Raw genomic sequence first — 57,671 nt, forward strand, 5'->3', positions numbered from 1 at the left:
GCGCGCCGGCAGGGTCGGAGAGCGTGCGCAGCTGCGTGTACTCGATCTGCTTGAGGCGCCAGAGCTGCGAGAGCGCCTCGCCCTGGCCGGGGAACATCTGCTCGGCGGCAGCGACGACCGAATGCACGTCGAAGAGCGTGCCGTACGCGTCGAAGATCACTGCCTTCGGAAATCGTGTTGTCGATAGTGTCGTTGTGGCCGACATAGCCTTGCACTCCATCTTCAGAGGTCGAGGTTGATTGTATTCATGAGTCGTATCACTGAAAAAGGCGGGATTGATCACTTGATCTTTTACTTTTACCCACCTAATCTGTCGGCCTGATCTCTCTTTTCCACTGTTTCTGTCGCCCAGTGCGCGCCATGACCGCTGATGGACCGCTTTAAACAGATCGAGACCTTCGTCACCGTGGCCGCCAAGGGCAGCCTTTCCGCCGCCGCCCAGGCCGAGGGCGTGGCGCCTGCCATCATCGGCCGGCGCATCGATGCGCTCGAGGAGCGGCTCGGCGTGAAGCTGCTCGTGCGCACCACGCGGCGCATCACGCTCACGTTCGAAGGCTCGGCGTTCCTCGAGGACTGCCAGCGCATCATTCACGACATGCAGAACGCGGAGGCGAGCGTGTCCGAGGGCGGCGTGAAGGCGAGCGGGCACCTGCGCGTGTCCGCGCCGGCAGGCTTTGGGCGGCGGCACGTCGCGCCGCTCGTGCCCGATTTCACGGTCGCGCATCCGGACGTGAGCATCGCGCTCGATCTCTCGGACCGGCTCGTCGATCTCGTGAACGAGGGCTTCGACTGCGCCGTGCGGCTGGGCGAATTGCCCGATTCGTCCCTCGTGTCGCTCAAGCTCGGCGAAAACCGGCGCGTGTGCGTGGCGGCGCCCGCGTATCTGTCGCGCCGCGGCGAGCCCGAAGCGCCCGCCGATCTCGCGCGTCACAACTGCCTCGCTTTCGGCGCGAGCCTGAACCAGCAGCGCGGCTGGGCGTTTCAGCAGGAGGGCAAGGTGGTGTCGATCCGTGTGGCGGGGACGATGGAATGCTCGGACGGCGCGGTGCTGCACGAGTGGTGTCTCGCTGGCCACGGTCTGGCGTGGCGCTCGTGGTGGGAAGTCGGCGAGGATATTGCGGCGGGCCGCCTCGTGACGGTGCTCGACGCGTTCGCCGCGCCGCCCATCGGCATCCACGCCGTGTTTCCGCAGCGCCGCCATTTGCCGCTGCGCGTGCGCCTCTTTCTCGACTTTCTCAAGCATACCTACGGTCAACCCGGTTACTGGGGATAGGGGCCGCCGTGCGTGTTTCCGATATCCGGATTGACCCGCACGCACGGCTTGCGCCGATTTTTCGAGCACTACAATCGACCTGTGGGCCAAGGCGCCCGCCTGCGCGAGACGCTGGCTGACTGCTTGCCTGCGTTTCGAATCCCGCGTTTGACCGCGTTTGACCCTTGTCTTGCCCGTAATCCGCCACGCCACGGAGGGCGCCATGTTCAAGCACATTCTCGTACCGACTGACGGTTCGGAGCTGTCGAAGAAGGCGATCGACGGCGCGATCGACCTCGCACGCACTGTGGGCGCGCGCGTCACGGCCTACGCGTGCCTGCCGCAATATCCGTACTCGCCATACGCCGACGTGGTGATCGAGCCGCCCGGGGACTTCCAGACGCGCAGTGAGCGAGAGGCGCGAGTGCATCTGGACGAAATCGAGGCGGCGGCGCGCAATGCGGGCGTGATCTGCGACAGCCTCACGAGCGTGCATCCCGCACCGTATCTCGGCATCATCGAAGCCGCCGAATCCGGTGGCTGCGACGTGATATTCATGGCTTCGCACGGGCGTCGCGGGCTCGGCAGCCTGCTGATCGGCAGCGAGACGCAGCGCGTGCTCACCCATACGAAGATTCCGGTGATCGTGTATCGCTAGTCTTTTTAATGGGATGCAGGCGCCGTTCGGGGCGGGTGCTATTTCGCCGATTCGCGATGAAGCACAAGGCCATGCTCGCCCGGTGCGTTGGCTGGGCGAGCCACGAGCCGGATTCTGTCCGGCACGCGCGGCCTGTGTCCTCTACCGCTTCCTCCCTGAAACGCCTTGCGGCATGCGCCCGGGCCGCGCCGGTGGGCATCCGGCGCGCCCCGCCAAGGTACGCGTGCCAGCTGCCTGTTCGTGCGCGGCGGCTTGCGCCGCCGTTACTGCCGTTACTGCCGGTGGTCTTACGCCACCTTCTTGTCGAAGAACTGCTCGTCCTCCGTCGAACCGTGCAGCGCCGTGGTCGAGGCGTCGCGCTCGACCGTCTGCGTCACGGCGTCGAAGTAGCCCGTGCCCACTTCGCGCTGGTGCTTCACAGCGGTGAAGCCCTTTTCGGCGGCGGCGAACTCGGCCTGCTGGAGTTCGACGAACGCGCTCATATTCTGGCGCGCGTAGCCGTGCGCAAGGTTGAACATCGAGTAGTTGAGCGAGTGGAAGCCCGCAAGCGTGATGAACTGGAACTTGTAGCCCATTGCGCCCAGTTCGCGCTGGAATCTGGCGATCGTCGCGTCGTCGAGGTTCTTTTTCCAGTTGAACGACGGCGAGCAGTTGTACGAGAGCAGCTTGCCCGGGAACTGCTTGTGGATCGCTTCGGCGAACTGCTTCGCGAACTCCAGATCCGGCTTGCCCGTTTCGCACCAGATCATGTCGGCATACGGCGCGTAGGCGAGACCGCGCGAGATGGCCTGCTCGAGGCCGTTCTTCGTGCGGAAGAAGCCTTCCACGGTGCGCTCGCCGGTGAGGAACGGCTTGTCGTTGTCGTCGATGTCGGACGTCACGAGGTCGGCGGCTTCCGCGTCGGTGCGGGCGAGCAGCACGGTCGGTACGCCGCAGACGTCGGCGGCCAGACGCGCGGCCGTGAGTTTGGCGATATTCTCGCGCGTCGGCACGAGCACCTTGCCGCCCATGTGCCCGCACTTCTTCACCGAGGCAAGCTGGTCTTCGAAGTGCACGCCCGCCGCGCCCGCCTCGATCATCGCCTTCATCAGTTCGAACGCGTTCAGCACGCCGCCGAAGCCGGCTTCAGCGTCGGCCACGATCGGCTGGAAGAAGTCGGTGTAGCCTTCGTCGCCGGGATTCTTGCCTTCGGACCACTGGATCTGGTCGGCGCGCGTGAGCGTATTGTTGATGCGCTTGACGACCTGCGGCACCGAGTTTGCAGGGTAGAGCGACTGGTCCGGGTACATTTCGCCGGCGAGGTTGGCGTCGCCCGCGACCTGCCAGCCTGACAGATAGATTGCCTTCAGACCGGCCTTCACTTGCTGCATGGCCTGGTTGCCCGTGAGCGCGCCCAATGCGTTGATGAACGGCTCGGTGTTCACGCCTTGCCAGAGCTTTTCGGCGCCGCTTTTCGCGAGCGTATGCTCAGGCTGGATCGAACCGCGCAGGCGCACCACGTCGTCAGCGCTGTAGTTGCGTTTGATGCCGTTCCAGCGCGGATCGGTTTCCCATTGCTGCTGGAGTTGCCGGGCTTGCTGTTGACGAGTCGACATGATGTGCTCCTTCGTTTGCCTGATCGTGGATCGCTGAAGCGAAACTGCTGAACCGCTGAATCTCGCGAAACGAAGGCGCCAGCTTCTGGATTTGAGCGTTTCGTTTCGTGAACTCTTATATAAGAGTCTAGGCAAATCGATCGACCAGCAACAGACGGCTAATGGGCTTTTTTGTGCTTTTTTATTTCAGTAAAATCAACGAGTTAAAAAATTATTTTTGCAATGTGAAAGGCAATTTTCCATCTTGCAATCGAGCGCTTTGTGCCACGCAGCACGATTTTTTACGAGGCAAAAAATTTTTTCATATCGTGAAATCCGGGCGGAGATAAAAAAAAGACCGGTGCCTAAGCACCGGTCCTGAGCCTGTTGCTGCGGCGGCGGGGCGGCTCAAAGGCCGCGCCGTGCGCCGCTTGTCGACGATTTAGCTGTCGCGACGTGCGCCACGCGGGCCGTCGTTACGGCGCGCGCCGTAACCGCCACCGCCTTCGCGCGAGCGGCCATAGCCTTCGCGTTGCTGGCCGTAGCCGCCGCGGTTGCCTTCACCGCCGCGCGAGCCGCCGCCAAAGCCGCCTTCACGCGAACCGTAGCCGCCTTCGCGGGCGCCGTAGCCGCCGCGCGAGCCTTCCGGCTTGTTGCCCCAGCTGTTGCCGTTGCGATCGCCGCCACCGTTGCCGCCATTGCCGCCACGGGCGCCGTAGCCACCCGGCTTGCCGTTGCCGTTACCGAAGCGACGGCCACCGCCATTGCCACCACCCGGACGGCCGCGGCCGCCGAAGCCGCGGTTAGCCGGCGGCGCCTTGCGCGGCTCGAAGCCTTCCACGACGTTCACGGGCAGCGGCGAGCGCACGAAACGCTCGATGCGCTTGAGCGCGCCTTGCTCGGCGTGATGCACGAGGCTCACCGCCACACCCGAGCGGCCGGCGCGGCCGGTACGGCCGATACGGTGCACGTAGTCTTCGGCGAACTTCGGCAGGTCGTAGTTGAACACGTGCGTGATGCCGGGAATGTCGATACCACGCGCCGCGACGTCGGTCGCGACGAGCACGCGCACGCGGCGCTCGCGCAGCGCACGGATCGTGCGGTTACGCGCGCCTTGCGGCAGGTCGCCGTGCAGTGCGGCGCTTTCGAAGCCAGCGTCGGCAAGCTTGCCGGCGAGCTGGTCGGCGTCCATCTTCGTGGCGGTGAACACCACGGCCTGGTCGAGGCTTTCGTCACGGAGCAGGTGGTCGAGCAGACGATCCTTGTGATCGCGGTCGTCCACGTAGTGCACGGTTTGCGCGATGTTCGAGTTCGCTTCGACCTTGCGCACGATCTCGATACGCTCCGGGTCCTTCAGCAGGCGGCCGGTGATCGAAGCGATCTTGCCGTCGAGCGTGGCCGAGAACAGCATCGTCTGACGCGTTTCGGGCGTCGCGGCGACGATTGTGTCGATATCGTCGATGAAGCCCATGTCGAGCATGCGGTCGGCTTCGTCGAGCACGAGCATCTTCAGTTCGGACAGGTCGATGCGGCCACGCTCGAGGTGATCGAGCAGACGGCCAGGCGTCGCCACGAGAATCTCAGGGTTCTTCGCGAGCAGCATGAGCTGCTGGCCGTAGGCCACGCCGCCGAGAATGCTCACGGTGCGCAGACGGCGCAGGTGCTTGCCGTACGTCGAAGCGGCCGTGGTCACCTGCATCGCGAGCTCACGCGTGGGCGTGAGGACGAGGAGGCCGGGGCGCGCGACCGGTTGCGGGCGGCGCTGGCGGCGATCGGCTTGCTGGCCGTTCTGGCCTTGCGGACGCGGTTCGCGCGGCTGGGCGGCCTGGGCCTTCTGGATCTGCGCGAAGCGCTCGATGGCGGGCAGCATGAATGCTGCGGTCTTGCCCGAACCGGTCGGGCTCGAGACCAGCAGGTCGCGGCCGGCGATGGCGGCAGGAATGGCGCGTTCCTGCACGGGCGTCGGGGCCTTGTAGCCCGCTGCGATCAGCGCGGAGACGATCTCCGGCGACAGACCGAGCGACGCGAATTCCGAACCGTCGGTTGCATCTGCGGCCTGCGCGGGGGCTTCAGCGGAAGCGTCGGCGGCGGCGGGAAGACCGAGGGCCTGATCGGCGATTGCGTCCAGGGGGCTTTGGGTATTGCTCGAAGTCATGAAAATCCTTGTTACACAGGAAATAGAACGTCGGCGCCAATCGGCATACCCAAGTCGTCGGATTTTGCGAACAAATCGAAAAACGGGGGCAATCCGCGCGCAATGGCGGATTTTTCGTTAGAAGCTGTTTTGGGTGCGACTTCGGCCGGGATTGGCCAGTCGCCAGCCTGATACTTGACGGCCCGAAAACAGGGCCAAGCAGGGGGGGACAGGTTCTAAACTGGATTGGAGCTTAACGCTACGAGGCGTTGTGCTGATCGAACGAGCGACCGGAGCGCAACGCAGCACGCAGTATATCTCGTTTTGTTGCGGCGCGCCAGAGCGACGCACCGCGAGGGTACGGGCGCGGCGGCATGACGCAGCGGGGAGGGTCGCCCGTGTCGTCACGCACCGCTTTTACCTGGCGTGCGCCAGGCGGTTCTCAGGAAAGGGCTGGATCAGCTCGTGGCGCCGCTCTTGAGCGATTCGACGAGTTCGACGTATTGCTGCTTCGCGGTTTCCTGCGTCGTGCCTTGCAGGGCGGCCCACGCTTCATACTTGTACTTGCCGACGATGTCGGTGAAGCCGGGCTTGTCGCCGTGCACGTCGCCTTCGGTCGCCTGCTTGAAGAGTGCGTAGAGGCGCAGCAGCGTCAGATTGCCGGGGCGCTCCGGCAGTTGCTGCACGTCTTGCTGGGCTTGGGCGAACTGCGTGTTCACGTCGCTCATGTTGTTTCCTCCGCTTGGTGGTTCAGGTCAGCGCGCCGATGGTAGCAGCGCAAATCCCGAAAAAGCTGGAGCGATTCCTCCACTGATGGCTGGCCCGAATGAGCCAAGGGGCGGCAGGGCGCCCGCGCAACCGCCAGATGGCGAGAGCCGGGGGCCCGCGCGGGGGGCGGGGCATTACAATAGCGCTCATGACCGAAACCGTGCTGCTTGCCCTCGATACTTCGACCGAATATTGCTCGGTCGCGCTGCTTCGCGTCGCCCCCGGCGGCGCAGATCGTTCCCCCTCCACCGGCGGCGAGACCGCCTCCGGATCGCTGTCGGAAGTCAGCGTCTGGGTGCGCCACGAAGCCACGGGCGCCGTCTCCAGTACGCGGCTGCTGCCCGCCATCGCTGAATTGTTCGACGAAGCCGGCCTCACGCTCGCCGACTGCGACGCGATTGCGTTCGGCGCGGGTCCGGGCTCCTTCACGGGGTTGCGCACGGCGACGGGCGTGGCGCAAGGGCTCGCGTTCGGTCTCGATATCCCGGTGGTGCCGGTGGGCACGTTGCTCGTCTGTGCGGAGAGCGCACGGCTGCGCGATTGCGCCGCGACCCGCGTGCTGGCCGCGCTCGACGCGCGCATGGACGAAGCCTACTGGGCCGATTTCGAATGGGACGCCGCGGTTGGCGACTGGCGCACGTTGCAGCCGGCATCGCTCGACTCGCCGGAGCACATCGCCGCGCCCGACGCACCGTTCACGCTGGCGGGCAACGCCGCCGCCGCGTTCGGCGCGCGCCTGACAGCCGCTGCCGCCGCGCGCACGATCGACGCCGAGGCGCTCCCGCACGCGTTGCCGCTCGCGCACGCGGCGTTGCGTGCGTTTCGCGCGGGCCGCACGCAACCCGCCGACCAGGCCGCGCCCGAATACGTGCGCAACAAGGTCGCGCAAACCACGGCCGAACGCCTCGCCGCGAAGGCCGCGGCGCAACGTGGTGCGGGCGGAGCGGGTGAAGGTGGCGTGGGCGGCGAGGGCGCGCAATGAGCGGCGTGCTCATGACCGACCGCTATTTGTCGCCGATGACCGAAAGCGACCTGGACGAAGTCGCGATCGTCGAGCGCTCGGCGTACGAGTTTCCGTGGTCGCGCGGCAATTTCGAAGACTCGCTGCGCAATGGCTATTACGGTCTGTGCATGCGTCATGTCACTGGCATGCTGGTCGGCTATTGCGTGCTGATGCCCGTGGTCGACGAGATGCATCTGCTGAATCTTTGCGTCGCGCCTCAGGCGCAGGGTGCGGGCGCCGGGCTCGCGATGCTGCGCGAGGCGGTGCGCATTGCGCGCTCGCAAGGTCTCGAAGGCCTGCTGCTCGAAGTCCGGCCTTCGAATCATCGGGCAATCCGGCTGTACGAACAGTTCGGCTTCGTCACGATCGGCCGTCGCAAGAACTACTATCCGGCGAAGCACCACAGCCGCGAGGACGCACTCGTGATGCGTTTTTCTTTTGCAGGGGAGGGCGCGGATGCCGCTCGATGAAATCGCGCTGGAGGAGCTTGGGCTCGCGCCACGCTGGGTGCGTAAGGGAGCGCAGGGTGGCGCGTCGCTCGAAGCGTCTCCTAATGACGCGGCCGTCGCACCGTCGCCCGCGGTGACGCGCGCCGAAGTCGAAGTCGAAATCGAAGCGCCAGTGTTGCAAGCGGCGCGTCCGGCCGCCGCGGTGCAGCCCGCCGAAGCACAACCGGCCGCCCCCCAGCCACCGCAATCCGTTGCGCGCGCCGCCGCGCCCTCGCAGCCCGCGCCGCATTCATCCGATGAACCGCCGCCGCTCACGGACGAAGATTTCGCGTGGTTCGACTCGGTGGCCCAGCCGGTTCTGCCGCACGAGGCCGAGCCTGCGCAAACGAGCGGCGCACCCCGCAACGACGTCGCGACGCTCGACTGGGACGCGCTCGCCGAGCGCGTCGCCTCGTGCACCCGCTGCCGTCTGTGCGAGAAACGCACCAACACCGTGTTCGGCGTGGGCGATCGCAAGGCCGACTGGATGTTGATCGGCGAGGCGCCCGGCGAGAATGAGGACCGTCAGGGCGAGCCCTTCGTCGGTCAGGCGGGCAAGCTGCTCGACAACATGCTGCGTGCGCTCTCGCTCGCGCGCGGAGAGAACGTCTATATCGCGAACGTGATCAAGTGCCGCCCGCCTGGCAACCGCAATCCGGAGCCCGACGAGGTCGCGCGCTGCGAGCCGTATTTGCAGCGTCAGGTGGCGCTCGTGAAGCCGAAGATCATCGTCGCGCTCGGGCGTTTCGCGGCGCAGAGTTTGCTCAAGACCGACGGCAGCATTGCGTCGCTGCGCGGACGCGTTCACGAGTACGAGGGCGTGCCCGTCATCGTCACCTATCACCCCGCGTATCTGCTGCGCAGCCTGCACGACAAGGCGAAGGCCTGGACCGACCTCTGCCTCGCGCGCGACACCTGGCGAGCAGCCTCCGGCGGCGAGCAATGAACGCCGCGCGGCCCGACGACTTATCCGGTGCGAGCAGTGCCCCGGGCGAAGGCGGGCCGCGAGACGATGCCGGGTCGCAGCGCATGCCCGGCACTTGCGCGGACCAGGCGCTAATCGATCGCCTCGCCGATCCAGCTGTGCGCGATCTCGCGTGGCTGCTCTTCAGCCCCGATCTGTTGCGTGCGCAACCACCGCTCGCACCGCTTGCGCAATGGTGCGCCAATGCGCACGAAGCTCGCGCCACGTGCGACTGGCTCGCGCAACTCGATCGCGACCCGGCGCATCTGCACGAAGCGCTCATGGCCGCGCCGACGCATCGCCTTGGACGCTATGCCGAAAATCTGCTGGGATGGTTTCTCGCGAATGGACCTGCGGCCCAACTCGTCGCGCAAAATGTGCCGTTGCGGCGTGCAGGCATCACGCTCGGCGAGTGCGATTTCCTTGTGCAGACGCGTGCGGGTGCGCGCCTGCATTGGGAACTGGCGGTGAAGTGTTACCTGCACGCAGGACCCGGCGATGCCGCACGCGCATCGCTTGCCGAATTCGTCGGACCGAACTTGCGCGATCGCTTCGATCTGAAGCTGACGCATCTGCGCGACCATCAGCTGCGTATGAGCGCATGCGAAGAATTCGCCTCGCTTGGTTACGAAGGCCAGTGGCTCGCGCAGATGTTCGTGAAGGGCTGGCTTTTCTACCGGGCGGGAGCGGCGGCGCCGTCACGCGTGGAGGACGCCCCTGAGCTGGCCGCAGATCATGGGCGCGGCTGGTGGGTCACGCGTTCGGATTGGCCGGCGTTCGCGCGGCAACAGGCGGCCGACGGCTGGAGCGTGTTGCCGAGGCTCGCGTGGCTCGCGCCACGCAGGCTGGCGGCCGCGCCGGGCGCAGCGCAAGCAACCGCAAGCACAGCGTCGCCCATCGACCCCAACGCGTTGGTCACCGCGCTAGCCCGGCCGGATGACCCGGTCCTGGTTGCGGCATTCGCGACCGACGGCGCGGGCGGCTACCGCGAAATGTCGCGCGGTTTCATCGTTCCCGACGATTGGCCCGCGCGCGCCGCGGCATTTTCGCGTCAGTGAGCTGCCGGTCAACAAGCGCGTGAAAGCGCGCTTACCACCAGCGCCAGAAGTGATGCACCGGCCCGACGCCATGACCGACGTCGAGCCGCTCACTGGCCTCCAGCGCCGCCGTCAAATACTGCTTGGCTTCCCCAACGGCCGGTGCGAGTGCGCCGCGCTGCGGCCACAGCGCGGCAATCGCGGAAGAGAGCGTACAGCCGGTGCCGTGCGTATTCGTGACCGGCACGCGTGGGCCGGCAAGACGCAGCGTGCCACCGGCTTCGATGAGCCAGTCGGGGCTGTCCGCGCTGCCCAGATGGCCGCCTTTCATCAGCACCGCCTGCGCACCTAGCGCGCGCAACGCTTCGCCTTGCTCGACCATCGCGGCTTCATCGGCGGCAGGCGCCACACCGAGCAGCGCAGCGGCTTCCGGCAGATTCGGCGTGACGACGCCAGCCAGTGGCAGAAGCTCCTCGCGCAGCGCGGCGACCGCTTCGGGCGCGAGCAGCGCGTGATTGCTCTTCGAGATCATGACGGTGTCGAGCACGACACGCGCTGGCTTGTACCGCCGCAGCGCATCGGCGACGGCGCGCACGATGTCGGCATTGGCGAGCATGCCGATCTTCACGGCGTCAATGCGGATGTCGTCGAACACGGCGTCGAGCTGCGCGGTGACGAACCCTGCGTCGGGCGCGTGGATCGCGGTCACGCCGCGCGTGTTCTGCGCGGTGAGCGCCGTAATGACGCTCGCGCCGTACGCGCCGAGCGCGGAGAACGCCTTGAGGTCGGCCTGAATGCCCGCGCCGCCGCCCGAGTCGGAGCCGGCGATCGTGAGAACGTTGGAAATCGATGAAGTCATGGCAGCGTCAGATGCGCGTCGCGCGCGGCGTGTGGCCGCGCGGGCGCAGGGAAAATTCGGTTCGGCGGAGGCGGCGGCCCGATTACGTCGGACCACGCACGCCCATCAATGCCTGTGATTTTCGCCGATCAGTGCGACCGAGTCGAACGAGCGCTGATTCGCCTGGTGGCGGCGCATCACGAGCCACATCATCAGGCAGACGAACGTGCCGAACAGCACGATCACGATGGTCACCGGCACGTCGAGCCACACGAGCACGGCATAGAGGCACAGCATCACGAGCACCGAAAGATTCTCGTTGAAGTTCTGCACGGCGATGGAGTGGCCGGCGGAGAGCAGCACGTGGCCGCGATGCTGGAGCAGCGCGTTCATCGGCACGACGAAGAAGCCCGAGAGGCCGCCCACGATCATGAGGAAGATGTACGCGAAAATCAGGTAGCCGGGAACGCGCAAATGGCCGACATGCAGGCCCCAATGCGGCGGAAAGAGATGGCGCGTGTAGAACGCCATGAGCATGACGGCAAGCCCCATGATGATGCCGACCGGCAGCACCGAGAGCGACTTCTTGAGCGGAATGCGCGCGGCCGCGATCATGGCGCCGGCCGCCACGCCCACGGCCACCACGGCCTGCAGCACCGCGCCTTCGGAGAGCGACATGCCGAGCGAGACTTCGGCCCACTTGAGGACGATGAATTGCAGCGTCGCGCCTGCGCCCCAGAAGAGCGTCGTGACCGCGAGCGAGATCTGGCCGAGCTTGTCGCGCCAGAGGATGTTGAAGCAGTCGGCGAAATCGGTGATGAGGCGGATGACACCGTGCTGCTGGCGCGGATAGCGCGCGCCGGTGTCGGGAATACGCAGATTGAAGAGGGCGGCGATCACGTAGATCACCATGATCACGACCATCGCGGCCTCGGCCGGCGTGCTGATCGCGGCGGGCGTATGGCGCAGCACATGCGAGGCGATGTGGGGGCTGATCAACGCGCCGCCGAGCACGGTGCCGAGAATGATCGAGCCGACTGTCGTGCCCTCGATCCAGCCATTGGCGGCGACGAGGCGCTCAGGCGGCAGCAACTCGGTCAAGATGCCGTACTTGGCGGGCGAATACGCCGCCGCGCCGAAACCCACTACACCATAGGCGATCAAAGGATGCGTGCCCGCCAGCATCATGGCGCAGCCGACGACCTTGATCGTGTTCGTGATGAACATCACGCGGCCCTTGGGGCGGGAATCTGCGAAGGCGCCGACGAAGGCGGCAAGAACGACGTAGGAGAGGACGAAGAACAGCTTGAGCAGCGGCGTCATCCAGTTCGGGGCGTGGAGATCTTTCAGCAGTGCAATCGCAGCGATCAGGAGCGCATTGTCGGCCAACGACGAAAAAAACTGCGCGGCCATGATGGTGTAAAAGCCTTTTTTCATCTGATGCGATGCTTTCCTCGCTGCGGTCCGTCCGCCCCGGACGGGTGGGAGGCATCCGGGCTTATTACGTTCGAAATGGGTTGTGCGCAGGGCTTTATATCACGAAAATAGGCGTATTCGGACTAGCACAATCCTTGAGCGCCCGTCAGGCGGGCCTGCGGGGCGCTGAAAACACCCTGTAAGCTCCTGATTCGAAAGCGTCTTTGCGAAAAAATCTCCCATGCCGCGCCCCCTCTCAGCAACGATTCACACCGCCGCTCTCGCCAATAACCTCGCCGTCGTCCGCAAGTACGCGCCAAAGTCGAAAATCTGGGCCGTGGTGAAGGCTAACGCCTACGGGCACGGGCTTGCGCGCGCATTCCCCGGTCTGCGCGCAACCGACGGTTTCGGCCTGCTCGACCTCGAGGAGGCCGTCAAGCTGCGCGAGCTCGGCTGGGCAGGTCCGATCCTCCTGCTCGAAGGCTTTTTCCGGCCGACCGACATCGATGTGATCGACCGCTACAGCCTCACGACCGTCGTGCACAGCGACGAGCAGATGCGCATGCTCGAAATGGCGCGTCTCTCGAAGCCGGTCAACGTTCAGCTCAAGATGAATAGCGGCATGAACCGGCTCGGCTATACGCCCGAGAAGTACCGCGCCGCGTGGGAGCGCGCGCGCGCCTGTGCCGGCATCGGCCAGATCACGCTGATGACGCACTTCGCCGACGCCGACACGCCGCGCGGCGTGAGCGAGCAGATGGCCGCGTTCGAGCGCGGCGCGCAAGGCATAGCGGGTACACGCAGCCTCGCCAATTCGGCCGCCACGCTCTGGCATCCCTCGACGCACTTCGACTGGGTGCGCCCCGGCATCATTCTTTATGGCGCTTCGCCTTCGGGCTTCTCCTCGGCGCTCGAAGGCACGGGCCTGCAGCCGGCCATGACGCTCGCGTCCGAACTCATCGCCACGCAGCACGTCGCCGAAGGGCAGACCGTCGGCTACGGGTCGATTTTCACGGCGCGCAAGCCCATGCGCATCGGCGTGGTGGCGTGCGGTTATGCGGACGGCTATCCGCGCGTCGCGCCCGAAGGCACGCCGGTGATCGTCGACGGCGTGCTCACGCATGTCGTGGGCCGCGTCTCCATGGACATGCTCACCGTCGATCTCACGCCCGTGCACACCGCGGGCGTAGGCGCCCGTGTGGAACTGTGGGGCAACAACCTGCCGATCGACGACGTCGCGAAAGCCTGTGGCACGATCGGCTACGAGCTGATGTGCGCCGTTGCACCGCGCGTACCGGTGCGGGCCGAATAACGCCATGGCAAAGAGCATGGCGAAGGTCAAGACACTGTATACATGTACCGAATGCGGCGGCCAGGCGCCCAAGTGGCAAGGCCAGTGCCCCGCGTGCGGCGCGTGGAACACGCTGGTGGAAGGCGTTGCCGAATCGGCGAGCAGCCACCGCTTTCAGTCGCTCGCGAAGAGCGCGCCGGTGCGGCGTCTCGCCGATATCGAGGCGTCCGACGTGCCGCGCTTCACGACCGGCGTGGGCGAGTTCGACCGCGTGCTGGGCGGCGGTCTCGTCGCGGGTGGCGTGGTGCTGATCGGCGGCGATCCGGGCATCGGCAAGTCGACGCTGTTGTTGCAGTCACTCGCGCAGATCGCGGCGGAGCGTCGCGCGCTCTATGTGAGCGGCGAAGAGTCGGCTGCGCAGATCGCGTTGCGCGCGCAACGACTGGCGCTGCTCGATCCCGGCTCCATGGCGAGCGAACTGCAACTGCTCGCCGAGATTCAGCTCGAAAAGATCCAGGCGACGATCGAGGCCGAGAGGCCCGATGTCGCGGTCATCGACTCGATCCAGACGATCTATTCCGAAGCGCTGACTTCCGCGCCGGGCTCCGTCGCGCAGGTGCGCGAGTGCGCGGCGCAGCTCACCCGTATCGCGAAGCAGTCGGGCACGGCGATCATCATGGTCGGCCACGTGACGAAGGAGGGCAATCTCGCTGGGCCGCGCGTGCTCGAGCATATCGTCGACACCGTGCTGTATTTCGAAGGCGACACGCATTCGTCGTTCCGTCTCGTGCGCGCATTCAAGAACCGCTTCGGCGCGGTCAACGAACTGGGTGTGTTCGCAATGACCGAGAAAGGCTTGCGCGGTGTGGCGAATCCCTCGGCGCTCTTTCTCTCGCAGCACGAGCAGAGCGTGCCGGGCTCATGCGTGCTCGTGACCCAGGAAGGGTCCCGGCCGCTGCTCGTCGAGGTGCAGGCGCTCGTCGACACAGCGCACGTGCCGAATCCGCGGCGTCTGGCCGTCGGCCTCGAACAAAACCGGCTGGCGATGCTGCTGGCGGTGCTGCATCGCCATGCCGGCATTGCGTGCTTCGATCAGGACGTTTTCCTCAATGCGGTGGGCGGCGTGAAAATAACGGAGCCGGCCGCGGATCTCGCCGTGCTGCTCGCCATCCACTCTTCGATGCGTAACAAGGCGTTGCCCAAGGGTCTGATCGTTTTTGGCGAAGTCGGTCTGGCGGGCGAGATCCGACCCTCGCCGCGCGGCCAGGATCGTCTGAAGGAGGCTGCGAAGCTCGGTTTTTCATGCGCGCTGATTCCCCGCGCCAATGCACCGAAACAGCCAATCGAAGGTTTACAGGTGATTGCCGTGGAGCGTCTCGAGGAAGCAATCGACCGGGTACGCGAGCTGGAATGAGCGTGGCGCGCGGGTGCGGAAGCCGTGTACTGTCGCGTAATGATTAGTAACAACCCTGGTTCCGGCTGTAACCATTTCAGACTGCGATTTCCCTATCCTTGGCGCGATGTTCAACCCGTGTCGAGCGGAAAGGATAGCGACTTGAAACAGACTGATACGTCCTTCGGCGGTCGTTCGATCGTCGTGCGCGGCTGCCGGGTATCCGAGCCGCTCATGCAGCCTTGGGGCAGCACCTGCCGGATCGTCGAGTGGATCGATGGCGACGGGCGCATTTCGCGCCGCGTCGTGGCGGAAGACGTGACGGCGGCTGAGGTGCGCAGCACCATTGCGCACCACGTTGAGGGCCGCAAGTACGTGATGTACGACGACGAGCGCTCGCCGCGGCAAACGCTGCCGCGACGCTAAACGAAAAAATGGGCGCTGCAAGGCGCCCATTTTGCTTTGTGCTGACGCTCGGCGCGGCGTGCGCCGCGTGAACTAGCCCCACGGACCGTAGGAGAAGGGTTTTTTCCCGCCAGGTGCGCCCGACGTTTCGGCGCCGTGGACCGGCTGGGCTGACTGGACGGAGTGCGCGCCTTGCGGCTGGCCGGCTGGCTGAAAAGCTGCCGCCTGCATACCGGGCGCGGTCTGCTGCGCTTGCCGGGCGGACATCTCGTCCATCATGGCTTGCAGGACTTCGGCATTGAATAGGGGATGGCGCGAAGCCTCGCCAGGTGTGAGGACCGGCGAAACACAGGTGTCGATCGCCTCCAGACGATCGATCCATGTCTGCAGCGACTCCGACTCGATGATGGCCGCCAGCTCCCGCGTGAGCGCGGCGGCGTCCGCACCGCCGATCGCCTGACCGAGGCTCCAGTGGCGCTCGGCCCAGTCGTCGCGGCCAATGGCCTGGCACAGCGTCTGCCAGAATTTCAGTTCGAGCGCGCCGACGGCGAGCCACCGGCCGTCTTGCGTGCGATAGAGGTTGTAGCAGGGCACGCCGCCGTTGAGCAGGCCGCCGCCAGGCTGCAGCGCCGCGGCGTCGTCGTTGGCCAACGCGACCTGGGCGACCACATTGTGCGCATAGCTCGCGTGCGCCATCGAAACGTCGACGAAACGGCCCTCGCCGCCACGCGCCACATGCCAGAGCGCTGCGAGAATCTGCGTGACCGCGCTGAGCGCGCCGCCGAGCAGGTCGGCGATCTGGAAATTGGGCAGCACCGGCGTGCCGTCGCGCGAAGCCAGTTGGTCGAGCACGCCAGAATAGGCCACATAGTTGATGTCATGGCCCGGATGGCCGGCGAACGGGCCGGTCGTGCCATAGCCCGTGATCGCGCAGTAGACGAGCTTCGGATTGACCTTGCGCAATGTCTCGTAGCCTACGCCGAGGCGGTCCATCACGCCGGGCCGGAAACTTTCGACCAGCACGTCGGCGTCGCGGGCGAGCGCGAACAACACCGACCGGCCGCTCTCGGTCTTCAGATCGACGCGGGTTTCGCGCTTGCCGCGATTGACGAGGCGATAGAACGCACCAGGGCGTGCGGCCACTTCGTCCACTGCGCTTTGCATCATCACGCGCGCCGCGTCGCCCGCGCCAGGCGGTTCGATTTTCAGGACGTCGGCGCCCATTTCTGCGAGCCGCAAGGTGGCCACGGGCCCGGGCAGAAGACGGGTCAGATCCAGTACGCGAAGGCCCTGCAATGCGGCGGGTGACGACACTCGTGGCTCCCTGGCGAAGATTCTTGGCGAAAAGCGCGGCTAGCGGCGCGATGGTGGTGCAGTGACGACCTCAGTGGCAACCACAGTGGCCACTATAAGCTGCACTAGCCGATCTGCTCGAGTTCCTCGTGCGCGTCGAGCCATGCGGCTTCGAGCGTTTCGAGGCGCGAGGCAACCTCGGCCTGGCGGCGAATCGCTTCGGTCAGGCGGCTCTTCTGCTCCGGCTCGTAGCTCGCCGGGTCGACGACGAACGCGTCGAGCGTGCTCTTTTCGCCGTTGAGCGCATCCATTTCCTTTTCGATCTTGCCGATTTTCGCCTGTAACGGCTTCTTCAGGTGCGCAACCTTCTGGCGCTGCTCCGCTTCCTGGCGCCGCTGTTCCTTGCGATTGACGTTGTCGGCGCTATTGGCGCCGTTTGCCGCATCCGCCGTGCCAGAAGCGGCTTCCTTGAGCGCCGCGCGTTGCTCGGCTGCGTGCTGGAGCAGCCAGTCGCGGTAGTCGTCGAGGTCGCCGTCGAACGGTTGCAGACGATGCTTCGCCACCAGCATGAATTGATCGGTCGTCGCGCGCAGCAGATGCCGGTCGTGCGACACGAGGATCAGCGTGCCTTCGAACTGGGCGAGCGCCATGGTGAGCGCGTGGCGCGTTTCGAGGTCGAGGTGGTTGGTCGGCTCGTCGAGCAGCAGCAGGTTGGGCTTTTGCCAGATGATGAGCGCGAGCGCGAGGCGCGCCTTCTCGCCGCCCGAGAATGGCGCGATGGGAGCCGTGGCCATCTCGCCGGGGAAGTTGAAGCCGCCGAGGAAGTCGCGCAGTTCCTGCTCGCGCGTGTCGGGCGCGAGGCGCGCGAGATGCTGGAGCGGCGAGTCGTCGGGGCGCAGCGTTTCGAGCTGATGTTGCGCGAAGTAGCCGATCTGCAGGCCCTTGCCGGTGCGCAGTTCGCCGCTAAGCGCGGCGAGCGTGCCGGCGAGCGTCTTGATCAGCGTGGACTTGCCCTGGCCGTTCGCGCCGAGCAGGCCGATGCGCTGGCCGTTCTGGATCGAGAGCGTGACGCGTTCGACGATGGGCGTCTCGCCGCCGTCCTCGGCCCGGTAGCCACAGCGCACGTCCTCCATCACGAGCATGGGGTTCGGTGCTGAGTCGGGCGTGCGGAACTCGAATGTGAACGGCGAGCTTGCATGCGCGGGCGCGATCAGCTCCATCTTTTCCAGTGCCTTCACGCGGCTTTGCGCCTGGCGCGCCTTGGTGGCCTTGGCCTTGAAGCGGTCGATGAAGCTTTGCAGATGCGCGACGGTGCGCTGCTGCTTTTCGTACGCGCTTTGCTGGAGCGCCAGTTGTTGCGCGCGCAAGATCTCGAACTGCGAGTAATTGCCGCCGTAACGCTTGATCTGCTGGTTTTCCAGGTGCAGCGTGACATTGCAGATCGAATCGAGGAATTCGCGGTCGTGCGAAATCACGACGAGCGTGCCGGGATAGCGGTGCAGCCAGTCTTCGAGCCAGACGATCGCGTCCAGGTCCAGGTGGTTCGTGGGTTCGTCGAGCAGCAGCAGGTCGGAGCGGCACATGAGCGCCTGCGCGAGGTTCAGGCGCATGCGCCAGCCGCCCGAGAAGCTCGCCACGGGCTGGCGCGTTTGCTCGAGCGTGAAACCGAGGCCGAGCAGCAGCGCTTCGGCGCGCGCGGGGGCCGTGTAGCCGTCGGCGTCGGCGAACGCGCCGTGCGCTTCGGCTTCGGCCGCGCCGTCGTGTGCGGCCGACGCAGCGGCGATGCGGGCCTCGATTTCGCGCAGCGCGGCGTCGCCGTCGAGCGCGTAGTCGAGCGCGGTGCGGTCCACCGCCGGGGTTTCCTGCGCGACGTGCGCGATGCGCCAGGACGGCGGCAGCGAGAAGTCGCCGGCGTCCGCGTGCAGTTCGCCGCGCAGCACGGCGAACAGGGTCGATTTGCCCGCGCCGTTCGCGCCGATGAGACCGACCTTTTCGCCGGGGTTCAGCGTGAACGAGGTCTGTTCGAAAAGCGGCTTGGTGCCGCGGGCAAGACTGAATTGGTTGAAGCGGATCACGACGGCGCCGGCGGGAAGAAAACGAAGGAAAGCGCTATTTTAGACTGTGTGGGGCTCCGGCCGGCATTGGCCGAACGGCTAGCCGTTTGGTCGAGTGCTAATTCCACGCTTTCTCACGTAGACTGGCGCTTTTCCACGGGAGAGCCAGATGACTTCGATCTATTCGTTTTCGGCGCAACCGCTCGGCGGCGGCGAGCCGGTGAGCCTCGAGCGCTATACGGGCAAGGTGCTCCTGATCGTCAACACCGCGAGCGAGTGCGGGTTCACGCCGCAGTACGCGGGCCTGCAAAAGCTCCACGACCAGTACACCGCGCGCGGGCTCGCGGTGCTCGGCTTTCCATGCAACCAGTTCGGCAAGCAGGAGCCCGGCGACGCCGCGCAGATCGGCAGCTTCTGCGAGAAGAACTACGGCGTCACGTTTCCGATGTTCGAGAAGATCGACGTGAACGGGGCGAACGCGCACCCGCTGTATCGCTGGCTCACGGGCGAGGCGCCGGGGCTCCTCGGGCTCGAAGGCATCAAGTGGAACTTCACGAAATTTCTGGTCGACCGTAGCGGCAGCGTGGTGAAGCGCTACGCGCCCATGACGAAGCCCGAGGCCATTGCAGCGGACATCGAAAAGCAGCTCTGAGCGGCGGCTGGCGGCAAAGGCGCGCGTTATAGAATCGGCGCGAAGAGCCGCGCGAGGTGCATCGTGATCTTGCGCCACGCCGGCGCGTCGCGGTACTCGCTGCGGTCGATCTCGAACGTCTCTTCGAAGTCGCGCAGCAGCATCGCTTCGACTTCGGCCGCGAAGCCGCGATGCACCGTCAGCACCATGATCTCGAAGTTCAGGCGAAACGACCGGTTGTCGAGATTCGCGCTGCCGATGGCCGCGGCCACGTCATCGATCAGCACGACCTTCTGGTGCAGGAAGCCCGGCTTGTAGCGGAAGATGCGGATGCCTGCGCGCACCGCATCGAAGGCGTACAGCATGGACGCTTCGAAAACCACGTAATGGTCGCGCCGGCTCGGGATCATGATGCGCACGTCCACGCCGCGCAGCGCCGCGAGGCGCAGCGCCGAGAACACGGCTTCGTCGGGCACGAGGTAGGGCGTGGTGATCCACAGGCGTTTTTTCGCGGCATTGATCGCCTCGACGAAAAAGAGCGAGCAGGTCTCCTGGCGGTCGGCCGGACCCGTGGGCAGGACGAGGCAGTACATGTCGTCGCCGTCGCGCGGCACAACGGGGGGCGGTTCGCAGCCGGGGAGTTGCTGGGTGGCCCAGTACCAGTCTTCGGTGAAGGCGAACTGCACGTTGGCGACCGCTGGTCCGCGCAGTTCGATATGCGTATCGCGCCAGGGTGAGAGGCGTGCATTCGCGCCGAGGTATTCGATGCCTACGTTGTGGCCGCCCACGAACGCGTGCTGGCCGTCCACCACGACGATCTTGCGGTGGTTACGGAAGTTGAGCTGGAAGCGGTTGACGAAGTGGCGTTTCGTGGAAAACGGGTGCACTTCCACGCCGCCGTCCTGCAACTCGTGCACGTAGCTGGCGGGCAGGTCGAACGAGCCGATGCTGTCATACAGCAAGTACGCGCGCACGCCGCGTTTCGCGCAGTCGAGCAGCACGTCCTTGAGCATGTCGCCGAGCGCGTCGGCGCGCACGATGAAGAACTGCACGATCACGTAGTGCCGGGCGCGTTCGATTGCATCGAAGATGGCGGAGAAGGTCGCATCACCATTCACGAGTGTGCGCACGGCATTGCCCGGCACGAGCGGCATGCCGCCGAGGCGCGCGAATGTGCGGATCACGCGTACGCCCAGTTCGTCGGCTGGCCATTCGCCCGCGGAGACTAGCTTGTCCCAGTCGGGCGCGGGAGCGCGTGAGCGCAACGTTTCGTTGCGCAGGCGCCGTGCGTCGGCATAGCCCGCGAACTTGCTGCGGCCGAGAAAGAGATACGGGACGAGCGTGAGGTAGGGCATCGTCGCGAGCGAGACGGCCCAGGCGATCGCGCCCTGCGAGGTGCGCGTGTTGAGGATTGCGTGGCACGCCGCGATCAGCCCAAACAGATGGATGATCGCGAGCAGCGTGCCGAGGTGTAACCAGTCGAATCGCATAGATGCGTGGGACGCTCCTTCAGCCGAACGCAGGGCCGGCCCGCGCCGGGAAGCGCACGGCCGGAGGGCTCAATCTTACCGAACCCGTTGCGACGACGGCTATCGGCCCAGTCCTGCACACAGCGAGACGCGGCGCACAGGCGCCGCGTCGTGTTCGCGCATTGCGCTCAGACCGTTAGACCCTAAGATCCTCAGACCGGCAAGTCACAGGCCTGGATCAGGAAAACCTGATCGTCGCCGGCGCTCGTCGAGAGCCAGACGAGCTCGAGGCCGCCGAACGCCGCTTCCACGTGCTCGCGCTCGTTGCCGATTTCGACCACCAGCACGCCGTCGTCGGTGAGCCAGTTGCGTGCGTCCTTGATGATGCGGCGCACGATGTCCATGCCGTCCGCGCCGCCCGCAAGCGCCATTTCCGGCTCGTGGCGGTACTCGGGCGGCAGCGCCTGCATCGAATCGGCGTTCACGTACGGCGGGTTCGTGATGATCACGTCGTAGCGGCGCTCGGGCAGCGGTGCGTACAGGTCGCCTTCGAAGAGGGCGATGCGTTCGTCGAGATCGTGTTCGTGCACATTGCGCTTGGCCACTTCGAGCGCGGGCGCGGAGAGGTCGACGGCGTCGATATCGGCGTTCGGGAACGCGTGCGCCGCGAGAATCGCGAGGCTGGCCGAGCCGGTGCACAGTTCCAGCACCGCGGTGACCTGCTCGGGATCTTCCACGTAGGGCTGCAGGCCGTCTGCGAGCAGCTCGCCGATGAACGAGCGCGGCACGATGACGCGCTCGTCCACGTAGAAGCGCAGGCCGTGCATCCACGCTTCCTGCGTGATGTAGGCGGCGGGCACGCGCTCGGTCGCGCGGCGCTCGATCACGCCGAGCACCTTGTCGATTTCCTCGGGCGTGAGGCGCGCGTCGAGAAACGGGTCGAGCAGGTCGAGCGGCAAATGCAGCGTGTGCAGGATCAGGTACGCCGCTTCGTCGTAGGCGTTGTTCGAGCCGTGGCCGAAGGCGAGCTGTGCGGCCGAAAAGCGCGAGACGCCGTAGCGCAGCAGGTCGCGCACAGTGGCAAAAGTAGCGGCTAGCGGATGGGTCATGTTCTGGACTCCGGAGCGTGTTCGGTTGGCCGTCAGGCGATCAGCTGTTCGAGCACGCGACGATAGATGTTCTTGAGCGGATCGATGAATTTCACTTCGATATGCTCATCGATCTTGTGGATGCTGGCGTTGGGCGGCCCGAATTCGACCACCTGCTCGCACATGCGCGCGATGAAGCGGCCGTCGGACGTGCCGCCCGTGGTCGAGAGTTCGGTGGTGACGCCGGTTTCGTCGTGGATCGCTTTTTCGAGTGCGCTCGAGAGCGCGCCGCGCGGCGTAAGGAAGGGCAGGCCGCTCACGCTCCAGTGCAGGTCGTATTCGAGGCCGTGCTTGTCGAGGATGGCGTGCACGCGCTTTTGCAGGCCTTCCACGGTGCTGGCGGTCGAGAAGCGGAAGTTGAACATCACGTCGGCATGGCCCGGGATCACGTTGCTCGCGCCGGTGCCGCTGTGCATGTTCGAGACCTGCCACGTGGTGGGCGGGAAGTATTCGTTGCCGTCGTCCCACTTTTCAGCGACGAGTTCGGCAAGCGCGGGAGCCAGCAGATGCACCGGGTTCTTCGCGAGATGCGGATAGGCAATATGCCCCTGCACGCCCTTCACGACGAGCTTGCCCGACATCGAGCCGCGGCGGCCGTTCTTCACGCAGTCACCGAGCGTGTTGGTCGAGGTCGGCTCACCGACGATGCAGTAATCCATCTTCTCGCCGCGCGCCTGCAGCGCCTCGACGACCTTCACGGTGCCGTCGGTCGCCGGGCCTTCCTCGTCGCTCGTGATGAGGAAGGCGATCGCGCCACGATGTTGCGGATGCGCCGCCACGAACTCTTCGCTTGCCACCACGAAGGCCGCAAGCGAGGTCTTCATGTCGGCGGCGCCACGGCCGTAGAGCACGCCGTCGCGGTGCGAGGGCTGGAACGGAGGCGAACTCCATTGTTCGATGGGGCCGGTCGGCACGACGTCGGTATGGCCCGCGAAGGCAAGCAGCGGGCCTTGCGCGCCCGCGGTGCCGCGCTTGACGGCCCACAGGTTCGTCACGCCGTTGGATTCGATCGTTTCGCACGCGAAGCCGAGCGCGCCAAGGCGTTCGGTCATGATGCGCTGGCAGTGCTGGTCGTCGGGCGTGACGGACGCGCGCGCGATCAGGGCTTCGGTAAGGGCGAGGGTGGCGGACATAAAAAGACCACTTTCAATAAAAATGCCGGCACAGCTGACGGAGCAGGGGCCGGCAACAACTTGTCATGACCGTATGCGCTCGATCTTCCATGGAGCAGATCGGGCGCACCGGTCTCATGCGGCGCTCAGGCGAACAGCTCCGCATACTGGTCGGCGGAAAAGCCAAGCGTCTTCACGCGGCCGTTCACCACGACTACGGGCCGCTTGATGATCGACGGCTTGTGGATCATCAGCGCAATCGCGCCGGCGGTCGTGTCGGCTTCGGCCTTGTGCACGTCCGACAGGCCGCGCCACGTCGTGCCGCGCTTGTTGATGAGCTGATCGAGCGACACGTCCTTGAGCCAGTCCTGGACGAGTGCGTTCGAAACGCCCGCCTTCTTGAAGTCGTGAAACTCGAACTCGACGCCGTGCTCTTCGAGCCACACGCGGGCCTTCTTCACGGTGTCGCAGTTCGGAATGCCGTAGACAACGGTTTTGGCGGACTTCGCCATCAGTCGCCTCGCAGCAGCTCGTTCAGGCCGACCTTGGCGCGCGTCTTCGCGTCGACCTTCTTGACGATCACGGCGCAGTACAGGCTGTGCGAGCCGTCCTTCGAGGGCAGGTTGCCCGCGACCACGACCGAGCCCGCCGGAATACGGCCATACGAGACTTCGCCGGTTTCGCGGTCGTAAATCTTGGTCGACTGGCCGAGGTACACGCCCATCGAGATGACCGAGTTCTCTTCGACGATCACGCCTTCCACGACTTCCGAGCGCGCGCCGATGAAGCAGTTGTCTTCGATGATGACCGGATTGGCCTGCAGCGGCTCGAGCACGCCGCCGATGCCAACGCCGCCCGAGAGGTGCACGTTCTTGCCGATCTGCGCGCACGAACCGACCGTCGCCCACGTGTCGACCATCGTGCCTTCATCGACGTACGCGCCGATGTTGGTGTACGACGGCATCAGCACGACGTTCTTCGCGATGAACGAGCCGCGGCGCGCGATAGCCGGCGGCACCACGCGGAAGCCGCCCGCGGCGAAGTCTTCGGCCGTGTAGTTGGCGAACTTCGAGGGCACCTTGTCGTAGAACTGGCTGTAGCCGCCCGCGGGCATCGGCGCGTTGTCTTCCAGGCGGAACGACAGCAGCACGGCCTTCTTCACCCACTGGTTGACGACCCAGTCGCCGTCCTTCTTCTCGGCGCAGCGCAGCGCGCCTTTGTCCAGTTCGGCGATGACGTGGGCGACGGCTTCGCGCACGTCGTTCGGGGCCGACTTGGGCGAAAAGTCGGCGCGGTTTTCCCAGGCGGTGTCGATGATCTGCTGAAGTTGTTGCGACATGGTGGTGATTTCGTGAGAGTAATGGTTGAAAGCGGTGTTGCGCGCAGCGAGGCAGGACCCCGGCGCGCAGGCAAAAGCTTTACGGTTTGAGCGAGCGGCAGAACTCGACGATGCGCTGCGCGCCCTCGATGCACTCCTCGACGTCGGCGACGAGCGCCATGCGGACGAAGTCTTTACCCGGATTCGTGCCATGCGCCTCGCGCGCGAGGAACGAGCCGGGCAGAACCGTCACATTATAGTCGGCGTAGAGACGCTGGGCGAACGCGGTGTCCGAGAGGCCGGTGCGCGCGACGTTGGCCCAGAGGTAGAACGCGGCGTCGGGCAATTTCACGTCGAGCACGTCGGCGAGCATGGGCGTGACGGTCGAGAACTTCTTCAGGTATTTCGCGCGGTTTTCGCGCACGTGCGCCTCGTCGCCCCAGGCCGCGATGCTGGCGGACTGCCAGACCGGCGACATGGCCGAGCCGTGATAGGTGCGGTACAGCAGGAACTGCTTGAGGATGGCGGCGTCCCCGGCCACGAAGCCCGAGCGCATGCCGGGCGCGTTCGAGCGCTTGGAAAGGCTCGACAGCATGACGAGACGCTCGAAGTCGCGGCCCAGCTTGTGCGCCGCTTCGAGACCGCCGAGCGGCGGATTCGCTTCGTCGAAATAGATTTCCGAGTAACACTCGTCCGAGGCGATGACGAAGCCATAGCGGTCGGAGAGCGCGAACAACTCGCGCCAGTCGTCGAGCGTGATCACGGCGCCCGTGGGGTTGCCCGGCGAGCACACGTACAGCAGCTGCGTGCGCGCCCAGACTTCTTCAGGAACCTGCGAATAGTCGCAGGCGAAGTTGCGGGCCGGATCGCTGTTCACGAAGTACGGCTCGCCGCCGCCCAGCAGCGCGGCGCCTTCGTAGATCTGGTAGAAAGGGTTCGGGCAGAGTACGATCGCCCGCTTTGCGGGATCTTTCACGCCCGCTGTCGGGTCGACCACGGCCTGCGCCAGTGCGAAAAGCGCCTCGCGCGAGCCCGAGACGGGCAGGATTTCCGTGTTCGCGTCGATGGCCGGCAGTCCGTAGCGCGCCTTCACCCAGTTCGCAATCGACTCGCGCAGCGCCGGGGTGCCCGCCGTGGCTGGGTACGACGAGAGGCCATCGAGCGATGCCACGATGGCGTCGCGGATCAGCGCAGGCGTGGGGTGTTTCGGCTCGCCGATCCCGAAGCTGATATGGCGCTGGCCGGCGTTCGGCGTGACGTCCTTGAAGAGTACGCGCAGCTTTTCGAAGGGATAGGACTGAAGGGTGTCGAGTAGCGGATTCACTTGGGCGTCGGACAGGCGTGGGCGAAAGACGGATGGCGTGGCGCGCAGGATGGGAGCGGCCGGTGCGAGCCGGCGAGCCAGTTGCGCTGCGCTCGGCTTGGCTCGGCGAAAAACACAGAGGCGCGGCCTTGGAACTGCAAGCGCTCGATTATAGCGTGGCGTCGTTGCTGCTGCGGGCGCCAGCCGGAACCCGCCCTGGCGCAGCCGGTGCTCGCCGGACGACGAGACAAAGGAAAAGCATGGAATTTTCGAATCACGTTCCGAACAGCGGCGCCAGCGCTGTGAACGCGCGGCCGGGCCAAGGGAAACGCGAGCAATGAGCCAGAGCACCAGCTTGCGCGCCGCATGGCCGACGCTCGCCATCATGATTGGCGCGTCCGTATGGGGTTTCGTCTGGTATCCGCTGCGCATGCTGGCGGCCGCCGGGCTCACCGGCACGGCATCGAGCGCCGCGACGAGCGCAGCCGGCTGCCTCTTCGTGCTGGTGCTGCGCTGGCGCTCGCTCGCGACCGTGCGCTGGCACTGGGTCCTGCCGATGCTCGGGCTTGCTGCGGGCGTGACCAATGTGGGTTTCGTGTGGGGCGCGATTCACGGCGAAGTGATGCGCGTGCTGCTGCTCTTTTATCTGACCCCGGCGTGGACGGCGATCTTCGCGCACTTCATCCTGCACGAACGCCTGAACTGGGCGGGAGGCGCGCTCGCGACGCTTTCGCTGCTGGGTGCGATCCTGATGCTCTGGTCGCCGAAACTCGGCGTGCCGCTGCCCGCCAACGCCGCCGAATGGGCCGGTTTGATTGGCGGCATGGGCTTCGCGATGAGCAATGTGCTCGTGGTGAAGACGAGCCGCGTGCTGCCGCATATGAAGCCGGAGATGCGCACCGCCGTGATCTTCGCGGGCGCGGCGCTGTTCGGCGCGCTGACTTCGTGCTTCGAGCCGATGTCGGCCGCTCCGGCTGGCGAGCATCTCGCGCGCGTCGTGCTGCTGGTGCTCGCGCTCGGCATCGTGCTCGGCACCAACAACATGCTGGTTCAGTACGGGCTTGCCCGCGTGCCGGCTAACCGCGCGTCGATCATCATGCTGTTCGAGATCGTCGTCACGGCGCTCACGTCGTGGCTCTTCGCGGGCGAGACGCCGGGCCCGCGCGAATGGGCGGGCGGCGCGTGTATCGTGCTTGCTTCGTTGCTGTCGAGCTGGGTGCACCGCGCGCAGGACACGCGCAAGCGCGGCGCACACGTGAGCGCCGACGCGAGCGTCATGACCCATGCCGACGCAAGCCGCACCGATGACGCGGACGACGCCGACGGTAACGGCCCCGGCGGCGACGATGGCAACGGCGGTGGCAACGGCGATGGCAACCCAGGCGGCGGCTCGGGTCCAGGGCCTTCCCGCGCGCGGAATGGCGCGCGTGCGATGGTATGATTGCCGCTGATTCCCGCCGACCGCTCGCGCGCATGCGCGTTCGTGCGGCGAGCCGTGGCGCCTGCCTTGCGCGCACTGCGCCGCCGTGCGATCGATACCGGATTCGCGGCGGCAAGCGACGTACGGCACGGGCGGTCCCGTTCACCACTATTCAAACAGCGATATCGCCGTGCGTCTGACCTCGATTAAACTCGCTGGCTTCAAATCATTCGTCGATCCCACGCATTTCCAGGTTCCGGGCCAACTCGTCGGAGTGGTCGGGCCGAATGGCTGCGGGAAATCCAACATCATCGACGCGGTGCGCTGGGTGCTGGGTGAATCCCGGGCGTCCGAGCTGCGTGGCGAGTCGATGCAGGACGTCATCTTCAACGGTTCCACCGCGCGCAAGCCGGGCAGCCGCGCGAGCGTCGAACTGGTGTTCGACAACGCGGACGGCCGCGCCGCCGGGCAGTGGGGCCAGTATGCCGAGATTGCCGTGAAGCGCGTGCTCACGCGTGACGGCACATCGAGCTACTACATCAACAACCTGCCGGCGCGCCGGCGCGATATCCAGGACATCTTCCTCGGCACGGGCCTCGGCCCGCGCGCCTACGCGATCATCGGGCAGGGCATGATTGCGCGGATCATCGAGGCGAAGCCCGAAGAGCTGCGCGTGTTCCTCGAAGAGGCCGCGGGTGTTTCGAAGTACAAGGAACGCCGCCGCGAGACCGAAAACCGTCTGCACGACACGCGTGAAAACCTCACGCGTGTCGAGGACATCGTGCGCGAACTGTCCAACAACCTCGAAAAGCTCGAGGGGCAGGCAGTCGTCGCCACGAAATTCCGCGAGCTGCAGTCCGAGGGCGAGGAAAAGCAGCGCCTTCTGTGGCTCTTGCGCAAGAACGAGGCGGCGGGCGAGCAGCAACGCCAGCAGCGCGCGATCGAGCAGGCGCAGATCGACCTCGAGCGGCATACCGCGCAGCTGCGTGAAGTGGAAGCGCAGCTCGAAACACTGCGCGTGGCGCACTACTCCGCAAGCGACGCCATGCAGGGCGCACAGGGCTCGCTCTATGAAGCGAACGCCGAGGTGAGCCGTCTCGAAGCCGAGATCAAGTTCATCGTCGAGTCGCGCAACCGCGTGCAGGCGCAGATCGCCGCGCTCACCGCGCAGCGCGAGCAATGGCAAGTCCAGGCGCAGAAGGCGCAGGACGATATCGAAGACGCCGAAGAGCAACTGGCGATCGCCGAGGAAAAGGCGGCGCTCGCGGAGGAAGACGCAGCGGCAAAGCAGGAAGCCTTGCCCGCGCTCGAAAACCGCTGGCGCGACGCCCAGGCGCAACTGAACGACGAGCGCGCGGGCATCGCGCGCACCGAGCAGGCCATCAAGCTCGAAGCCGCGCACCAGCGCAACGCCGACCAGATGCTTCAGCAGCTTCAGCAACGCCATGAGCGGCTGAAGTCGGAGGAAGGCGGGCTCGACGCGCCGGACGAAGCCCAGCTCGAAGAGCTGCGCATGCAATTGGCCGAGCAGGAAGAAGTGCTGCACGAAGCGCAAGCGCGTCTTGCGGATGCGCAGGAAACGGTGCCGCGCCTCGACGCGGAGCGCCGCGCCGCGCACGAGCGCGTGCAGGCTGAAAACGCGCAGATCCACCAGTTCGAAGCGCGTCTGGCCGCACTCAAGCAGTTGCAGGAAAACGTACAGACGGAGGGCAAGATCCAGCCGTGGCTCGAGCGTCACGAACTGGGCGCGTTGCCGCGGCTATGGAAGAAGCTGCACGTGGAAGCGGGCTGGGAAACGGCGCTCGAAGCCGTGCTGCGCGAGCGGCTCGCCGCGCTCGAAGTGTCGAACCTCGACTGGGTGAAGGCATTCGCGAGCGACGCGCCGCCCGCGAAGCTCGCGTTCTATTCGCCGCCTGCCGCGGGGCCGGCAAGCGCCGCGCCTGCGGGCCTCACGCCGTTGCTTTCGCTCGTGCGTATCGACGACGCGGGCCTGCGTGCCGTGCTCACCGAATGGCTCGGCTCGACTTACGTTGCCAACGATCTCGCCGAGGCGCTTGGTCAGCGCGCGCAACTGCCGGCTAGCGGCGCGTTCGTCGTGAAGGCCGGTCACGTCGTGACGCGCGTGGGCGTGCAGCTGTACGCTGCCGACACCGAGCAGGCTGGGATGCTCGCGCGTCAGCAGGAAATCGAGAATCTCGAGCGCCAGGTGCGCGCTCAAGCATTGCTCGCCGACGAGGCACGCACCGCTGTCGTGCGCGCGGAAGCCGCGCACACGCAAGCGGCGCAGGTGCTCACGGAAGTGCGCCAGCAGGCCGAGCGCGCGACCCAGCGGGTGCACGCCCTGCAGATGGATGTGCTCAAGCTCACGCAGGCGCATGAGCGCTACACGGCGCGCAGCACGCAGATCCGCGAAGAACTGGACGAGATTCGCACGCAGATCGAAGAGCAGCGCGCGCTGCGGGCGGAGTCGGAAGCGAACTTCGAACGCCACGACGTCGAACTCGCCGAGCTGCAAGCCCGTTTCGAGGACAACCAGCTCGCGTTCGAAGCGCTCGACGAGGAACTCGGCGCGGCGCGCAACGAGGCGCGCGATCTCGAACGCGCGGCCGCGGACGCGCGCTTTGCGGCGCGCAACATGGCGAACCGCATCGAAGAGCTCAGGCGCAACATCCAGGTCGCGCACGATCAGAGCGAACGCGTGGCCGCTTCGCTCGAAGACGCGCGCGCCGAACTCGAAACGATCAACGAGCAGACCGCGCACACCGGCCTGCAGGACGCGCTGGAAATTCGTGCGCAGAAGGAAGACACGCTGCGCGCTGCGCGCGCTGAACTCGACGACCTGACCGCAAAGCTGCGCGCCGCCGACGAAACGCGCCTCGCCGCGGAGCGCGCGCTGCAGCCATTGCGCGACCGTATCACCGAGCTTCAGTTGAAGGAACAGGCGGCCCGCCTCAATGGCGAGCAGTTCGTCGAGCAGCTTCAGGCGGCTGGCGTAGACGAGGCCGCGCTGCAGGAAAAGCTCACGGCCGACATGAAGCCGTCGTACCTGCAAGGCGAAGTCACACGCATCAACAATGCGATTGCCGCGCTCGGGCCCGTCAATATGGCGGCGCTCGACGAACTGGCCGCGGCGAAGGAGCGCAAGACCTTCCTCGACGCCCAGTCGGCCGACCTCACGAGCGCGATCGAGACGCTCGAGGACGCGATCCGCAAGATCGACCAGGAAACGCGCACGCTGCTGCAAGGCACCTTCGACGAAGTGAACCGTCATTTCGGCGAATTGTTCCCGCGCCTCTTCGGTGGCGGCCAGGCGAAGCTCATCATGACCGGCGACGAGATTCTCGACGCGGGCGTACAGGTGATGGCGCAGCCGCCCGGCAAGAAGAATTCGACGATTCACCTGCTTTCGGGCGGCGAGAAGGCGCTCACGGCCACGGCCCTCGTGTTCGCGATGTTCCAGCTCAACCCGGCGCCTTTCTGTCTGCTCGACGAAGTGGACGCGCCGCTCGACGACGCGAACACCGAACGTTTTGCGAACCTCGTTCGCGCGATGTCGGACAAAACACAGTTCCTGTTCATTTCGCACAACAAGATTGCCATGGAGATGGCGCAGCAGCTTATTGGCGTGACGATGCAGGAGCAGGGCGTGTCGCGCATCGTCGCGGTCGACATGGAAACGGCGGCGGGTTTCGCCCAGAATACGGTCTAATCGATTTACACGGTCTAACGGACGGCGCGCGTTGCGCGGCCGGCGGCGCCATCGGTGAGGCAGCCGCCGCGCGCAATGCGCTTGCCACAGAAACGGCGCGCACAACGAGCGCGCTGTCGAATAAGAATTGCTGATGGAGCATGCATGGATGAGTTGACTCTCGGGTTGATCGGCGCGGGCGCCGTGGTAGTCGGGGGCGTGGTGGTGTACAACGCGTGGCAAGGCGCGAGGGTGCGCCGACGCATGCCGCGCCCAATGCCCGAAGAGGCGGTCGAGGCGCCGCAGCGCGACGAGTTCCAGGAGCAAAGCCCGTTCATCGAGCCGGCGCATGCACCGTCGCGTCGCGAGCCATCGCTCGCCGGCGCAGCGGAGGCCGAGCGCGTGGAGCCGGGCTTTGGGACTGTGGCGCCGCTCGACACTCCGGCCGACATCCAGGCGGAAACGACGACCCCTAACGGCTTTCCTGCGGAAGCAGCGGCTACCGAGGAGAGCGGTGAAACGGCGCCAGCCGCAAGCGCGGCTGTTCCCGAATCCGTGAAGGACGACGCCGACGAAGCCGAGCGCATCGAACCCGTCATGCCGGCCGCCACGACGATCTCTTCGGCGCCGCCGGCCGTGGTCGACCGACGTATCGACTGTATTGTGCCGATCCGGCTTGGTGCTTCTGTGCCGGGCGAGCGCGTGATTCCGTTTGCGCAGCGCTTGCGCCGCGCGGGCAGCAAGCCGGTGCACATCGAAGGCAAACCCGAAGGGGGCGACGGCTGGGAGCTGCTGCAAAGCGGCGTGCGCTACGAGGAGCTGCGCGCCGCTGCGCAACTCGCGAACCGCAACGGCCCGCTCAACGAACTCGAGTTTTCCGAATTCGTGACTGGCGTGCAGCAGTTTGCCGACGCGCTCGATGCCGCGCCCGAGTTTCCGGACATGATGGAAACGGTTGCGATGGCGCGCGAATTGGACGGCTTCGCGGCGCAATGCGACGCGCAACTTTCCATCAATGTGATGTCGGACGGCGCGCCTTGGTCGGCAAACTACGTGCAGGCCGTGGCCGCGCAGGACGGCCTGCTGCTTTCGCGCGACGGCACCCGCTTCGTGAAGCTCGACGCGAAGCAGAGCCCCGTGTTCATGCTGCAGTTCGGCGACACCAACTTCCTGCGCGACGACCTCACGTACAAGGGCGGCGAGTTGATTACGCTGATCCTCGACGTGCCCGTGGCCGATGAAGACATCCTGCCGTTCCGCCTCATGTGCGACTACGCGAAGTCGCTTGCGGAGCGCATTGGCGGGCGCGTGGTCGACGACCAGCGCCGGCCGCTGCCGGAGTCCGTGCTGCAGTCGATCGACAAACAGCTCATGACGCTTTACGCGAAGCTGGAGCAGGCCGGCATTCCGGCCGGCTCGCCGGCCACGCGGCGGCTGTTCAGCCAGTAACGCCGCAGGCCTGTAGCCGGCCGGCAGACAAGGCGCGGTGCCGTAAAGGCGCCGCGCCTTTTTTGCGTGCGCGTGGCGCGGCGCGCTTGGCACGGGCGGATAGGGGTGATCGGTCATGGAGGGGCGAGCGCCGTTACCGGCACAAGTGATGTAGTGCGTTCAAGCTCGCACTGCCGGACCCCGGCGTCAATGCTGCCGATGCAGCGTTAGCCATTCGGCCAGGACCTTGGGGAGGCCCGTTCGGCGGCGCACGAAGAATGCCCGAAGTTAGCCTTTCGGCCGATGCGACACGCGCCGCTTCCTGAGATAATCTGACGTCCGAAATCATTTCCATCTGCGAGTCGCCCAAGGCATGATCCGTCATCCCGCCCGTCCTCCCGAAGAAGCCACCGCTGCGCAGCGCGCGGTGTGGTTGCGCGCCGAACTCGAGCGTGCGAATCACGCCTACTACGTGCTCGACCAGCCGGAGCTGCCCGACGCGGAATACGACAAGCTGTTCGGCGAGCTTCAGCAAATTGAGGCCGCGCATCCCGATCTCATCACGCCCGATTCGCCCACTCAGCGCGTGGGCGGCGAAGTCGCCGGGGGCTTCGAGCCCGTGGTGCACGACGTGCCGATGCTGTCGCTGAACAACGGCTTTGCGGATGAGGACATTGTCGCGTTCGACAAGCGCGTGGCCGATGCGCTCGGCAAGATCGAGGGCGCCGAAGTCGGCGCAGTCGAATACGCCGCTGAACTCAAGTTCGACGGCCTCGCCATCTCGCTGCGCTATGTCGACGGCGTGTTCGTCCAGGCGTCCACGCGCGGCGACGGCGCGACCGGCGAGAACGTCACGGAGAACGTGCGCACGATCCGCTCGCTGCCGCTGCGCCTGAAGGGCAAGCGCGTGCCGAAGGTGCTCGACGTGCGTGGCGAGGTGCTGATGTTCCGCCGCGACTTCGAGCGCATGAACCAGCGTCAGCGCGACGCCGGCCACAAGGAATTTGCGAACCCGCGCAACGCGGCGGCGGGCAGCCTGCGTCAGCTTGATCCGAAGATCACCGCGCAGCGGCCGCTCTCGTTCTTCGCTTACGGCATCGGCGTTCTCGAGGGCGAGCCGATGCCGGCCACCCATAGCGAACTGCTCGACTGGTACGCGGAAATGGGCTTGCCGGTCAATTCCGAGCGTGCGGTCGTGAAAGGCGCGCAAGGTCTGCTGGAATTCTTCCGCGCCGTGGGCGAGAAGCGCGATGGCCTGCCGTACGACATCGACGGCGTGGTCTACAAGGTGAATCGCCGCGACGAGCAGGACGCGCTCGGCTTCGTTTCGCGCGCGCCGCGCTTCGCGCTCGCGCACAAGTTCCCGGCGCAGGAAGCGCTCACGAAGCTGCTGGCCATCGACGTGCAGGTGGGCCGCACTGGCGCGATTACGCCGGTTGCGCGGCTCGAGCCGGTGTTCGTCGGCGGCGCGACGGTGACGAACGCCACGCTGCACAACGAAGACGAAGTGCGCCGCAAGGACATCCGCATCGGCGACACGGTGATCGTGCGGCGCGCTGGCGACGTGATTCCCGAGGTGGTCAGCGCGCTCATGGACCGCCGACCGGCCGACGCCCAGGAGTTCGTGATGCCGACCGAATGCCCGGTCTGTGGATCGCGCATCGAGCGTCTGCCCGACGAGGCGATCGCTCGCTGTACAGGCGGTCTCTTCTGTCCGGCGCAACGCAAGCAGGCGCTCTGGCACTTCGCCCAGCGCCGCGCGCTCGATATCGACGGCCTGGGCGAGAAGATCATCGACCAGCTGGTTGACCAGAACCTCGTGCGCACGCCCGCCGATCTTTTCAATCTCGGCTTCGGCACGCTCGCGCAGCTCGATCGCATGGCCGACAAATCGGCGCAAAACCTGCTCGACTCGCTTGAAAAGGCCAAGTCCACGACGCTTGCGCGTTTTATCTACGCGCTCGGCATCCGGCACGTGGGTGAGTCGACGGCAAAGGATCTCGCCAAACACTTTGGCTCGCTCGATCCGATCATGAGCGCTTCGGTCGAGGAACTGCTCGAAGTCAACGATGTGGGGCCGATCGTCGCGCTCGCCATTCACGAGTTTTTTGCGGAAGAGCATAACCGCACGGTGATCGAGCAACTGCGCGCGCCGGGCAAAGTAACATGGGCGGAAGGTCCGCCCGCGCCGAAGGCGCCAGTGGGCGTGCTGGCCGGCAAGACGGTGGTGCTCACCGGCACGCTGCCCACGCTCTCGCGCGACGAGGCGAAGGAAATGCTGGAGGCGGCCGGCGCAAAGGTGGCCGGCTCGGTGTCGAAGAAGACCGATTACGTGGTGGCGGGCGCCGACGCGGGCAGCAAGCTCGCAAAAGCCGAGGAACTCGGCGTGCCGGTGCTCGACGAAGAAGCAATGCGCAAGCTCCTGGAGGGGCAAACGACATGATTCGCGAAATTCTCAGAATGGGTGATCCGCGCCTGCTCAGCATTGCCCGGCCGGTCGATCACTTCGATACGCCCGAACTGCACGAACTCATTGCCGATATGTTCGACACGATGCACGCGGCGAACGGCGCAGGCCTCGCCGCCCCGCAGATCGGCGTCGACCTGCAGGTGGTGATCTTCGGTTTCGAACAGAACGAGCGCTATCCCGAAGCGCCGGCCGTGCCGCAAACGGTGCTCATCAACCCGGTCATCCATCCTCTGTCGCACGACATGGAAGAGGGCTGGGAGGGGTGTCTTTCGGTGCCGGGCATGCGTGGTGCCGTGAGCCGCTATTCGATGATTCGCTATGACGGCTTCGATCAGTACGGCCAGCCCATCGAGCGTGTGGCGGAGGGTTTTCACGCGCGGGTCGTTCAGCACGAATGCGACCATCTGATCGGCAAGCTGTACCCCATGCGTATTACCGACTTCTCGAAGTTCGGCTTTACCGAGGTTCTGTTTCCGGAACTCGATCCGAACAGCGACGACTGAAGATCGAAGCATCATGAAAAACGGGAGCCATCTGGCTCCCGTTTTTCATGCAACGCGGCGTTTGGCGCCGATGCGGCGTTAGAACGCCTCGTCAGCGGCCAGATAGCGCCATTGGCCTTGCGGCAGCGCGCCGAGCAGCACGCGGCCCATGCGCACGCGCTTGAGGCCCACGACCTTGAGGCCGACCAGTTCGCACATGCGGCGGATCTGGCGCTTCTTGCCTTCGCGCAGCACGAAACGCAACTGCTCGCCGTTTTGCCAGCTCACCTGCGCGGGCTTGAGCGGCACGTCGTCGAGCGACAGGCCGTGGCGCAGTTGCGCGAGCAACTCGGCCGGGAAGTGCTGATCGATTTCGGTCTCGATGTCGTTGTAGGTGACGCGTACGAGATATTCCTTGTCGATGTCCGAGCTCTCGCCGATCAACTGCTTGGCCACACGGCCGTCCTGGGTCAGCACGAGCAGACCGGTCGAGTCGATGTCGAGCCGGCCAGCCGGTGCGAGCGTGCGCAGATGTTTGGCCGAAAAACGAATGCCCGAGTGATCGCCGTCCCAATGATTCTCGCCGGTGATCAGTACGGCGGCGGGCTCGTAGCCGTCCTCGGCCTGGCCCGACACATAGCCCACGGGCTTGTGCAGCAGGATCGTCACCTGGCGCGCCTGCGCGGCGAGCGCTGACGGATCGACCTCGATGCGCTGATTCGGCGTGACCTTGGCCCCGAGCGTGTCGACGACTTCGCCGTCGACATACACCCAGCCTTTTTCGATCCACTCGTCGGCTTCACGGCGCGAGCACAGGCCCAGTTCGGACATGCGCTTGGACAGGCGCAGGGTGTTGTCGCCGTCGACTTCCTCTCGCGGCGTGCGGCGCGGTGCGGATTCGGCGTTGTCGGTACGCCGCGGGGGCTTCCCGGCCGACGTCACGGGGCGGGCAGTCTGGCGTGCGCCGCCGCTTTCTTCGGCGCTGCGGCGTGTGCGCGTCGCGCCGCCCTCACGGTCATCGCTTCGGACGGATTTCACCGGGCGCGCGAAGCGTCGCTCCGTTCCCTCGTCGCGGGCGCGTGCTGGGCGGCGGTCGTCACCTTCGGTACGTCGTTCGAAGCGACGCTCACCACTTTCTTCGCGGCCGCGCGGGGGGCGGCGGTCGTCACCTTCGGTGCGCCGTGCGTAGGGCCGTGCGTCACCTTCTTCGCGGCTGCGCGGGGGACGGCGATCGTCACCTTCGGTGCGCCGTGCGTAGGGCCGTGCGCTACCTTCTTCGCGGCTACGCGGGGGACGGCGATCGTCGCCTTCAGTGCGCCGTGCGTAGGGCCGTGCGCTACCTTCTTCGCGGCTACGCGGGGGACGGGGGTCGTCGCCTTCAGTGCGCCGTGCGTAAGGCCGTGCGCTACCTTCTTCGCGGCTACGCGGGGGGCGGCGGTCGTCGCCTTCGGTGCGCCGTGCGTAGGGCCGTGCGCCACCTTCTTCGCGGCTACGCGGGGGACGGCGGTCGTCGCCTTCAGTGCGCCGTGCGTAAGGCCGTGCGCTATCTTCATCGCGGCCGCGCGGGGGGCGGCGGTCGTCGCCTTCAGTACGCCGTGCGTAGGGGCGTGCGCCACCTTCATCGCGGCTGCGCGGGGGACGGCGGTCGTCGCCTTCGTCACGGCGCGTGAACGGACGTGCACCACTTTCCTCACGACCACGCGGCGGACGACGATCTTCGCCTTCGGCACGGCGCGCGTAGGGGCGTGCGCTACCTTCTTCGCGGCTACGCGGCGGACGGCGATCGTCGCCTTGAGCGCGGGGAGCGAAACGACGCTCACCGCCTTCCTCACGAGCACGCGGCGGGCGCCGGTCTCCACCCTCGTCACGGCCGCGCGCAAATCCACGCGCTTCGTCGCCGGTGCGACGGGCGGGGCGGCGCTCGTCGCCGTAGCCGCCTTCGCGAGCAGGCCGCGCTGGACGGCTCGAACCGTCGCGTTCACGCGCCGTGGTTGGCCGTGCCGGGCGCGTGTCGCCGGCGCGAGGCGCGGTGCGCTCGCCCGAGGGGCGCGCAGGCTTGCCCGCCGATGTCTTCGCAGCCGACGCCGGCCGAGCGTCCGCCGGCCGCGCCTCAGCCGGCCGCACCTCAGCCGGCCGCACCGGCTTACGCGCGGTCGTGCTGCCGCGGCGGACGGGGGCGCGTTCCGGAGTGGTCGGGCGCGGATGTTTGGCTGTCAGTTTGGCTCGCATGGATCTGGGTATTTCGCTTGGGTCATTCACACTGCGATCGCGCGCAGCAGTTCGGTTTCGACGTGAATCTGCCGACGGTTGTCGGAAAGTCCCGATCCGTCGAGCAGAAACACGTCTTCCACACGTTCGCCGAGCGTATTGATCCGCGCCGCATGGACGCCGACATGATGCTCCGCGAGTACGCGCGCGATGGAATAGAGGAGGCCCGGCCGGTCGTTCGCCGACACGGACAGGATGTAGTACTGGCCGCGCTCGTCCGCCCGCAGGTCGACGCGCGGCGTCACCGGGAAGGTGCGCGACAGGCGTGAGAGCCGGCCCTTTGACGGTTCGGGCAAGGTATTGTCCGTCGCTTTCAGGCGCGCCGCGAGTTCCTGTTCGACGAGGTTCGCGATATCGCGGTAGTGCACGTCGCCCTCGGTGTGGGCGACGATGAAATTATCGAGCGCATAGCCGTGGCGCGTGGTGCTCACGCGCGCGTCGAGCACGGAAAGTCCGCTGCGGTCGAAGTACGCGCACATCGTCGCGAAGAGGTCGGGTCGGTCCTGCGCGTAGACGAGCACCTGCAGCGCCTCGCCGATGGGCGACGGGCGCGCGCGTACGACCGGCTCGGGTGCTTCGACGTGGCGATAAAGCACGCGCGTTTGCCAGGCAATGTCGGCGGCGTCGTGGCGCAGGAAATAACCCACGTCGAGCTTGTCCCAAAGCGCGCGGTGCGCGTGCTCCGGCACGGTCTCGAGACGCAGCAGCGCGAGCGCCAGTTCCTGACGCGTCTTGAGCTCCGAGTGCGCGTCGGGCTTGGCGCCGCCGAGCACGGCAAGCGTCGAGCGGTAGAGGTCTTCGAGCAGCTTGCCCTTCCAGTTGTTCCAGACCTTCGGGCTCGTGCCGCGAATGTCGGCGACCGTCAACAGGTAGAGCGCCGAAAGGCGCCGCTCCGTGCCCACCAGGTCGGCGAAGCGCTTCACGACCTCGGGGTCGGTGATGTCCTGCTTCTGCGCGACCTGGCTCATCGTCAAGTGCTGCTGGACGAGCCAGACGATCAGGTCGGCGTCGTCGCCCGTGATGTCGTGCTCGCGGCAAAAGCGCCGCGCGTCGGCCATGCCGAGTTCGGAGTGGTCGCCGCCCCGGCCCTTGGCAATGTCGTGGAACAGCGCTGCGACATAGAGCACCCATGGGCGTTCGAAATTGGCGATGAGCTGGCTGCAGAACGGATACTCGTGCGCATGCTCGGCCACGGCGAAGCGGCGCATGTTGCGCAGCACCATCAGAATGTGCTGATCGACCGTGTAGACGTGATAGAGGTCATGCTGCATCTGCCCGACGATACGGCGGAAGTTCAGCAGATAGCGGCCGAGCACGCTCGTCTGGTTCATGAGCCGCATGGCGTGCGTGATGCCAGCCGGCTGCTTGAGGATCTCCATGAAGAGCCGGCGGTTCTCCGGGTCGCGGCGCCAGTTCTGGTCCATGGTCTCGCGCGCGTTGTAGAGCGCGCGCAGCGTGCGCGCCGACAGGCCCTTCACGCCGGGCACCTGCTCGTAGAGCAGGAAGGCTTCGAGAATCGCGTGCGGCTCGCGTTCGAACACGTCGTCGCTGACGATTTCCAGCATCCCCTGCTTTTCGACAAAGTGCTCGGAGAGCGTGCGCGTGATGCCGCTCGTGCTCGGGAAGAGCTGCGCCTCGATGTTCTGGATCAGGATCGTGGAAAGCTGCGTGACTGCCTTCGCTGCCCAGTAGTAGCGGCGCATGAGCTGCTCGCTCGCGCGCCGCGCGCCGCTTGCCTTGTAGCCGAAGCTCTCGGCCACTGCCGTTTGCAGGTCGAACACGAGGATGTCCTGGCGGCGGCCCGCGATCACGTGCAGGCGCGCGCGCAGTGCCTTGAGAAACGCCTCGTTGCGGCGGAGTTCGCGCGCCTCGCGCCCGGTGATGAGGCCGCGCTGGTCCAGTTCCTTCCAGCTGCTGCCGAAGGCCGCGGCCTCGGTGATCCAGAGGATCAGCTGCAGGTCGCGCAGGCCGCCGGGGCTTTCCTTGACGTTGGGCTCGAGCGAGTAGGGCGTGTCCTGGAAGCGCGCGTGGCGCTGGCGCATTTCGAGCACTTTCGCCTGGAAGAACGCGCGCGGGTCCATGGCGTCGCGATAGCGCTGCGCGAAGTCGCCGAAGAGCGCTGCGCTGCCCGTGATGCGGCGCGCCTCGAGGAGCGACGTGCGCACGGTGACGTCGTTGGCGGCTTCTTCGAGGCATTGCGAGACGCTGCGCACGCTGCTGCCGATATCGAGTCCGAGATCCCACGCAAGGCCGATGAATCGCTCGATGCGGTCTTCGAGCAGCGCGAGCGGCTCGTCGTCCGGCAGCAGGACAAGGATGTCGACGTCTGACCAGGGCGCAAGTTCGCCGCGCCCGAAACCGCCCACCGCCACGAGCGCGAGCGTGTCCGGCAGCTCGCAGAGATTCCAGGCGCTGCGCAAGGTGTCGTCGGTGGTGCGGGCGAGGGCGCGCATCAACGAATCGACATTGGTCGCGGTCTTGAAGCGCTCGAGCAACTGGGCCTTGGCGGCCTTGTAGTCGGACTTCAGCGACGACGTATCAGGAACGGCGACAGCGGGAACGCTCATGGGCTCGGATCGTGTCTGGCGTGGTTGGGCAGGCGGCCGGTCGTGCGCGCGACGGGTCTCGCGTTTGGCGGGTGGCCGCGTGGGTTCGTCTGTTAGTGCGTCGGGTGCTTTACAGGCTGCTTTCCTGGCGGCTCGGCAGGCTGCCCTGGCGTGCTGCTGGCGCCGGGAGGCTTTCGCGTGCGGTGCCTCGCTCGCGTTGGGCGTACTCGCCCGAAGTGCAGGACGTTTTCTACGAACACGTCCATTGTGCGCCGGATCGCGCCACGAAGCGCTTCCCGGCACTTTTTAGGGCAATCAGGCCGCCGTGCCCGCCATCTGCGCGACGATAGCCGGCTTGGCGGGCGTGCCCGCCGAGACAGTCAGGACCTCGTAGCCCGTTTCGGTCACGAGCACCGTGTGCTCCCACTGCGCCGAGAGACTGCGGTCTTTCGTCTTGACGGTCCATTGGTCCGGCATGGTGCGGATGTCGCGGCGGCCGGCGTTGATCATCGGCTCGACGGTGAAGATCATGCCGGGTACGAGTTCGATGCCCGTGCCGGGGCGGCCGTAGTGCAGCACCTGCGGGTCTTCGTGGAACACCGTGCCGATGCCGTGGCCGCAGTATTCGCGCACCACGCTGTAGCCCTGGCTTTCGGCGTAGCGCTGGATGGCATGGCCGATGTCGCCCAGATGGCCGCCGGGACGCACCTGGTCGATGCCGAGCCACATGCATTCATACGTGGTCTGCACGAGGCGTTTGGCGAGGATCGAGCCTTCGCCGACGATGAACATGCGGCTCGTGTCGCCGAAATAGCCGTCCTTGATCACGGTGATGTCGATATTGAGCGCGTCGCCGTTCTTCAGCGCCTTGTCGCCCGGAATACCGTGACAGATCACGTCGTTCACAGAGGTGCAGATCGCCTTCGGGTAGGGCGGATAGCCGGGCGGCTGATAGTTCAGCGGCGCGGGCACCGTGCCCTGCACATTGGTCATGTATTCGTGGCACAGGCGGTCGAGTTCACCTGTCGTCACGCCAGCGGTGACGAACGGCGTGATGTAGTCGAGCACCTCGCTCGCCAGGCGGCAGGCGACGCGCATTTGCGCGATGTCTTGTTCGTTCTTGATCGAAATGGCCATGGTATGCGCCCGAAAATGCAGTCGAATATTGAATTATCGCACCTAATGCGGGTGGTCGCTGACTTTCGCAAAGGCGGGGCGCGATCCGCCACGCGCTTTCGTGCCATATTCCGCGGGTAATAGCTGTCTTGAGTAAGGGGCAGTTTGCGTGCTATACTCTTCGGCTAAGTCGCTTCCCATGTCTTTCGAATTCATCTTCGGGATTTGTGCGGGAGAGTGGCTGAATCCGCCGTTGCCGCGGAGTGCTTTGCCGGGAGTGAATCCTGGCGGGTGCGCGAAGAACATTCGGAAGCATCTTCTTCAGGCAGCACACTCGCAAGCCGGCGCACCCAGGGTGTCGGGCGCGTCGATCTCCGGAAAAGGGAGGGCGCACCGATACGGCAGCCGGCTTCAGACCCAAACCCTTGCGGAGAATTGAAACATGGCAGTTACCATGCGCCAGATGCTGGAAGCCGGTGTCCACTTCGGTCACCAAACGCGCTTCTGGAACCCGAAGATGGCCCCCTTCATTTTCGGCCATCGCAACAAGATTCACATCATCAACCTCGAAAAGACGCTGCCGATGTACAACGACGCGCTGAAGTACGTGCGTCAACTGGCAGCGAACCGCGGCACGATCCTGTTCGTCGGCACGAAGCGTCAATCGCGTGACACGATCGCTGAAGAGGCAAACCGCGCTGGTATGCCGTTCGTGAACGCGCGCTGGCTCGGCGGCATGCTGACCAACTTCAAGACGCTGAAGGTTTCGATCAAGCGCCTGAAGGACATGGAAGCAGCTGTGGAAGCGGGCGAGCTCGAGAAGATGAGCAAGAAGGAAGCCCTCCTGTTCGAACGCGAAATCGCCAAGCTGCAAAAGTCGATCGGCGGCGTGAAGGACATGGGCGGCATTCCGGACGCAATTTTCGTGGTCGACGTCGGCTATCACAAGATTGCCGTGACGGAAGCGAACAAGCTGGGCATCCCCGTGATCGCCGTGGTCGATACGAACCACTCGCCGGAAGGCATCGATTACGTCATCCCGGGTAACGACGACGCCAGCAAGGCTGTCGCGCTGTACACGCAAGGCGTGGCTGACGCGATCCTCGAAGGCCGTGCAAACTCGGTGAACGAAGTGGTTGCAGCTGTGCGCGGCAACGACGGCGACGACGAGTTCGTCGAGGTCAACCCGGAGGCGTAAGCTGCCCCCGTGTCCGGCAAGAAAAGGGGGCTTTCCATAGGCCCCTTTTTTTTAAGCCACGACTTTCGTCGCCGCGTCATATGCGCGGCACCGTAGCCCTGTAGAAGCAGCTGTAAAAAAGCGTTTCACCGCAGGCGGAAACGGAAACGAATTTCTGCCGGCCGCGTCGAAAGGCGGGCGGCGTGTACCAGACAGACTCAAGGAGCGAATGATGGCGGCAATTACCGCAAGCATGGTGGCAGAACTGCGCGCGAAGACCGACGCGCCGATGATGGAATGCAAGAAGGCGCTGACGGAAGCCGACGGCGACCTGGCGCGTGCTGAAGAACTGCTGCGCGTGAAGCTCGGCAACAAGGCCAGCAAGGCCGCTTCGCGCGTGACGGCTGAAGGCGTGATCGCTTCGTTCATCGGTGCCAACGCTGGTGCGATCGTCGAACTGAACTGCGAAACCGACTTCGTCTCGAAGAACGACGACTTCATCGACTTCTCGAAGAAGATCGCCGAACTGATCGCCACGCAAAACCCGGCTGACGTCGCGGCTCTCTCGGCACTGCCGCTGGACGGCTCGACGGTCGACGCAGTGCGTCTCGCGCTCGTCGGCAAGATCGGCGAAAACCTCTCGATCCGCCGCTTCGCGCGTTTCGAAACCGCCAACAAGCTGGCTGCCTACCTGCACGGCACGCGTATCGGCGTGCTGGTCGAGTACACGGGTGCAGACGAGCAAGTGGGCAAGGACGTCGCGATGCACATCGCCGCGATGAAGCCGGTCTCGCTGTCGTCGGACGACGTTCCGGCCGACCTGATCGCCAAGGAGCGCAGCATCGCCGAGCAGAAGGCTGCCGAATCGGGCAAGCCGGCTGAGATCGTCGCGAAGATGGTTGAAGGTTCGGTCCAGAAGTACCTGAAGGAAGTCTCGCTCCTGAACCAGCCGTTCGTTAAGAACGACAAGCAGACGATCGAGCAGATGCTCAAGGCTGCTGGCACGACGGTGCAGAAGTTCGCCCTCTTCGTGGTGGGCGAAGGCATCGAGAAGCGCCAGGACGACTTCGCTGCCGAAGTGGCCGCGCAAGTCGCTGCTGCAAAGCAGCAATAAGGACGGAAAGCCCGCCTGCCGTGTGTTACGCGGCAGGTGGCGCCGCAGTTGTTGCAGCATCGCAGTTGGTTGAGTTGTAAGCCGTGGCGAAGCAATTTGCCATGGCGGGCAGCGTAGCGACGACGCGCATGGTAGTCCCCCGCCGTGCGCGGCGTCGGAAATCTTCGCTATTTCTGGCGGCGCTTGCCCGAAGCCGTATTTCACCCCTACAGTTTCAAGTTATTGCCCTTTGCGCGCGATCCTGGATACCTCCATGCCCACACCCGCCTATAAACGCGTCCTGCTCAAACTTTCCGGCGAAGCCCTGATGGGCGATGATGCTTTTGGCATCAATCGCGCCACGATCGAACGTATGGTGGCAGACGTGGCCGAGGTGGTGCGTCTCGGCACCCAGCTCGCAGTCGTGATCGGCGGCGGCAACATTTTCCGCGGCGTCGCGGGCGGCGCAGCCGGTATGGACCGCGCAACGGCCGACTACATGGGCATGCTCGCCACGATGATGAACGCGCTCGCGCTGCAGGACGCCATGCGTCACGCGGGTATCGAGGCGCGCGTGCAGTCGGCGCTGCGCATGGACCAGGTCGTCGAGCCGTACATCCGCCCCCGTGCGATCCGCCAGCTCGAAGAAGGCAAGGTCGTGATTTTCGCCGCGGGCACGGGCAACCCGTTCTTCACCACCGACACGGCTGCTGCGCTGCGCGGCTCGGAAGTCGGCGCCGAAGTCGTGCTGAAGGCCACCAAGGTCGACGGCGTCTACTCGGCCGACCCGAAGAAGGACCCGACCGCCACGCGTTACTCGACGATCAGCTTCGATGAGGCAATTGGCCGCAACCTGCAGGTCATGGACGCCACCGCGTTCGCACTGTGCCGCGACCAGAAGCTGCCGATCCGGGTTTTTTCCATCGTCAAGCCGGGTGCGCTCAAGCGCATCGTTCTGGGCGAAGACGAAGGTACGCTCGTCCACGTGTAAACTCTCGTCTTACGAGAGGTTCGAACACGGGCCGCGCCGCCCATCAGCGCGCTGGCGGGCCCGTTCCGTTATGAAGGTTCGGAGGTATCAAAATGGCTGTGGCTGACATCAAGAAGGGCGCCGAGCAGAAAATGCAGCGCTCGATCGACGCGTTCAAGAGCGATCTGGCGAAAATCCGCACGGGCCGCGCCCATACCGGTCTGCTCGATCACATCCAGGTCGACTACTACGGCTCGCCCGTGCCCATCTCGCAAGTCGCCAACCTCACGCTCGTCGACGCACGTACGATCGGCGTTCAGGCGTGGGAAAAGAAGATGGTGCCGGTGATCGAAAAGGCGATCCGCGAGTCGGATCTCGGCCTGAACCCGGCCACGCATGGCGACCTGATCCGCGTGCCGATGCCCGCACTGACCGAAGAGCGCCGCAAGGAGCTCACGAAGGTCGTCAAGAACGAAGGTGAAACGGCGAAGGTGGCCGTGCGTAACCTGCGTCGCGACGCGAACGAACAGCTCAAGAAGCTCGTGAAGGACAAGGAAATTTCCGAAGACGACGAGCGCCGTGGCGGCGACGAAGTCCAGAAGCTGACTGACCGCTTCGTGACCGAGATCGACAAGCTCGTCCAGACGAAGGAAGCCGAGATCATGACGGTCTGAAGCCTTAGGGCTTCCAGATTCGCCAGATTTCCGGCGCTTTCCCTTTTTCACCGCAGTTACAGTCCGACGGCCATGACCTATACCAGCTCAACCGTTCGCGTGCCCGAGGTGGCGGCCGTGCCGCGCCACATCGCGATCATCATGGACGGCAATGGCCGTTGGGCAACCCAGCGCCGCCTGCCGCGCGTCGCAGGCCACACGCGCGGCGTCGACGCTGTGCGCTCGGTTGTCGAATCGTGCGTGGAGCGCGGCGTCGAATACGTCACGCTGTTCGCCTTCAGCTCCGAGAACTGGCGCCGTCCGACCGACGAAGTGTCGTTCCTCATGCGTCTTTTCGTCACCGCGCTCGAGCGCGAAGTGGCGCGCCTGCACGCGAACGGCATCCGCCTGCGCGTGGTCGGCGACCTGTCGATGTTCAACGAGCGCATCCAGGACCTGATTCGCCGCGCGGAAACCAAGACCGCGCGCAACACCCGTCTCACGCTCACGATCGCCGCGAACTACGGCGGCCGCTGGGACATCCTCCAGGCCACGCGCAAGCTCGTCGAGGAGGCCGCGACCACGGGTCAGCCAGTGGCGGTCACCGAAGACACGTTGTCCCAGCATCTGGCAATGGCCTATGCGCCCGAACCCGATCTCTTCATACGCACGGGCGGTGAGCAGCGGGTGAGCAACTTCCTGCTCTGGCAACTCGCCTACGCCGAGTTCTATTTCACCGACACGTTCTGGCCGGATTTCGACGCCGAAGCGCTCAGCCGCGCCATTGCGTCGTATGCCGAGCGCGAGCGCCGCTTTGGCCGCACGAGCGCGCAGGTCGTCTCCCAGAACGCCGATTCCCTTTCATGCTAAAGACCCGCGTCATTACGGCGCTCGTCCTGCTGGCAGTCTTCCTGCCCATCACGTTGTTCGCGCCCGTGGCGGCGTTCGGCGCGCTGATCGGTGTCGTGGTCGTGTTCGCCGCGTGGGAGTGGGCGCGCCTCCTGAAGGCGGGCGCGGCCGGCTCGATCGTCTATGCCGTGATCGCGGCGGCCGTTGTCGCGCTCAGTACGCGGCTGCCGGCGCCCCGGCCGCTCTTTCAGGCGGCGGGCGTGTTCTGGGTGATCGCCGGCCCGTACGTCCTGCTGCGCAAGCCCGTGCTAGCCGCAGGCGCCTGGCGCGCTTTCCTGCTGGCCGCGGGGCTCGTTATCTTCGCGGCCTGCTGGCACGCGCTCGTAGCGGCGCGCGCGGCGGGCGTGGCGTTTGTTTTGTCCCTGCTGCTCGTGGTGTGGCTGGCCGATATCGGCGCATACTTTGCAGGTAAGGCATTCGGAAAGCATAAGCTCGCTCCTTCGATCAGCCCCGGCAAAACCTGGGAGGGCGCCGTGGGCGGCTGGGCCGCCGTGATGGTGGTGTCCGGCGCGGCGATCGCGCTGCACGCGTTCGAACCCACGCTGTATTCCGCGCTCGCCGCCCAGAACGGGTTTGGGCGCGCGCTTTTCGTACTTACCGTGCTGGTCGCGTTCAGCGTGATCGGCGATCTGTTCGAGTCGATGCTGAAGCGCCAGGCTGGCGTGAAGGATTCGAGCGGCCTCCTGCCGGGCCACGGCGGAGTCCTCGACCGCATCGACGCGCTGCTGCCCGTGCTGCCGCTTGCCATGCTGCTGCTCGGCTAAAGGCGCCTGGCTAGAGACGCTCGGTTAGAGATTTGAATATGCAAAAACGACTCACACTGCTCGGTTCCACGGGCTCCATTGGCGACAGCACGCTCGACGTCGTCGCGCGTCATCCGCAACGCTTCTCGGTCTATGCGCTCACCGCGCACCGTAACGGCGAAAAGCTCGTCGAACAATGCCTGCGTTTTGCGCCCGAAGTGGCCGTGGTCGGCGACGCCGATACCGCCGCACAGGTCGAGCGCAAGCTGCGCGAGGCCGGTTCGAAGACCGTCGTGACCTACGGGCCGCAGGCGCTCGTCGAAGTTTCGAAGAGCGACGGCTGCGACACGGTGGTCGCGGCCATCGTCGGCGCGGCGGGTCTTGCGCCCACGCTGGCAGCGGCGAAGGCTGGCAAGCAGATCCTGCTCGCCAACAAGGAAGCGCTCGTGATGTCGGGCGACATCTTCATGAACGCCGTGTCCGACAGCGGCGCCGTGCTGCTGCCGCTCGACAGCGAGCACAATGCCGTGTTCCAGTGCTTTCCGCACGAGAGCGCGCAGCGTGACGGCGTCACGAAGATCATCCTGACCGCTTCGGGCGGCCCGTTCCGCACGCGCGAGCCCTTGACGCTCGTGAACGTCACGCCCGACGAGGCCTGCAAGCACCCGAACTGGTCCATGGGCCGCAAGATTTCCGTCGACTCGGCCACGATGATGAACAAGGGCCTCGAAGTGATCGAGGCGCACTACCTGTTCGATCTGCCGGGCGAGCGCATCGACGTGCTGATTCACCCGCAGAGCGTGATCCATTCGATGGTCTCGTACGCCGACGGTTCGGTGCTCGCGCAACTAGGCAACCCCGATATGCGCACGCCGATCGCGCACGCGCTCGCGTACCCGGATCGTGTCGATTCCGGCGTGGCGCAACTGGATCTCGCGCAAATCGCGACGCTCACGTTCGAAAAGCCCGACTACGCGCGCTTTCCGTGTCTCGCGCTCGCCATGCAGGCACTGTCCGCCGGCGGCGTGGCGAGCGCGGCGCTCAATGCGGCGAACGAAGTCGCCGTGGAAGCCTTTTTGAACCGGCGCATCGGCTTCATGGCCATCGCCCAGACGGTAGATGCCGTACTCAACGCGCTCGAGAACCGCAACGCGTCGAGTCTCGAAGTCGTGCTCGAAGCCGACGCGGCCGCCCGCCGCGCGGCTCACACCATCATCGACAGCCTGCCGGTGCCGGCCTGACAGGTCAGCGAGGGGCTTGCGGAAGGGCCCTTGTGGCCCCTCAGGCACGCGAGCCCGACCTCGGGGCCGCTCCCGCACCGGTGCGCTGCTTCCAGCCCAGGAGGCGCTCATGAACCTGCTTACCGAACTGGTCGCATTCGTCGTCGCGATCGGCGTGCTGGTCGTCGTGCACGAATACGGGCACTACAGCGTCGCGCGCTTGTGCGGCGTGAAGGTGCTGCGTTTCTCGATCGGTTTTGGGCGGCCGCTCGTCCAGTGGGTCAGCAAGAAGAGCGGCACCGAATGGACCATCGCGGCGCTGCCGCTCGGCGGCTACGTGAAGATGCTCGACGAGCGCGAGTCGCCCGACCAGATTCCCGCGAGCGATTTGCCCCACGCGTTCAACCGCCAGTCGGTCGGCAAGCGCATTGCGATCGTCGCGGCCGGGCCGATCGCCAATTTCGTGCTGGCTATCGCGCTCTTTGCGGTGGTCTATGCGAGCGGTGTGACCGAACAGAAGGCCATCGTCGCGGCGCCGCCCGCGCAATCGGCGGCGGCGCGGGCCGGCTTCCAGGGCGGGGAAACCATTCTTTCGGTGAGCGATGCAAACGGCAGTCGCACCGAGCCCGTGCGTTCGTGGTCCGACCTGCGCTGGAAACTGCTCAGCACGGCGTTCGATCAGGGCCATGTCGTGCTTGCCGCGCGTGACGGCGAGGGCACCTACGATTTCCCGCTCGATCTCTCGCAACTGACCAGCAAGGATCTCGACGACGACTTCATGGCGAAGCTCGGCCTCGAGGCCGGCGGCAACACGCTCAAGGTAGCGGCAGTGGAAGCGGGTAGTGCGGCGCAACATGCCGGGCTGCAAGCGGGGGATCAACTGCGCGCCGTCGACGGCCGGGCCGTGGACAGCGCAAGCACTTTCATCGCCTACGTGAAGGCGCACGCGGGCAAGCCCGTGCAACTCACGGTCGCGCGCGGCGACGCTGCACCGAACACCCAGCAGATGCTTACGCTCACCGTCACGCCGACGCTCCAGCGCGACGCGCAGACCGGCGAAGACGTGGGCCGAATCGGCGCCGCGCTTGCGGCACAGGCGCCCTCCGTGGACGTGCGTTACGGACCGCTCGAGAGCGTGCGGCTCGGTGCGTATCGCACGTGGGACATCGCGGTGTATTCGCTGCGGATGTTCGGCCGCATGATCACGGGCGAAGCATCGCTGAAGAATCTGTCGGGGCCGGTGACGATTGCTGACTATGCCGGCAAGAGCGCGCGACTGGGCCCCTCCGCGTTCCTGTCGTTCCTCGCCCTCGTGAGCATCAGCCTCGGCGTATTGAATCTGCTCCCAATTCCGGTATTGGACGGGGGGCATCTGTTATATTATGCGGTTGAAGCCGTAACGGGCAAAGCCGTCTCGGACCGCTGGCAGCTCGTGCTGCAGCGCGCGGGACTTGCCTGCATCGTCGCACTGTCGGCGATCGCGTTGTTCAACGATCTGGCTCGGTTAATCCATTTTTAAAGATGTCTGGCGGCGTCCGAGGGCGGGCCGCCTGACCTGATGCAGCTATACATAATTGGGGAAGCACGTTGTTTAGACCTCATCGCTTGGTTCCAAAAACGGTTGCGGCCGCGGCGATCGCCGCACATGGACTCGTTGCGCACGCAGCAACGACGCCTTTCGTGGTTCAGGACATTCGCATCGAAGGGCTGCAACGCGTCGAGCCGGGCACGGTGTTCGCCTACCTGCCGATCAAGCAGGGCGACACCTTCACCGACGACAAGGCGTCCGAGGCCATCCGCGCACTCTATGCGACGGGCTTCTTCAACGACGTGAAGATCGCCGCTGAAGGCGGCGTGGTGGTGGTGCAGGTGCAGGAACGCCCGGCCATCGGCACGATCGACTTTGCGGGCATCAAGGAATTCGACAAGGACAACCTGACCAAGGCGCTGCGCGCGGTCGGTCTCTCGCAAGGCCGCTACTACGACAAGGCGCTCGTGGACAAGGCCGAGCAGGAGCTCAAGCGCCAGTACCTCACGCGCGGCTTCTACGCCGCCGAGGTCACGACCACGGTCACGCCGATCGACCGCAATCGCGTCGGTCTGCTGTTCTCGGTGGTCGAAGGTCCGAGCGCGAAGATCCGCCAGATCAACTTCATCGGCAACAAGACGTACAGCAGCGGCACGCTCCTCTCGGAGATGCAGCTGTCCACGCCGAACTGGTTCTCGTGGTACACGAAGAACGACCTCTACTCGAAGGAAAAGCTCACGGGCGACCTCGAGAACGTGCGCTCGTACTACCTGAATCACGGCTACCTCGAGTTCAACATCGACTCGACGCAGGTCTCGATCTCGCCCGACAAGAAGGACATGTACCTCACCATCGGCATTCACGAAGGTGAGCCGTACAAGGTGTCGGGTGTCCAGCTGTCGGGCAACCTGCTCGACCGCGAGGCCGAACTCAGGAAGCTCATCAAGATCAAGCCGGGCGATACCTTCTCGGCCGAGAAGCTGCAAGCCACGACCAAGGCCATCGTCGACAAGCTCGGCGAATACGGCTACGCGTTCGCGACCGTCAATGCGCTGCCGCAGATCGACCAGGCGAATCACACGGTCAACCTCACGCTGCAGGTCGATCCGAGCCGCCGCGTGTACGTGCGCCGCATCAACGTGGTGGGCAACACGCGTACCCGCGACGAAGTCGTGCGCCGCGAAATGCGCCAGCTTGAAAGCTCGTGGTTCGATTCGAACCGCCTCGCGCTCTCGAAGGACCGCATCAACCGTCTGGGCTACTTCACCGACGTCGACGTGACCACGGTGCCCGTGGAGGGCACGGCCGACCAGGTCGACGTGAACGTGAAGGTTGCCGAAAAGCCGACCGGCGCGATCACACTGGGCGCGGGCTTCTCGTCAACCGACAAGGTGGTGCTGTCGGCGGGCGTGTCGCAGGACAACGTGTTCGGTTCGGGCACGTCGCTCTCGCTGAACGTGAACACCGCGAAGACGTACCGCACGCTGGCCCTCACGCAGGTGGACCCGTACTTCACGGTGGACGGCATCAAGCGCATTACCGACGTCTACTACCGTACGTACCAGCCGCTGTACTACTCGACCGATTCGAGCTTCCGCATCATCACGATGGGCGGCGACCTGAAGTTCGGCATCCCGTTCTCGGAAGTCGACACGGTCTACTTCGGCGCGGGCTTCGAGCAGGACACGCTCGACGTCGACTCGAACACGCCGCAGAGCTACATCGACTACGTGAACGAGTTCGGCCGCGTGTCGAACAACGTGCCGCTCACGGTGGGCTGGTCGCGCGACGCGCGTGACAGCGCGCTCGTGCCGAGCAAGGGCTACTTCACGCAGGCGAATGCCGAGTACGGCACGCCGGTTGGCGGTACGCAGTACTACAAGGCCGACGTGCAGGCCCAGTACTACTACTCGTTCGCGCGCGGCTTCGTGCTGGGCCTGAACTTCCAGGGCGGCTACGGTAACGGCCTGAGCGGCAAGCCGTACCCGATCTTCAAGAACTACTACGCGGGCGGTATTGGTTCGGTGCGTGGCTACGAGCCAAGTTCGCTCGGTCCGCGCGACAAGACCACGAATGACCCGATCGGCGGTTCGAAGATGATCGTCGGTAACGTCGAGTTGACCTTCCCGCTGCCGGGCACGGGCTATGACCGCACGCTGCGCGTCTTTACGTTCGTCGATGGTGGTAACGTCTGGGGCACGGAAGGCAACAGCACTGGCGCGAACGGCCTGCGTTACAGCTACGGTTTCGGTCTCGCGTGGATTTCGCCGATCGGCCCGCTCAAGCTGAGCCTTGGCTTCCCGCTCGTCAAGCACGAAGGCGACCAGTACCAGAAGTTCCAGTTCCAGATCGGGACGGCGTTCTGACGTATGTTTTGCCCGGCTGTTGCGCGCACCGCGCGCAGCGCCGGAATCCAGGAAACGAGAGGATGACTTTGCTAACGGGTATGTTTTCCAGACGGACGATCGGGGCGATTGCCGTGTCGCTGGCGCTCCTCGGTGTTGGCATGGGTGTGGCGCAGGCGCAGGAAGCCAGGATCGCGGCGGTCAATTCCGATCGCATCCTGCGCGAATCGGCTCCCGCGAAGGCCGCGCAGACCAAGCTCGAAGCCGAGTTCGCCAAGCGCGACAAGGATCTGCAGGACATGGCGCAACGCCTGAAGTCGATGTCCGATTCGCTCGACAAGAACGGCCCGTCGATGTCGCCGACCGATCGCGCGCAGAAGCAGCGCGACCTTTCCGCGCTCGACAGCGACTTCCAGCGCAAGCAGCGCGAATTCCGCGAAGACCTGAACCAGCGCCGCAATGAAGAACTGGCGGCAGTGCTCGACCGCGCGAACAAGGTGATCAAGCAGATCGCCGAGCAGCAGCACTACGACCTGATCGTGCAGGAAGCGGTGTACGTGAGCCCGCGCATCGACATCACCGATCAGGTGCTGAAGGCGCTCGCGGCGAACAGCGCCGGCAGTGGTAGCAGCAGCAACTAAAGCAACGAAAAGTCACTACAGGCAACTAAGGCAGGAGCAGCACGCGCATGGCATTTACGCTTGAGGACATTGTCGGGCGGTTCGGCGGCGAGGTGGTGGGCGATGCGACGCAACGCGTCAGTTCGCTGGCGCCGCTCGACCAGGCGGGTCCGCAACAGCTCGCGTTCCTCGCGAATCCGAAGTATCTCGCCCAGGTGGAGACGACCCGCGCGGGCGCTGTGCTCATCAGCCCCGGCGACCTCGAGAAGCTCGCATCGCGCGAGGGACGCAACTTCATCGTCACACCGAATCCGTATGCTTACTTCGCGCGTGTCGCGCAGGCGTATATCGACCTTGCCGCGCCGAAGGCGCAGCCCGGCATCCACGCCAGTGCCCACGTCGACGCGAAGGCGCAGGTTGCCGCGAGCGCGGTGATCGGCCCGAACGTCACGATTGAAGCGGGCGCCGTGATCGGCGAAAACGTCAGGCTTGACGCGAACGTCTTCATTGGCCGCGGCACCCAGGTGGGTGAGGGCTCGCACCTGTATCCGGGCGTGACCGTCTACCACAGCTGCAAGCTCGGCGCGCGTGCCATCGTGCATGCCGGCGCCGTGATCGGCTCGGACGGTTTTGGTTTTGCCCCCGATTTCACGGGCGAGGGCGACGCACGCACGGGTAGCTGGGTCAAGATTCCGCAGGTGGGCGGCGTGGCCATCGGGCCCGACGTCGAGATCGGCGCGAACACCACGATCGACCGCGGCGCGATGGCCGATACGATCATCGAAGAATGCGTGAAGATCGATAACCTCGTGCAGATCGGCCACAACTGCAAGATCGGTGCGTACACGGTCATCGCGGGCTGTGCCGGCATTGCGGGCAGCACGACGATCGGGCGCCATTGCATGATCGGCGGCGCGGTGGGCATTGCGGGGCACGTCACGCTGGCCGACTACGTGATCGTTACGGCAAAGTCGGGCGTCTCGAAGTCGTTGCCGAAGGCCGGCATCTACACGAGCGCCTTCCCGGCGGTCGATCACGCCGACTGGAACAAGAGCGCCGCGCTGTTGCGTAACATCGACAAGCTGCGCGACCGTATCAAGGCGCTCGAGGCGGCGGTTGCCCAGAAGCCGCAGGGCGAATAAGAAAGCAGTATCGAGGTGGAGGGCGGCGTGTCGCGCAAGCGGCGCGCCGCTTTGCCTAGCGAACGACCAAAGTTGCCCGCCTGGGGCTACCCGCCCGGGGCAATCCTCATGCACGGGAGCCCGGGCGTGGCGCATACTTCGCGTCAGCGCGGGCGTGTTTGGTCAAGCGCCTCGAATATCGAAATCGAAAGTCACACGCGCAATTCCTGCGTGAGCAGAACCACCATGAACATCGAAAAACTCAACTTCGACATCCACAAGATCCTCACGCTGTTGCCGCACCGCTATCCGTTCCTGATGGTGGACCGGGTTCTCGAGCTGGAGCCGCACAAGAGCATCAAGGCGTTGAAGAACGTGACGGTCAACGAGCCCTTTTTCACGGGGCACTTCCCGCAGCGTCCGGTGATGCCTGGCGTGATGATTCTCGAGGCGCTGGCGCAAACCGCCGCGCTGCTCACGTTCTCGGAGGAAGAGCAGGACTTCGAGAATACGCTGTACTACTTCGTGGGCATCGACGGTGCGCGCTTCAAGCGCGTAGTCGAGCCGGGCGACCAGCTCATCCTGAACGTGACGTTCGAGCGCTACATGCGCGGCATCTGGAAGTTCAAGGCGGTAGCCGAAGTCGAAGGCTCCGTGGCCTGCGAGGCGGAACTCATGTGCACCGTCAAGAAAATGGACGCGGCGCAATAAGAAGCGCCGCCGCATGCCGCAGCGCGCCTTGACCTCGAGGCGCCGCAGCACGGAAACAGAATCGGAGAGCGAGGACCAATGAGCAGGATCCATCCCACTGCGGTCGTCGAGTCGGGCGCGCAGATCGACGAATCGGTCGAAATCGGGCCGTTCGCGGTCATCGGTGCAAACGTCACCATCGGCGCCCGCACGACGGTCGGCTCGCATAGCGTGCTGGAAGGCCACACGACGATTGGCGAAGACAACTCGATCGGCCACTACGCGTCGATCGGCGGCCGTCCGCAGGACATGAAGTACAAGGGCGAGCCCACGAAGCTCGTAATTGGCAACCGCAACACGATCCGCGAGTTCACGACCCTGCATACGGGCACGGTGCAGGACACTGGCGTCACGATCATCGGCGACGACTGCTGGATCATGGCCTACGTGCACGTTGGCCACGATTGCCGTCTCGGCAACAACATCATCATGTCGAGCAACGCGCAGCTCGCGGGGCACGTGATCGTCGACGACCACGCGATCATCGGCGGCATGACCGGTGTGCACCAGTTCGTGCGCATTGGTACGCACTCGATGGTCGGCGGCGCCTCGGCGCTGGTGCAGGACGTGCCGCCGTTCGTGATCGCCGCCGGGAACAAGGCGGTGCCGCACGGCATCAACGTCGAAGGTCTGCGCCGCCGCGGTTTCTCGCCCGACGCGATTTCCGCGCTGCGCTCGGCGTATCGCACGCTCTACAAGAACGGGCTCTCGCTCGAAGAGGCGAAGGTGCAGCTCGCCGATCTCGCTCAGGCGGGCGGCGACGGCGACGTGTACGTGAAGGCGCTGCTCGACTTCGTCGAGCAGTCGCAACGCGGCATCATTCGCTGATCGATGGCGCTGCAAACGCGTCCGCTGCGCCTCGCGATCGTCGCCGGCGAGCCGTCCGGCGACCTGCTTGCGGCATCGCTGCTCGCGGGTCTGAAGGCCCGCTTGCCCGATACTACGCAGTACTACGGAATCGGCGGCCCGCGCATGATGGCAGCCGGCTTCGACGCGCACTGGCCAATGGAAAAGCTCTCGGTGCGCGGCTACGTCGAGGCGCTGCGGCACATTCCCGAGATTTTGCGCATCCGCAACGAGCTCAAGCATCAGTTGCTGGCCGATCCGCCTGACGCCTTCATCGGCGTGGATGCGCCTGACTTCAACTTCGGTCTGGAGCACGCGCTGCGCGACGCGGGTATTCCGACGATCCACTTCGTCTGCCCGTCGATCTGGGCGTGGCGAGGCGGTCGCATCAAGAAGATCCAGAAGGCCGTGGATCACATGCTGTGCGTGTTCCCGTTCGAAACGGCGCTGCTCGAGAAGGCCGGGGTGGCGGCGTCGTATGTGGGGCATCCGCTCGCCGACGAGATTCCGCTCGAACCGGACATGGCCGGCGCGCGCCGCACGCTCGGCCTGCCGGAAAGCGGCCCGGTGATCGCGGTGCTGCCGGGCAGCCGCCGCTCGGAAATCAATCTGATCGGGCCGACCTTCTTCGACGCGATGCAGATCATGCAACGGCGCGAGCCGGCGCTGCGCTTCGTGATGCCGGCGGCGACGCCTGCAATCCACGCGCAGTTGCAGGAGCTCGCCAACGCGCACCAGGGTCTCGCGCTCACGATCATCGATGGCCAGTCGCAACTCGCCATGACGGCCGCCGACGCGATCCTCGTGAAAAGCGGCACGGTCACGCTCGAAGCGGCGCTGCTCAAGAGGCCGATGGTCATCTCCTACAAGGTGCCCTGGCTCACGGGGCAGATCATGCGCCGCCAGGCCTATCTGCCTTACGTGGGTTTGCCGAACATTCTCGCGGGCCGCTTCGTCGTGCCGGAAATCCTGCAGCATTTCGCGACGCCGGAGGCGCTTGCCGACGCGACGCTCACGCAGTTGCAGGACGAGGCAAACCGGCGCACGCTGACCGAGGTGTTCACGCAGATGCATCTGACCCTGCGCCAGAACACGGCGGAGCGTGCGGCCGAAGTGGTCGCGAGCATCGTCGAACGCCGCAAGGGGCGGGCATGAGCGAGGGTACGATCAAGCGCGCAAAAGCGCCGGCCGTGAAAAAGCCGCCGTCGCAGGCAGCACTCAAGCTTGCTGCGCGCCGCAAGGCAGCGCGGCAAGCCGGGCTGCTGTTCGAGTCGCCAGACGATGTCATTTGCGGCGTGGACGAGGCGGGGCGCGGGCCGCTGGCCGGGCCCGTGGTCGCGGCCGCCGTGATCCTCGATCCGGCCCGGCCGATTCGCGGGCTCGACGACTCGAAGGTGCTGACGGCGCAGGCTCGCGAAGCGCTCTACGAGCGCATCGTCGAACGCTCACTCGCGTGGTGCGTTGCCTCCGCGAGCGTCGAGGAAATCGACACGCTCAACATCCTGCACGCAACGATGCTGGCGATGCGGCGTGCCGTCGAAGGCTTGAGCATCGTGCCAACGCTCGCGAAGATCGACGGCAATCGCTGCCCGGTGATGCCGGTGCGCAGCGAGGCGGTGATCGGCGGCGACGCGCTCGTGCCGAGCATTTCGGCGGCGTCGATCATCGCGAAAGTCACGCGCGACCGCATGCTCGTCGATCTGCACCAGGCGCATCCGCATTACGGTTTCGACGCCCACGCGGGCTACGGCACGCCGCAGCATCTCGAAGCGTTGCGCGTGCATGGTCCGTGCGAGCATCACCGGCGCTCGTTCGCGCCCGTGCGCGACGCGTACGCATTGCACGGCATCGTCCTCGCCGGTGCTTCGACGGTGGTCACTGCCGGCCCGGAAGAAGGCGACGCCTTCGCGCCACTGTCTTGAGCCGCTAATGGCGTCCCGCGCGAGCGGGCGCCATAGTGCGTAGTGCAGGCGCCGCTGTTCTTCTTTCTCTCGATCCTCATTAGACACGCCAGGCCCGCCCGTGAAAGCCATTACCTCGCGCGACAATCCGCTCTACAAACGCCTGAAGGCGTTGGCCGGCTCGACGCATCAACAGCGGCGCAGCCACCAGGCTTTGCTCGAAGGCTTCCACCTCGCGAGCGCCTGGCTCGATGGTGGTTCGCAGCCCGAATTCTGCGTGGTGACCGAAGGCGCGCTCACGCATGAGGAGGCTCAGGCCATCGTCGCCCGCGTGGACGAGCGCCGCGTGATCACGCTGCCCGACGCGCTCTTCGGGCAACTCTCGAACGTCGTGCATGGCGTAGGGCTGCTGCTGCTCGTCGACATGCCGGAGGCACAACTGCCCGAACGCGTCGGCTCGACTTGCCTCGTGCTCGACGGCTTGCAGGACGCTGGCAACGTCGGCTCGATCCTGCGCAGCGCGGCCGCCGCCGGCATCGACAAGGTTTTTTGCACGCCGGGCACGGCCTATGTGTGGTCGTCAAAGGTGCTGCGCTCGGCAATGGGCGCGCACTTTCTCCTGCAGGTGTTCGAGAACGTGGAGGCCGAAGCGCTCGTCGAGATGCTTGGCGTGCCGGTCGTCATCACCGATTCGCACGGGGCGCAGGCGATCGACGAGGCCGATCTCACGGGCCAGGTCGCATGGGTGTTCGGCAACGAAGGGGCGGGCGTGTCGCAGGTCTGGCGCGACGCGGCGGCGCTGCGCGTGACGATTCCGCAGCCGGGCGG

At 65.6% G+C, this 57,671-nt stretch carries 49 protein-coding genes (2 of these 49 only partly in view); 31 read left to right on the top strand and 18 right to left on the bottom strand.

The features are described 5' to 3' along the window. Positions 1-205: the 5' portion of a haloacid dehalogenase type II gene (locus U5A65_RS18725; protein WP_321908845.1), read on the bottom strand. Its footprint begins 578 nt before the window's first position; 205 of the gene's 783 nt are visible here — the first part of the coding sequence; its start codon is at positions 203-205; its stop codon lies beyond the left edge, outside the window. 165 nt (positions 206-370) lie between these two features. Between U5A65_RS18725 and U5A65_RS18730 the strand changes: the two genes are divergently transcribed. Both U5A65_RS18730 and U5A65_RS18735 read left to right on the top strand, forming a co-directional pair. Then, positions 371-1,273 carry a LysR family transcriptional regulator gene (locus U5A65_RS18730; RefSeq protein ID WP_321908844.1) on the top strand — a complete coding sequence of 301 codons (903 nt, stop codon included), beginning with the start codon at positions 371-373 and terminating at the stop codon, positions 1,271-1,273. Between the two features lie 202 nt (positions 1,274-1,475). Further along, entirely contained in the window at positions 1,476-1,910 is a 435-nt protein-coding gene (locus tag U5A65_RS18735) for a universal stress protein (protein WP_321908842.1), read from the top strand. A 287-nt stretch (positions 1,911-2,197) separates the two neighbouring features. Here the strand turns inward: U5A65_RS18735 and aceA are convergent, their stop codons facing one another. The 3 genes from aceA to U5A65_RS18750 form a co-directional block, all read right to left on the bottom strand. Beyond that, entirely contained in the window at positions 2,198-3,505 is a 1,308-nt protein-coding gene (gene aceA / locus U5A65_RS18740; RefSeq protein ID WP_321946954.1) for an isocitrate lyase, read from the bottom strand. 421 nt (positions 3,506-3,926) lie between these two features. Beyond that, positions 3,927-5,639, bottom strand: a complete 1,713-nt coding sequence (locus U5A65_RS18745) for a DEAD/DEAH box helicase (RefSeq protein ID WP_321908838.1) — start codon at positions 5,637-5,639, stop codon at positions 3,927-3,929. A gap of 437 nt (positions 5,640-6,076) precedes the next feature. Continuing rightward, the gene (locus U5A65_RS18750) at positions 6,077-6,346 is read right to left on the bottom strand and encodes an acyl-CoA-binding protein (RefSeq protein ID WP_321908836.1); all 270 of its coding nucleotides are present in this window, start codon (positions 6,344-6,346) and stop codon (positions 6,077-6,079) included. A 179-nt stretch (positions 6,347-6,525) separates the two neighbouring features. Between U5A65_RS18750 and tsaB the strand changes: the two genes are divergently transcribed. From tsaB to U5A65_RS18770, 4 genes are all read left to right on the top strand, one after another. Further along, positions 6,526-7,368 carry a tRNA (adenosine(37)-N6)-threonylcarbamoyltransferase complex dimerization subunit type 1 TsaB gene (tsaB, locus tag U5A65_RS18755; RefSeq protein ID WP_415765208.1) on the top strand — a complete coding sequence of 281 codons (843 nt, stop codon included), beginning with the start codon at positions 6,526-6,528 and terminating at the stop codon, positions 7,366-7,368. Further along, positions 7,365-7,859 (top strand): ribosomal protein S18-alanine N-acetyltransferase, encoded by a 495-nt coding sequence (gene rimI, locus U5A65_RS18760; protein WP_321908834.1) that lies wholly within the window; start codon positions 7,365-7,367, stop codon positions 7,857-7,859. Before tsaB ends, rimI begins: the two co-directional genes overlap by 4 nt. Next, positions 7,846-8,823 carry a uracil-DNA glycosylase gene (locus tag U5A65_RS18765; protein ID WP_321946955.1) on the top strand — a complete coding sequence of 326 codons (978 nt, stop codon included), beginning with the start codon at positions 7,846-7,848 and terminating at the stop codon, positions 8,821-8,823. Before rimI ends, U5A65_RS18765 begins: the two co-directional genes overlap by 14 nt. An 83-nt stretch (positions 8,824-8,906) precedes the next feature. After that, the gene (locus tag U5A65_RS18770) at positions 8,907-9,899 is read left to right on the top strand and encodes a DUF1853 family protein (RefSeq protein ID WP_321947021.1); all 993 of its coding nucleotides are present in this window, start codon (positions 8,907-8,909) and stop codon (positions 9,897-9,899) included. 31 nt (positions 9,900-9,930) lie between these two features. On the opposite strand, the gene thiD is transcribed toward U5A65_RS18770, so the two are convergent. Together thiD and lplT are read right to left on the bottom strand one after the other, a co-directional pair. Further along, positions 9,931-10,737 carry a bifunctional hydroxymethylpyrimidine kinase/phosphomethylpyrimidine kinase gene (gene thiD / locus U5A65_RS18775; RefSeq protein ID WP_321946956.1) on the bottom strand — a complete coding sequence of 269 codons (807 nt, stop codon included), beginning with the start codon at positions 10,735-10,737 and terminating at the stop codon, positions 9,931-9,933. Positions 10,738-10,842: 105 nt separating this feature from the next. Continuing rightward, on the bottom strand, positions 10,843-12,153 hold the full coding sequence (lplT, locus tag U5A65_RS18780) for a lysophospholipid transporter LplT (RefSeq protein ID WP_321908830.1): 1,311 nt from the start codon (positions 12,151-12,153) through the stop codon (positions 10,843-10,845). Between the two features lie 220 nt (positions 12,154-12,373). Here lplT and alr point away from each other — a divergent pair, with 220 nt between their 5' ends. From alr to U5A65_RS18795, 3 genes are all read left to right on the top strand, one after another. Continuing rightward, entirely contained in the window at positions 12,374-13,444 is a 1,071-nt protein-coding gene (gene alr / locus U5A65_RS18785) for an alanine racemase (RefSeq protein ID WP_321908828.1), read from the top strand. A 16-nt stretch (positions 13,445-13,460) separates the two neighbouring features. Further along, entirely contained in the window at positions 13,461-14,837 is a 1,377-nt protein-coding gene (gene radA, locus U5A65_RS18790; RefSeq protein ID WP_321909199.1) for a DNA repair protein RadA, read from the top strand. Between the two features lie 141 nt (positions 14,838-14,978). Continuing rightward, a complete protein-coding gene (locus U5A65_RS18795) occupies positions 14,979-15,242 on the top strand; it encodes a DUF2866 domain-containing protein (protein WP_042265827.1) in 264 nt (87 codons plus the stop codon). 72 nt (positions 15,243-15,314) lie between these two features. Here U5A65_RS18795 and U5A65_RS18800 read toward each other — a convergent pair whose 3' ends face one another. Together U5A65_RS18800 and U5A65_RS18805 are read right to left on the bottom strand one after the other, a co-directional pair. Next, the gene (locus U5A65_RS18800) at positions 15,315-16,535 is read right to left on the bottom strand and encodes a CaiB/BaiF CoA-transferase family protein (RefSeq protein ID WP_321908826.1); all 1,221 of its coding nucleotides are present in this window, start codon (positions 16,533-16,535) and stop codon (positions 15,315-15,317) included. A 104-nt stretch (positions 16,536-16,639) separates the two neighbouring features. Then, entirely contained in the window at positions 16,640-18,589 is a 1,950-nt protein-coding gene (locus U5A65_RS18805; protein ID WP_321946957.1) for an ATP-binding cassette domain-containing protein, read from the bottom strand. Between the two features lie 148 nt (positions 18,590-18,737). On the opposite strand from U5A65_RS18805, the gene U5A65_RS18810 reads away from it, so the two are divergent. Continuing rightward, on the top strand, positions 18,738-19,220 hold the full coding sequence (locus U5A65_RS18810; protein WP_321908822.1) for a glutathione peroxidase: 483 nt from the start codon (positions 18,738-18,740) through the stop codon (positions 19,218-19,220). A gap of 26 nt (positions 19,221-19,246) precedes the next feature. Here U5A65_RS18810 and cls read toward each other — a convergent pair whose 3' ends face one another. The 6 genes from cls to dapC all read right to left on the bottom strand — a co-directional run bounded on the left by cls (position 19,247) and on the right by dapC (position 25,570). Continuing rightward, positions 19,247-20,689, bottom strand: a complete 1,443-nt coding sequence (cls, locus tag U5A65_RS18815) for a cardiolipin synthase (protein ID WP_321908820.1) — start codon at positions 20,687-20,689, stop codon at positions 19,247-19,249. Positions 20,690-20,880: 191 nt separating this feature from the next. Further along, entirely contained in the window at positions 20,881-21,777 is an 897-nt protein-coding gene (gene prmB / locus U5A65_RS18820) for a 50S ribosomal protein L3 N(5)-glutamine methyltransferase (RefSeq protein ID WP_321908817.1), read from the bottom strand. A gap of 32 nt (positions 21,778-21,809) precedes the next feature. Beyond that, on the bottom strand, positions 21,810-22,949 hold the full coding sequence (gene dapE, locus U5A65_RS18825; RefSeq protein ID WP_321908815.1) for a succinyl-diaminopimelate desuccinylase: 1,140 nt from the start codon (positions 22,947-22,949) through the stop codon (positions 21,810-21,812). A gap of 125 nt (positions 22,950-23,074) precedes the next feature. Next, complete coding sequence (locus U5A65_RS18830; protein WP_028204073.1) at positions 23,075-23,440, bottom strand: ArsC family reductase; 366 nt, start codon at positions 23,438-23,440, stop codon at positions 23,075-23,077. Further along, complete coding sequence (gene dapD / locus U5A65_RS18835) at positions 23,440-24,267, bottom strand: 2,3,4,5-tetrahydropyridine-2,6-dicarboxylate N-succinyltransferase (protein ID WP_028204072.1); 828 nt, start codon at positions 24,265-24,267, stop codon at positions 23,440-23,442. The genes U5A65_RS18830 and dapD overlap by 1 nt, the downstream gene beginning before the upstream one ends. 79 nt (positions 24,268-24,346) lie before the next feature. Next, the gene (gene dapC, locus U5A65_RS18840; RefSeq protein ID WP_415765162.1) at positions 24,347-25,570 is read right to left on the bottom strand and encodes a succinyldiaminopimelate transaminase; all 1,224 of its coding nucleotides are present in this window, start codon (positions 25,568-25,570) and stop codon (positions 24,347-24,349) included. 316 nt (positions 25,571-25,886) lie between these two features. Here dapC and U5A65_RS18845 point away from each other — a divergent pair, with 316 nt between their 5' ends. From U5A65_RS18845 to def, 5 genes are all read left to right on the top strand, one after another. Further along, a complete protein-coding gene (locus tag U5A65_RS18845) occupies positions 25,887-26,990 on the top strand; it encodes a DMT family transporter (protein WP_321946958.1) in 1,104 nt (367 codons plus the stop codon). A 169-nt stretch (positions 26,991-27,159) separates the two neighbouring features. After that, positions 27,160-30,678, top strand: coding sequence for a chromosome segregation protein SMC (smc, locus tag U5A65_RS18850; RefSeq protein WP_321947024.1), 3,519 nt, complete (start codon positions 27,160-27,162; stop codon positions 30,676-30,678). 144 nt (positions 30,679-30,822) lie between these two features. Then, positions 30,823-32,106 carry a cell division protein ZipA C-terminal FtsZ-binding domain-containing protein gene (locus U5A65_RS18855; protein WP_321908810.1) on the top strand — a complete coding sequence of 428 codons (1,284 nt, stop codon included), beginning with the start codon at positions 30,823-30,825 and terminating at the stop codon, positions 32,104-32,106. A gap of 352 nt (positions 32,107-32,458) precedes the next feature. Next, a complete protein-coding gene (gene ligA / locus U5A65_RS18860; RefSeq protein ID WP_321908808.1) occupies positions 32,459-34,528 on the top strand; it encodes an NAD-dependent DNA ligase LigA in 2,070 nt (689 codons plus the stop codon). After that, positions 34,525-35,058: a peptide deformylase gene (gene def / locus U5A65_RS18865; RefSeq protein WP_321934868.1), complete on the top strand. Its 534-nt coding sequence runs from the start codon at positions 34,525-34,527 to the stop codon at positions 35,056-35,058. The genes ligA and def overlap by 4 nt, the downstream gene beginning before the upstream one ends. Before the next feature lie 78 nt (positions 35,059-35,136). Here def and U5A65_RS18870 read toward each other — a convergent pair whose 3' ends face one another. The 4 genes from U5A65_RS18870 to map form a co-directional block, all read right to left on the bottom strand. After that, complete coding sequence (locus U5A65_RS18870; protein WP_321908805.1) at positions 35,137-36,075, bottom strand: pseudouridine synthase; 939 nt, start codon at positions 36,073-36,075, stop codon at positions 35,137-35,139. Then, positions 36,072-37,019 (bottom strand): hypothetical protein, encoded by a 948-nt coding sequence (locus U5A65_RS18875; RefSeq protein ID WP_321946959.1) that lies wholly within the window; start codon positions 37,017-37,019, stop codon positions 36,072-36,074. Before U5A65_RS18875 ends, U5A65_RS18870 begins: the two co-directional genes overlap by 4 nt. Before the next feature lie 273 nt (positions 37,020-37,292). After that, positions 37,293-39,872 carry a [protein-PII] uridylyltransferase gene (locus U5A65_RS18880; protein WP_321908803.1) on the bottom strand — a complete coding sequence of 860 codons (2,580 nt, stop codon included), beginning with the start codon at positions 39,870-39,872 and terminating at the stop codon, positions 37,293-37,295. A gap of 294 nt (positions 39,873-40,166) precedes the next feature. Continuing rightward, positions 40,167-40,988 (bottom strand): type I methionyl aminopeptidase, encoded by an 822-nt coding sequence (gene map / locus U5A65_RS18885; RefSeq protein WP_321908801.1) that lies wholly within the window; start codon positions 40,986-40,988, stop codon positions 40,167-40,169. Between the two features lie 421 nt (positions 40,989-41,409). Here map and rpsB point away from each other — a divergent pair, with 421 nt between their 5' ends. The 16 genes from rpsB to U5A65_RS18965 form a co-directional block, all read left to right on the top strand. After that, positions 41,410-42,165 (top strand): 30S ribosomal protein S2, encoded by a 756-nt coding sequence (gene rpsB, locus U5A65_RS18890; protein WP_112172807.1) that lies wholly within the window; start codon positions 41,410-41,412, stop codon positions 42,163-42,165. A gap of 211 nt (positions 42,166-42,376) precedes the next feature. Further along, the gene (tsf, locus tag U5A65_RS18895; RefSeq protein ID WP_158757668.1) at positions 42,377-43,258 is read left to right on the top strand and encodes a translation elongation factor Ts; all 882 of its coding nucleotides are present in this window, start codon (positions 42,377-42,379) and stop codon (positions 43,256-43,258) included. A gap of 253 nt (positions 43,259-43,511) precedes the next feature. After that, on the top strand, positions 43,512-44,228 hold the full coding sequence (gene pyrH / locus U5A65_RS18900) for a UMP kinase (RefSeq protein WP_028204061.1): 717 nt from the start codon (positions 43,512-43,514) through the stop codon (positions 44,226-44,228). Positions 44,229-44,320: 92 nt separating this feature from the next. Further along, entirely contained in the window at positions 44,321-44,881 is a 561-nt protein-coding gene (gene frr, locus U5A65_RS18905) for a ribosome recycling factor (protein WP_028204060.1), read from the top strand. 72 nt (positions 44,882-44,953) lie between these two features. Beyond that, positions 44,954-45,730 (top strand): isoprenyl transferase, encoded by a 777-nt coding sequence (locus tag U5A65_RS18910; protein ID WP_321908793.1) that lies wholly within the window; start codon positions 44,954-44,956, stop codon positions 45,728-45,730. After that, the gene (locus tag U5A65_RS18915; RefSeq protein WP_321908791.1) at positions 45,724-46,533 is read left to right on the top strand and encodes a phosphatidate cytidylyltransferase; all 810 of its coding nucleotides are present in this window, start codon (positions 45,724-45,726) and stop codon (positions 46,531-46,533) included. Before U5A65_RS18910 ends, U5A65_RS18915 begins: the two co-directional genes overlap by 7 nt. A 38-nt stretch (positions 46,534-46,571) precedes the next feature. Then, positions 46,572-47,753 (top strand): 1-deoxy-D-xylulose-5-phosphate reductoisomerase, encoded by a 1,182-nt coding sequence (locus tag U5A65_RS18920; protein WP_321946960.1) that lies wholly within the window; start codon positions 46,572-46,574, stop codon positions 47,751-47,753. Positions 47,754-47,862: 109 nt separating this feature from the next. Next, the gene (gene rseP / locus U5A65_RS18925; RefSeq protein ID WP_321946961.1) at positions 47,863-49,251 is read left to right on the top strand and encodes an RIP metalloprotease RseP; all 1,389 of its coding nucleotides are present in this window, start codon (positions 47,863-47,865) and stop codon (positions 49,249-49,251) included. Between the two features lie 68 nt (positions 49,252-49,319). Beyond that, complete coding sequence (bamA, locus tag U5A65_RS18930) at positions 49,320-51,626, top strand: outer membrane protein assembly factor BamA (protein ID WP_321908786.1); 2,307 nt, start codon at positions 49,320-49,322, stop codon at positions 51,624-51,626. 68 nt (positions 51,627-51,694) lie between these two features. Beyond that, positions 51,695-52,246, top strand: a complete 552-nt coding sequence (locus tag U5A65_RS18935) for an OmpH family outer membrane protein (RefSeq protein ID WP_321909194.1) — start codon at positions 51,695-51,697, stop codon at positions 52,244-52,246. 47 nt (positions 52,247-52,293) lie between these two features. Continuing rightward, positions 52,294-53,367, top strand: coding sequence for a UDP-3-O-(3-hydroxymyristoyl)glucosamine N-acyltransferase (lpxD, locus tag U5A65_RS18940; protein ID WP_321934863.1), 1,074 nt, complete (start codon positions 52,294-52,296; stop codon positions 53,365-53,367). 225 nt (positions 53,368-53,592) lie between these two features. After that, positions 53,593-54,057: a 3-hydroxyacyl-ACP dehydratase FabZ gene (gene fabZ / locus U5A65_RS18945; protein WP_112172932.1), complete on the top strand. Its 465-nt coding sequence runs from the start codon at positions 53,593-53,595 to the stop codon at positions 54,055-54,057. Between the two features lie 78 nt (positions 54,058-54,135). Beyond that, the gene (lpxA, locus tag U5A65_RS18950; RefSeq protein WP_321908781.1) at positions 54,136-54,924 is read left to right on the top strand and encodes an acyl-ACP--UDP-N-acetylglucosamine O-acyltransferase; all 789 of its coding nucleotides are present in this window, start codon (positions 54,136-54,138) and stop codon (positions 54,922-54,924) included. 3 nt (positions 54,925-54,927) lie between these two features. Next, positions 54,928-56,097 carry a lipid-A-disaccharide synthase gene (gene lpxB / locus U5A65_RS18955; RefSeq protein ID WP_321946962.1) on the top strand — a complete coding sequence of 390 codons (1,170 nt, stop codon included), beginning with the start codon at positions 54,928-54,930 and terminating at the stop codon, positions 56,095-56,097. Further along, a complete protein-coding gene (rnhB, locus tag U5A65_RS18960) occupies positions 56,094-56,864 on the top strand; it encodes a ribonuclease HII (RefSeq protein ID WP_321934860.1) in 771 nt (256 codons plus the stop codon). The genes lpxB and rnhB overlap by 4 nt, the downstream gene beginning before the upstream one ends. A 100-nt stretch (positions 56,865-56,964) precedes the next feature. Next, positions 56,965-57,671: the 5' portion of an RNA methyltransferase gene (locus U5A65_RS18965; RefSeq protein WP_321934859.1), read on the top strand. Its footprint extends 79 nt past the window's final position; only the first 707 of its 786 coding nucleotides appear in the window; it begins with the start codon at positions 56,965-56,967; its stop codon lies off the right edge, out of view.

It is taken from the genome of Paraburkholderia sp. J10-1 (assembly GCF_905220165.1).
Lineage (GTDB): Bacteria > Pseudomonadota > Gammaproteobacteria > Burkholderiales > Burkholderiaceae > Paraburkholderia.

Bases quoted from the DNA above. Each gene is read 5' to 3' on its own strand.
- U5A65_RS18830 (WP_028204073.1), bottom strand. From the start codon at position 23,440: ATGGCGAAGTCCGCCAAAACCGTTGTCTACGGCATTCCGAACTGCGAC.
- aceA (WP_321946954.1), bottom strand. From the start codon at position 3,505: ATGTCGACTCGTCAACAGCAAGCCCGGCAACTCCAGCAGCAATGGGAA.
- U5A65_RS18735 (WP_321908842.1), top strand. From the start codon at position 1,476: ATGTTCAAGCACATTCTCGTACCGACTGACGGTTCGGAGCTGTCGAAG.
- alr (WP_321908828.1), top strand. From the start codon at position 12,374: ATGCCGCGCCCCCTCTCAGCAACGATTCACACCGCCGCTCTCGCCAAT.
- U5A65_RS18880 (WP_321908803.1), bottom strand. From the start codon at position 39,872: ATGAGCGTTCCCGCTGTCGCCGTTCCTGATACGTCGTCGCTGAAGTCC.
- U5A65_RS18920 (WP_321946960.1), top strand. From the start codon at position 46,572: ATGCAAAAACGACTCACACTGCTCGGTTCCACGGGCTCCATTGGCGAC.
- U5A65_RS18745 (WP_321908838.1), bottom strand. From the start codon at position 5,639: ATGACTTCGAGCAATACCCAAAGCCCCCTGGACGCAATCGCCGATCAG.
- U5A65_RS18910 (WP_321908793.1), top strand. From the start codon at position 44,954: ATGACCTATACCAGCTCAACCGTTCGCGTGCCCGAGGTGGCGGCCGTG.
- lplT (WP_321908830.1), bottom strand. From the start codon at position 12,153: ATGAAAAAAGGCTTTTACACCATCATGGCCGCGCAGTTTTTTTCGTCG.
- tsf (WP_158757668.1), top strand. From the start codon at position 42,377: ATGGCGGCAATTACCGCAAGCATGGTGGCAGAACTGCGCGCGAAGACC.
- radA (WP_321909199.1), top strand. From the start codon at position 13,461: ATGGCGAAGGTCAAGACACTGTATACATGTACCGAATGCGGCGGCCAG.
- rnhB (WP_321934860.1), top strand. From the start codon at position 56,094: ATGAGCGAGGGTACGATCAAGCGCGCAAAAGCGCCGGCCGTGAAAAAG.
- cls (WP_321908820.1), bottom strand. From the start codon at position 20,689: ATGCGATTCGACTGGTTACACCTCGGCACGCTGCTCGCGATCATCCAT.
- frr (WP_028204060.1), top strand. From the start codon at position 44,321: ATGGCTGTGGCTGACATCAAGAAGGGCGCCGAGCAGAAAATGCAGCGC.
- U5A65_RS18750 (WP_321908836.1), bottom strand. From the start codon at position 6,346: ATGAGCGACGTGAACACGCAGTTCGCCCAAGCCCAGCAAGACGTGCAG.
- lpxD (WP_321934863.1), top strand. From the start codon at position 52,294: ATGGCATTTACGCTTGAGGACATTGTCGGGCGGTTCGGCGGCGAGGTG.
- rseP (WP_321946961.1), top strand. From the start codon at position 47,863: ATGAACCTGCTTACCGAACTGGTCGCATTCGTCGTCGCGATCGGCGTG.
- dapE (WP_321908815.1), bottom strand. From the start codon at position 22,949: ATGTCCGCCACCCTCGCCCTTACCGAAGCCCTGATCGCGCGCGCGTCC.
- U5A65_RS18915 (WP_321908791.1), top strand. From the start codon at position 45,724: ATGCTAAAGACCCGCGTCATTACGGCGCTCGTCCTGCTGGCAGTCTTC.
- U5A65_RS18765 (WP_321946955.1), top strand. From the start codon at position 7,846: ATGCCGCTCGATGAAATCGCGCTGGAGGAGCTTGGGCTCGCGCCACGC.
- ligA (WP_321908808.1), top strand. From the start codon at position 32,459: ATGATCCGTCATCCCGCCCGTCCTCCCGAAGAAGCCACCGCTGCGCAG.
- U5A65_RS18810 (WP_321908822.1), top strand. From the start codon at position 18,738: ATGACTTCGATCTATTCGTTTTCGGCGCAACCGCTCGGCGGCGGCGAG.
- U5A65_RS18845 (WP_321946958.1), top strand. From the start codon at position 25,887: ATGAGCCAGAGCACCAGCTTGCGCGCCGCATGGCCGACGCTCGCCATC.
- rimI (WP_321908834.1), top strand. From the start codon at position 7,365: ATGAGCGGCGTGCTCATGACCGACCGCTATTTGTCGCCGATGACCGAA.
- U5A65_RS18855 (WP_321908810.1), top strand. From the start codon at position 30,823: ATGGATGAGTTGACTCTCGGGTTGATCGGCGCGGGCGCCGTGGTAGTC.
- thiD (WP_321946956.1), bottom strand. From the start codon at position 10,737: ATGACTTCATCGATTTCCAACGTTCTCACGATCGCCGGCTCCGACTCG.
- lpxA (WP_321908781.1), top strand. From the start codon at position 54,136: ATGAGCAGGATCCATCCCACTGCGGTCGTCGAGTCGGGCGCGCAGATC.
- U5A65_RS18730 (WP_321908844.1), top strand. From the start codon at position 371: ATGGACCGCTTTAAACAGATCGAGACCTTCGTCACCGTGGCCGCCAAG.
- fabZ (WP_112172932.1), top strand. From the start codon at position 53,593: ATGAACATCGAAAAACTCAACTTCGACATCCACAAGATCCTCACGCTG.
- prmB (WP_321908817.1), bottom strand. From the start codon at position 21,777: ATGACCCATCCGCTAGCCGCTACTTTTGCCACTGTGCGCGACCTGCTG.
- pyrH (WP_028204061.1), top strand. From the start codon at position 43,512: ATGCCCACACCCGCCTATAAACGCGTCCTGCTCAAACTTTCCGGCGAA.
- lpxB (WP_321946962.1), top strand. From the start codon at position 54,928: ATGGCGCTGCAAACGCGTCCGCTGCGCCTCGCGATCGTCGCCGGCGAG.
- rpsB (WP_112172807.1), top strand. From the start codon at position 41,410: ATGGCAGTTACCATGCGCCAGATGCTGGAAGCCGGTGTCCACTTCGGT.
- dapD (WP_028204072.1), bottom strand. From the start codon at position 24,267: ATGTCGCAACAACTTCAGCAGATCATCGACACCGCCTGGGAAAACCGC.
- def (WP_321934868.1), top strand. From the start codon at position 34,525: ATGATTCGCGAAATTCTCAGAATGGGTGATCCGCGCCTGCTCAGCATT.
- map (WP_321908801.1), bottom strand. From the start codon at position 40,988: ATGGCCATTTCGATCAAGAACGAACAAGACATCGCGCAAATGCGCGTC.
- U5A65_RS18770 (WP_321947021.1), top strand. From the start codon at position 8,907: ATGCCCGGCACTTGCGCGGACCAGGCGCTAATCGATCGCCTCGCCGAT.